44 protein-coding genes (2 of these 44 running past the window's edge) are annotated in these 57,671 nt (G+C 59.6%); 34 read left to right on the forward strand and 10 right to left on the reverse strand.

Annotated features, from left to right (window positions below; all coding sequences use genetic code 11):
- A protein-coding gene (locus tag AC0L2H_RS14860) for a glycosyltransferase family protein (protein ID WP_473590919.1) crosses the window boundary here: on the forward strand, positions 1–215 show its 3' end. It extends 862 nt beyond the left edge of the window; 215 of the gene's 1,077 nt are visible here — the last part of the coding sequence; its start codon lies beyond the left edge, outside the window; it ends in the stop codon at positions 213–215.
- Between the two features lie 71 nt (positions 216–286).
- On the opposite strand, the gene AC0L2H_RS14865 is transcribed toward AC0L2H_RS14860, so the two are convergent.
- A complete protein-coding gene (locus AC0L2H_RS14865) occupies positions 287–1,147 on the reverse strand; it encodes a hypothetical protein (protein ID WP_473590920.1) in 861 nt (286 codons plus the stop codon).
- Between the two features lie 721 nt (positions 1,148–1,868).
- Here AC0L2H_RS14865 and AC0L2H_RS14870 point away from each other — a divergent pair.
- The 17 genes from AC0L2H_RS14870 (at position 1,869) to AC0L2H_RS14950 (ending at position 24,599) form a co-directional block, all read left to right on the forward strand.
- Entirely contained in the window at positions 1,869–4,109 is a 2,241-nt protein-coding gene (locus AC0L2H_RS14870) for a mannose-1-phosphate guanylyltransferase/mannose-6-phosphate isomerase (protein WP_473590921.1), read from the forward strand.
- Positions 4,110–4,182: 73 nt separating this feature from the next.
- Positions 4,183–4,647 (forward strand): hypothetical protein, encoded by a 465-nt coding sequence (locus AC0L2H_RS14875; protein ID WP_473590922.1) that lies wholly within the window; start codon positions 4,183–4,185, stop codon positions 4,645–4,647.
- 458 nt (positions 4,648–5,105) lie between these two features.
- On the forward strand, positions 5,106–5,615 hold the full coding sequence (locus AC0L2H_RS14880; RefSeq protein WP_473590923.1) for a hypothetical protein: 510 nt from the start codon (positions 5,106–5,108) through the stop codon (positions 5,613–5,615).
- Positions 5,616–5,920: 305 nt separating this feature from the next.
- On the forward strand, positions 5,921–6,730 hold the full coding sequence (locus AC0L2H_RS14885; RefSeq protein WP_473590924.1) for a tyrosine-protein phosphatase: 810 nt from the start codon (positions 5,921–5,923) through the stop codon (positions 6,728–6,730).
- Positions 6,730–7,521 (forward strand): polysaccharide biosynthesis/export family protein, encoded by a 792-nt coding sequence (locus tag AC0L2H_RS14890; RefSeq protein WP_473590925.1) that lies wholly within the window; start codon positions 6,730–6,732, stop codon positions 7,519–7,521. The genes AC0L2H_RS14885 and AC0L2H_RS14890 overlap by 1 nt, the downstream gene beginning before the upstream one ends.
- 54 nt (positions 7,522–7,575) lie before the next feature.
- The gene (locus AC0L2H_RS14895; protein ID WP_473590926.1) at positions 7,576–9,948 is read left to right on the forward strand and encodes a GumC family protein; all 2,373 of its coding nucleotides are present in this window, start codon (positions 7,576–7,578) and stop codon (positions 9,946–9,948) included.
- Complete coding sequence (locus tag AC0L2H_RS14900; RefSeq protein ID WP_473590927.1) at positions 9,836–11,095, forward strand: tetratricopeptide repeat protein; 1,260 nt, start codon at positions 9,836–9,838, stop codon at positions 11,093–11,095. The genes AC0L2H_RS14895 and AC0L2H_RS14900 overlap by 113 nt, the downstream gene beginning before the upstream one ends.
- Complete coding sequence (locus AC0L2H_RS14905) at positions 11,092–12,411, forward strand: O-antigen ligase family protein (RefSeq protein WP_473590928.1); 1,320 nt, start codon at positions 11,092–11,094, stop codon at positions 12,409–12,411. The genes AC0L2H_RS14900 and AC0L2H_RS14905 overlap by 4 nt, the downstream gene beginning before the upstream one ends.
- Before the next feature lie 164 nt (positions 12,412–12,575).
- On the forward strand, positions 12,576–13,457 hold the full coding sequence (gene rfbA, locus AC0L2H_RS14910) for a glucose-1-phosphate thymidylyltransferase RfbA (protein ID WP_473590929.1): 882 nt from the start codon (positions 12,576–12,578) through the stop codon (positions 13,455–13,457).
- A complete protein-coding gene (gene rfbC / locus AC0L2H_RS14915; protein ID WP_473590930.1) occupies positions 13,458–14,012 on the forward strand; it encodes a dTDP-4-dehydrorhamnose 3,5-epimerase in 555 nt (184 codons plus the stop codon).
- A 10-nt stretch (positions 14,013–14,022) separates the two neighbouring features.
- Entirely contained in the window at positions 14,023–15,093 is a 1,071-nt protein-coding gene (gene rfbB / locus AC0L2H_RS14920; RefSeq protein WP_473590931.1) for a dTDP-glucose 4,6-dehydratase, read from the forward strand.
- Positions 15,090–15,989, forward strand: a complete 900-nt coding sequence (gene rfbD / locus AC0L2H_RS14925; RefSeq protein WP_473590932.1) for a dTDP-4-dehydrorhamnose reductase — start codon at positions 15,090–15,092, stop codon at positions 15,987–15,989. Before rfbB ends, rfbD begins: the two co-directional genes overlap by 4 nt.
- Positions 15,982–20,640, forward strand: coding sequence for a glycosyltransferase (locus tag AC0L2H_RS14930; RefSeq protein ID WP_473590933.1), 4,659 nt, complete (start codon positions 15,982–15,984; stop codon positions 20,638–20,640). The genes rfbD and AC0L2H_RS14930 overlap by 8 nt, the downstream gene beginning before the upstream one ends.
- Positions 20,641–20,649: 9 nt before the next feature.
- The gene (locus AC0L2H_RS14935) at positions 20,650–21,579 is read left to right on the forward strand and encodes an NAD-dependent epimerase/dehydratase family protein (protein ID WP_473590934.1); all 930 of its coding nucleotides are present in this window, start codon (positions 20,650–20,652) and stop codon (positions 21,577–21,579) included.
- A gap of 135 nt (positions 21,580–21,714) precedes the next feature.
- Positions 21,715–22,317 (forward strand): methyltransferase domain-containing protein, encoded by a 603-nt coding sequence (locus AC0L2H_RS14940; protein ID WP_473590935.1) that lies wholly within the window; start codon positions 21,715–21,717, stop codon positions 22,315–22,317.
- Positions 22,318–22,696: 379 nt separating this feature from the next.
- On the forward strand, positions 22,697–23,605 hold the full coding sequence (locus AC0L2H_RS14945) for a rhamnan synthesis F family protein (RefSeq protein WP_473590936.1): 909 nt from the start codon (positions 22,697–22,699) through the stop codon (positions 23,603–23,605).
- On the forward strand, positions 23,592–24,599 hold the full coding sequence (locus AC0L2H_RS14950; RefSeq protein ID WP_473590937.1) for a class I SAM-dependent methyltransferase: 1,008 nt from the start codon (positions 23,592–23,594) through the stop codon (positions 24,597–24,599). The genes AC0L2H_RS14945 and AC0L2H_RS14950 overlap by 14 nt, the downstream gene beginning before the upstream one ends.
- A 42-nt stretch (positions 24,600–24,641) precedes the next feature.
- Here AC0L2H_RS14950 and AC0L2H_RS14955 read toward each other — a convergent pair whose 3' ends face one another.
- Positions 24,642–25,391 (reverse strand): ABC transporter ATP-binding protein, encoded by a 750-nt coding sequence (locus AC0L2H_RS14955; RefSeq protein WP_473590938.1) that lies wholly within the window; start codon positions 25,389–25,391, stop codon positions 24,642–24,644.
- Positions 25,391–26,125 carry an ABC transporter permease gene (locus AC0L2H_RS14960; protein ID WP_473590939.1) on the reverse strand — a complete coding sequence of 245 codons (735 nt, stop codon included), beginning with the start codon at positions 26,123–26,125 and terminating at the stop codon, positions 25,391–25,393. The genes AC0L2H_RS14955 and AC0L2H_RS14960 overlap by 1 nt, the downstream gene beginning before the upstream one ends.
- Before the next feature lie 280 nt (positions 26,126–26,405).
- Here AC0L2H_RS14960 and AC0L2H_RS14965 point away from each other — a divergent pair, with 280 nt between their 5' ends.
- The 3 genes from AC0L2H_RS14965 (at position 26,406) to AC0L2H_RS14975 (ending at position 30,032) form a co-directional block, all read left to right on the forward strand.
- A complete protein-coding gene (locus AC0L2H_RS14965) occupies positions 26,406–28,409 on the forward strand; it encodes an SDR family NAD(P)-dependent oxidoreductase (protein WP_473591058.1) in 2,004 nt (667 codons plus the stop codon).
- 51 nt (positions 28,410–28,460) lie between these two features.
- Positions 28,461–29,393, forward strand: a complete 933-nt coding sequence (locus tag AC0L2H_RS14970) for a glycosyltransferase family 2 protein (protein ID WP_473590940.1) — start codon at positions 28,461–28,463, stop codon at positions 29,391–29,393.
- A 99-nt stretch (positions 29,394–29,492) separates the two neighbouring features.
- Complete coding sequence (locus AC0L2H_RS14975) at positions 29,493–30,032, forward strand: sugar transferase (protein WP_473590941.1); 540 nt, start codon at positions 29,493–29,495, stop codon at positions 30,030–30,032.
- Positions 30,033–30,116: 84 nt separating this feature from the next.
- Here AC0L2H_RS14975 and AC0L2H_RS14980 read toward each other — a convergent pair whose 3' ends face one another.
- Positions 30,117–31,058 carry an NAD-dependent epimerase/dehydratase family protein gene (locus AC0L2H_RS14980; protein WP_473590942.1) on the reverse strand — a complete coding sequence of 314 codons (942 nt, stop codon included), beginning with the start codon at positions 31,056–31,058 and terminating at the stop codon, positions 30,117–30,119.
- A 19-nt stretch (positions 31,059–31,077) separates the two neighbouring features.
- Positions 31,078–32,262: an O-antigen ligase family protein gene (locus tag AC0L2H_RS14985; protein ID WP_473591059.1), complete on the reverse strand. Its 1,185-nt coding sequence runs from the start codon at positions 32,260–32,262 to the stop codon at positions 31,078–31,080.
- 591 nt (positions 32,263–32,853) lie between these two features.
- On the opposite strand from AC0L2H_RS14985, the gene cysD reads away from it, so the two are divergent.
- From cysD to cysQ, 3 genes are read left to right on the forward strand one after another with little or no spacing between them, the layout of a single operon-like run.
- A complete protein-coding gene (gene cysD / locus AC0L2H_RS14990; protein ID WP_107649960.1) occupies positions 32,854–33,759 on the forward strand; it encodes a sulfate adenylyltransferase subunit CysD in 906 nt (301 codons plus the stop codon).
- A 2-nt stretch (positions 33,760–33,761) separates the two neighbouring features.
- Positions 33,762–35,699, forward strand: coding sequence for a sulfate adenylyltransferase subunit CysN (gene cysN, locus AC0L2H_RS14995; protein ID WP_473590943.1), 1,938 nt, complete (start codon positions 33,762–33,764; stop codon positions 35,697–35,699).
- A 10-nt stretch (positions 35,700–35,709) separates the two neighbouring features.
- Entirely contained in the window at positions 35,710–36,492 is a 783-nt protein-coding gene (cysQ, locus tag AC0L2H_RS15000; RefSeq protein ID WP_473591060.1) for a 3'(2'),5'-bisphosphate nucleotidase CysQ, read from the forward strand.
- A 22-nt stretch (positions 36,493–36,514) separates the two neighbouring features.
- Here the strand turns inward: cysQ and AC0L2H_RS15005 are convergent, their stop codons facing one another.
- From AC0L2H_RS15005 to AC0L2H_RS15020, 4 genes are all read right to left on the reverse strand, one after another.
- Positions 36,515–37,657 carry a DegT/DnrJ/EryC1/StrS family aminotransferase gene (locus tag AC0L2H_RS15005; protein WP_473590944.1) on the reverse strand — a complete coding sequence of 381 codons (1,143 nt, stop codon included), beginning with the start codon at positions 37,655–37,657 and terminating at the stop codon, positions 36,515–36,517.
- 273 nt (positions 37,658–37,930) lie between these two features.
- Positions 37,931–38,854, reverse strand: coding sequence for a carbohydrate kinase family protein (locus AC0L2H_RS15010; RefSeq protein ID WP_473590945.1), 924 nt, complete (start codon positions 38,852–38,854; stop codon positions 37,931–37,933).
- Positions 38,851–39,297 (reverse strand): RbsD/FucU family protein, encoded by a 447-nt coding sequence (locus tag AC0L2H_RS15015; protein WP_473590946.1) that lies wholly within the window; start codon positions 39,295–39,297, stop codon positions 38,851–38,853. Before AC0L2H_RS15015 ends, AC0L2H_RS15010 begins: the two co-directional genes overlap by 4 nt.
- Positions 39,298–40,524 carry an ROK family transcriptional regulator gene (locus AC0L2H_RS15020; protein ID WP_473590947.1) on the reverse strand — a complete coding sequence of 409 codons (1,227 nt, stop codon included), beginning with the start codon at positions 40,522–40,524 and terminating at the stop codon, positions 39,298–39,300. It abuts the gene before it with no gap.
- 271 nt (positions 40,525–40,795) lie between these two features.
- Between AC0L2H_RS15020 and AC0L2H_RS15025 the strand changes: the two genes are divergently transcribed.
- The 10 genes from AC0L2H_RS15025 (at position 40,796) to bglA (ending at position 56,963) form a co-directional block, all read left to right on the forward strand.
- Complete coding sequence (locus tag AC0L2H_RS15025; protein ID WP_473591061.1) at positions 40,796–41,773, forward strand: substrate-binding domain-containing protein; 978 nt, start codon at positions 40,796–40,798, stop codon at positions 41,771–41,773.
- 160 nt (positions 41,774–41,933) lie between these two features.
- Positions 41,934–42,995, forward strand: a complete 1,062-nt coding sequence (locus tag AC0L2H_RS15030) for an ABC transporter permease (protein ID WP_473590948.1) — start codon at positions 41,934–41,936, stop codon at positions 42,993–42,995.
- A 2-nt stretch (positions 42,996–42,997) separates the two neighbouring features.
- Complete coding sequence (locus AC0L2H_RS15035) at positions 42,998–43,780, forward strand: ATP-binding cassette domain-containing protein (protein WP_167434371.1); 783 nt, start codon at positions 42,998–43,000, stop codon at positions 43,778–43,780.
- A gap of 152 nt (positions 43,781–43,932) precedes the next feature.
- The gene (locus AC0L2H_RS15040) at positions 43,933–46,395 is read left to right on the forward strand and encodes a glycogen/starch/alpha-glucan phosphorylase (RefSeq protein WP_473590949.1); all 2,463 of its coding nucleotides are present in this window, start codon (positions 43,933–43,935) and stop codon (positions 46,393–46,395) included.
- 137 nt (positions 46,396–46,532) lie between these two features.
- On the forward strand, positions 46,533–48,746 hold the full coding sequence (gene glgB / locus AC0L2H_RS15045) for a 1,4-alpha-glucan branching protein GlgB (RefSeq protein WP_473590950.1): 2,214 nt from the start codon (positions 46,533–46,535) through the stop codon (positions 48,744–48,746).
- A gap of 35 nt (positions 48,747–48,781) precedes the next feature.
- Positions 48,782–50,047, forward strand: coding sequence for a glucose-1-phosphate adenylyltransferase (gene glgC / locus AC0L2H_RS15050; RefSeq protein WP_473590951.1), 1,266 nt, complete (start codon positions 48,782–48,784; stop codon positions 50,045–50,047).
- A gap of 4 nt (positions 50,048–50,051) precedes the next feature.
- The gene (glgA, locus tag AC0L2H_RS15055; RefSeq protein WP_473590952.1) at positions 50,052–51,497 is read left to right on the forward strand and encodes a glycogen synthase GlgA; all 1,446 of its coding nucleotides are present in this window, start codon (positions 50,052–50,054) and stop codon (positions 51,495–51,497) included.
- A gap of 3 nt (positions 51,498–51,500) precedes the next feature.
- Entirely contained in the window at positions 51,501–53,129 is a 1,629-nt protein-coding gene (locus tag AC0L2H_RS15060) for an alpha-D-glucose phosphate-specific phosphoglucomutase (protein WP_473590953.1), read from the forward strand.
- A 202-nt stretch (positions 53,130–53,331) separates the two neighbouring features.
- Entirely contained in the window at positions 53,332–55,332 is a 2,001-nt protein-coding gene (gene glgX, locus AC0L2H_RS15065) for a glycogen debranching protein GlgX (protein ID WP_473590954.1), read from the forward strand.
- Positions 55,332–56,963, forward strand: a complete 1,632-nt coding sequence (gene bglA, locus AC0L2H_RS15070) for a beta-galactosidase BglA (RefSeq protein WP_473590955.1) — start codon at positions 55,332–55,334, stop codon at positions 56,961–56,963. The genes glgX and bglA overlap by 1 nt, the downstream gene beginning before the upstream one ends.
- Positions 56,964–57,053: 90 nt before the next feature.
- Here the strand turns inward: bglA and AC0L2H_RS15075 are convergent, their stop codons facing one another.
- Positions 57,054–57,671, reverse strand: the 3' portion of a protein-coding gene (locus tag AC0L2H_RS15075; RefSeq protein ID WP_473591062.1) for a pilus assembly protein TadG-related protein. It continues 1,122 nt past the right edge of the window; only the last 618 of its 1,740 coding nucleotides appear in the window; its start codon lies beyond the right edge, outside the window; its stop codon occupies positions 57,054–57,056.

Genomic DNA, 57,671 nt, shown 5'->3' on the forward strand with positions numbered 1-57,671 from the left:
GCGCCTTGCTGGTCTCCGACACAGGGAACTACCCCACGCCGATGCGCGATGGGGAAACCATGGCCCTTTATGACCGGCCGGAGGATGTATCGAAAACAATCGAACGGCGGCTGGACGATGGAAGCTGGGATGGGATCGGTCGGGCCGGGCACCTGGCAATTCGTGAAGAATACAGCAAGAAGCGACAATTCGAGCTGTTTCTCGAATTGTTATAGCGCAGCAGTGCACCCTTCGTAGGAGCCACAGCTCAAGCTCGCTTTTCGGCATAGGTAGCAGCAAATTCAGGCTATCGAATCTTGCCCTGTTCCCGAAGGAATTTCAGCGTAGCCTGCCACCACTCTGCTTTCTCATCCCATCTCGCTGGACGATAGGGCGAATTGCTGCCGATCGTACCCCATATGACGATTCCGTCAGCCATTCTCCTGCAGGTGTCCAGTTGGGCATACCAGAGGTCGCCCGGCAGGAAGGCGAGTGTCTTCTGAAACTGCGGCCACAGGAAGCAGTAGACTGGCTTTCCTTGTGCTATTCTTCGTGCTTCCTGAAGATTGGCTCGCGCATAGTCCACCCAGGCGTCCTTGTCGCCGTAAAACGTATAGAGGGAAGGGTAGAGCGCATCGATGTGAGGAACGAGCGAGGACGCGATGGTTGTGTTTTGCTGCTTCCAGTCGTCCAGTGCAGCGGAGCCTTGATGGCCGATTGCTCTCCAGTAGTCTCGGAGTGGCAGCACGCTGTAGAGTCCAAGCTTGACGCTCGGGTCTGCCTTTCTGAATGCGACGAGTGTCTTCTGATATTTCGCGATAGAGGAGGCCTGATCCTTACCTTCCAGCGCCCAGCTTTCGATATCGATATTGAGATGTTTGTTGCTCCTCGGCAATGACAACGCTTTCCGCACTTGACCAGCGTCGGGAACATCTAGTCCCAGAACATGGGGATCCGCGATCGTCAGGTGCTCGAACCCATATGCGCGCAAATCAGGCCCGCCCTCGAATCGTATAGCCTCGAAAAGCTTGAACTGTGCGCGCGTCTGGGCCGCTGCCGGCCACAAGCCAAGTAGAAGGCATGCTATGCAGAATGCTGCCTTGAAAAAGATGACTCCCGGTATCCGGTGTTGCCGGCCAGTGAATTTTTTCGCGACTGATATTCGCATGATCCTCGTGACCTGAACTTGACGGTTCGGGAAACGGTAGCTTAGCTCGACGCTTCGAACAACTTGCTGACCGAAACGTGATCGAGAAGCGCTGTTTGCTGCTAATCGCGTTTGCGCAGGAAAAATTATCCACCGGAAACGGTGGACGGGGCAGATCATGCGAGTTTATGACCGAGCGTGCTGCGGTGTCGTCAAACCCATCTTGGCGGCTATTTTGGGCAATCTGGCGGGGAGATTGAGATCGTCGTGACCGAGAAGGTCTCACCGTTGTTGGAAATCTGGCACGGGTGATTTGGCGGATGGTCTCTTCCCATGCCTGAAGCGGCCATGACCTGGGAAAACGCTGTCCTGGCTCTTGCGCCTGTACCTTTCGGTGCTGTTGCCAACGGCGCCACATCGTTCAGCTGCAGGCCCGGGTGGTATCATTTCTTTGCCACAAGCACGAAAAGGGCTGATTCTCTTGATGCGACCGGAAGAGGCAAAGCCCGCCGGAGTGGCTGGCGCTGGCGGTTTTATCGGCTCGGCCCCCCGCAACGGAAGGCTGCCATCTCATCGGCTTCGGCCGGAAGGAAGCACCCTGGTTTGCTCGGGCGACAGGCGGCGTGTTCTTACGCTCTGTCCGCGAGAATGTCGCAGTGCTGCAAAGCCGACAACAACTGTGCCGCCTCGACTACGCGGCAGTGCTCCTTGCAATGTTTGAAAATGGCAGAAGTGTTCCCCAATGATCGAGAAAATCGTCAGTTTTGTCATGAGCGGCGGCGTCGGCTCCAGGCTGTGGCCGCTGTCACGCGAGGACAATCCCAAGCAGTTCCATGATTTTTCGGGCGACGGCTCGATGCTGGTCAAGACGCTGCGCCGGCTGACGGCAAGGCCGAAAGGCGAAACGCCGGTTTTTCTGATCGCATCCGAGCGGCACGCTGATCGTGTCCATGCTGACCTGGCCGGCCTCGATCTTTCCGGCGGCGGTCCCTTGTTCGAGCCGACAGGCCGCAACACCGCCGCTGCTGTTGCCCTGGCGACTTTGCGCACTCTGTCCGACCATGGCGACAGCCTGGTGCTGGTGGTTCCGTCCGACCACGAAATCGCCACCGCCCAGCAATTCTGGCAGAGCGTGGAAAACGGCGCTGCGGCGGCGCGCGCCGGCCGGCTGGTGGTGTTCGGCATCAAGCCTGGCCAGCCGGAGACGGGTTACGGCTATATCGAGATTGCCGGCGAGCGGGACGGCGTCTGCGATGTTTCGCGTTTTGTCGAAAAACCGGATCTCGCGACCGCGCAGGGCTATCTCGACGCTGGCAATTTCTACTGGAACACCGGTATCTTCCTGTTTCGCGCCAGCGCCATGCGCGACGCCTTCATGGCTTTCCAACCAGAGATATGGACGGCCACCGAGGCTGCCTACCAGGCGGCGACATCGGATCTCTCCGGCCTTTATATGCCTCTCGAGCTCTACGCCGCCATTCCCTCGACCTCGATCGATTACGCGATCATGGAGAGGGCAAGCGACATCGCCATGGTGCCGGCCGGCTTTCGCTGGAATGATCTCGGTTCCTGGCAATCGCTGCTGGATGTCAGCCCTTCGGACAAGCAAGGCAATGTCATCATCGGCGACGTCGTCGCCATCGATTGCGAAAACTCCTACATCCGTAGCGACGGCCGCCTGCTGTCGGCCATCGGCGTCGAAAATCTCGCCATCGTCTCGACCGCGGACGCCACCTTCGTCGCTCCGGTCAGCCACAGCCAACACGTCAAGAAGATCGTCGAGCAACTCGAAAAGAGCGGCCGGCTGGAAACCAAATTCACGCCCGCGGACGATCGCGTGATCGAAAGCGGCGCCTGGCGGCGCCGGGTCCATCACTGGCTGTTTGAAGAGACGGTTCCACTATGGTCGACAGTCGGTGTCGACGAACGCCATGGCGGCTTCCATGAAGCGTTGGGTTTCGACGCCACGCCGCTGATGAAGCCCAAGCGCATGCGCACGCAGGCCAGGCAAATCTACGCCTTCGCCGTCGCCAAGGCGCGAGGATGGGACGGACCGGCCGACCGCTTGATCAGCCACGGTATCGAATTCATGGCGAGGAACGGCCGTACCGACAATGGCGGCTGGGTGCGGACGCTCAATGTCGATGGGACGGTCGCCGATCCCGTCGAGGATGCCTACGATCATTCCTGCGTGCTGCTGGCGCTCGCGCATGCCCACATGTCAGGCGATCCCGATGCCTTGCGGCTTGGCGAAGAGACGTTTTCTTTTCTCGACGCGCATCTCGAGGACCATCGCATGACCGGTTTTCTCGAAACCTCGGACGGCGTTGGCGAACGCCGGACCAATCCGCATATGCATCTGCTGGAAGCTTTCCTGGCGTGGCATCAGGCGACCGGCGAACGCGCCTATCTTCGCCGCGCCGCGCGTATCGTCGATCTGTTTCGCAGCCATTTCTTCGATCCGGAAAGCTGGACGCTTGGCGAGTATTTCGATCGCGAATGGCAGCCAGTGAAGGGCGAGAAAGGCTTGTGGACGGAACCCGGCCACCATTTCGAATGGGCCTCCTTGCTGGTCGATTTCGCCGGGCGCAGTGGTCAGAGCGAACTGAGCGGCTTTGCCAGGAAGCTCTATGCCTCGGCCATCGCCAATGGCCTCAACCGCGCCACCGGCCTTGCCTACGGCGCGGTTTCGCGGCAAGGCCTGCCGCTCGATCGCGTCTCGCGCAGTTGGCCCCAGGCGGAGGCGATCAAGGCGGCGATCGCACTGGATGGCGCGGGCGGACCCGACCTCAAGCCCGAGATCGAAGCGCGGGTCGGTCGCCTGTTCCGTTGGCACATCAACCCGGCGCCGCTCGGTCTGTGGGTCGACCGGATCGACGAACGCGGCCGTTCGTTGGCCACCGATGTGCCGGCCAGCATCTTCTACCATCTGGTCTGTGCACTGACACAGTATCTGGACAGCACCGCAGCCAATCCTCGGTAGAAGGCCAATCCTCGGTAAAAAGATTGACGGAACAAGAAACGCGACGCGTTTTAGCTGCGGCGGAGGCAAGGTCTTGTCGTTCAAGAAAATAAGTTTGCTTGCTCTTGTCGCCTTGGCGTTCGCGGTTGGCTTCCTGGTCGTTATCACGAAAAAAGGAACAGATGTTCATTCGCGACCTCCAAAGCCGCAAACGGCACTTCAGCCGTTTGACGGCAAGCTCGCGATTCAATCGATCGACGATCTCAGGGTCGGCAGCCGCAAGATTGTGCTGTGTGGCGTAGCATTTACGAAACCCCAGTCCATGCGCGCCCTGGTCACCGAGGCCGCGCGCCGGGACTACCAAGGGCTCGCCTTGACTTGCAAGCCCGTCGGCTCGGGAACGCCTTGCGACGGCAATATCGCGTCAAAGTTCGGTGATGCCACTGTCGTACAGTGCGTTACCTCCGATGGCGCGGATTTGGCGGCGAAGCTTGCCGAAAACGGCATCCTGTGCGGGCAGCCTGCGCAAGCGGGCTCGACCTACAAGTCTTGTCCGTAAGGCTCGCAGCTCAGGGGTTTGCCAACGGCCCTCGTGCCATCATCCTGGGATCGCGTCCGAATCGCGACTGTCATAAAATGAGAAGCAGAATATGCGACAACGCCTGAAGTCAGACCAAGTCGACTGTAACCTTGGCATGAAGGACCGGCGCGACGGCAGCTTCAAAGACCGTGAAATTGAATCTTAACCTCTCTTACCTACCAATCAACCTGTACCGGTGAAGCATCTTGGCGAAAGGGAACCAATTGCGTTCCTGAGTTATAATCCGTTGCAGTCGGCAGCACCAATGGTACATTCAAGTCTCCTAATAAGTGTGTTTTATGAAACACAGCGGAAACCAAAAAACATCTCGCAAATGCGAAATGGGTTGGAATAGAAGACGAAAACTGTTACGCGCATGTTTGGTGCCTTGGTGATCGGGTGGGTCTGAGGAACGTGGTACAAAAGGATCTGAACGAATGAACCTTAATGTGAAAATTGCGTTGGCTGGATTGATCGCGTCGATCGGTTTCGGTCCTGTTTCGTCGTTCGCTCAGGACGCGTCATGCACCTGCGCGACCGCTTATCAAGGAGTGGCGAGTTCAATCGGATCGATTGGGCATGCCAATGGCGACGTGATGGTTTCGCAGACGGCCGGCTACGGTCCTGCCAAAGCTGGGGCTGCCTTGGATTTCGGTAGCCGCGTTGTGGTCGGCGCGAAAGGGTCGGCTTCCGTCAATGTCGGGGGCTGCAATGTGAATGTGCCTGCGAATTCGAGCCTCGACATTTCACGTTTCGAGAACAACATTTGCCTGAAGGTCGTGGGCTCCGAGCAGACGACTGCCGTTGGTGTGAGCTCTGAGCATACGGGTCAGATTGCCTCGGGCGGCACCCCGTCCTGGCTGCCGCTCGGTATTTTTGCGGGCATGGCCGGCACCGCCGGTGTCCTTGCCGCAACGCAAGATGACGACAACGGCGTCAGCCAGTAGGCGGATGCCAGTAGGCAATGGCAGTAGAGGCGTGAGGCGCCTCTACTGTATGTTGCTGTTGGATGCCTCGGTCGGCCTTGCTGGCGCCCAGGTTTGTTTTGCTAAATTTGGTAACCGTGTCGCTCTATTGCTTTGGGCTGGTCTCGACGCGATTCGTCTTGGGCGCACCGTTCTGGTGGTTGGGATCCGACACTCGCCGTCGTGCTTAAGCTTGGCAGACGCGTCATTCGCCACCCTGCGGCTGATGCATTGGCGTGTTGTTGGGGCGCAGTCGCTACGTTGCTTCGGTGCAGGCAGAAACGTCAATGATCGACCTGCATTCCCACATCTTGCCCGGTCTTGACGACGGCTCGCCCAGCCTTGCCGAATCGTTGGAGATGGCACGGTTGGCGGTGGCTGATGGGACGACGCACATGGCGTGTACACCCCATATCATGCCGGGCATGTACGAAAATGGATCGGCAAATATCATCCGGGCCGTTCGAGAGCTGGATCAGGGCTTACGCCGTGCCGCTATACCGCTCGCTCTTTATGTCGGCGCCGATATCCATGTGGCGCCCGACCTTCCGGAGCAACTGGCGCTTGGCAGCGTGCCAACTTTAAACAGATCCCGCTATTTTCTATTTGAGCCGCCGCACCACGTTTTGCCACCAAGGCTGGAAGATCTTGTTCTACGCCTCATAAACGCCGGGTTTATTCCGATTCTTACGCATCCCGAGCGTTTGACCTGGATCAAGGCGAATTACGACGTCGTCGAGCGGCTGAATGCAGCGGGGTGTCTTATCCAGCTTACGGCAGACTCGATTGTTGGTGCTTTTGGGCGCACGGCGCTTTATTATTCGGAAAAGCTGATTGACGAAGGTAGGGTGGATATAATCGCATCGGACACCCATAGCGCCACCCGCCGGCGTCCTGGGCTATCGCAGGCAGTCGCCGCTGCCGCAAAGCGATGTGGAGAGGATGAGGCCCGCAATATGGTGTTGAAACGTCCAGGCCAGATTTTGGCGAACCGGCCTCTCGAGCCGGTCGGAAAGGCACATGCCAAGAAGCCGAGCCCCGGCAATGTCGGCCGCTTTGCCGGACTGGGTCGTTTGTTCAAGGGTGGAACCGCGTGATGGGCGGTTTTCGGTTCGCAGAAAGCTTTGCCGGCACGATATGTGTCTTGTTCGCTTCGCTCGCGATGTCTGCCTGCACGAGCACCTCGTCAACGGCACCATCTTCATCGACTTCGGTCGATGCGCTGCAACTGACATCGTCATCGTCGACGCCGCTTTCGAGCGGTGGCGCTCTGCAGGTCGTAAAAGACCTGCCTGCGCCGCAAAACACCCAGAACGGCAGCGAGCAGCCTTTGTCTCCGAACGATGTGCTTGAGGTGAATGTGTTCCAGGTCGACAATCTGAACAGAACCGTTCAGGTCGATGCGGGCGGGCAGATTTCGCTTCCACTTATCGGAACCATGACCGCGGCTGGAAAGACCGTCCGTCAATTGGAGAAGGAAATCGAAACGGCCTACGGTGCCAAATATCTGCAGTCGCCCGATGTGTCGGTTTTCGTCAAGGAATCGATCGGACAGCGCATCACTGTTGACGGTGAAGTTACCAGGGGCGGCATCTTCCCTGTGTCGAGCAATTCTTCCCTGATCGATGCAATCGCCCTTGCTGGAGGGTTCAACACCGTTGGGGATGCAAAAAAGGTCTTTGTCTATCGCAATATCGGCTCGAATACGCTGGTTGCTAATTACAATGTGGAGGATATTCGTGCCGGCAAGAGCCGCAATCCGCGCATCTATGGCGGCGACAAGGTTGTCGTCTTCGCCTCGAAATCGAAGATTGCGATGAACAATCTCAAGGATGCCCTGGGTGTCGCCTCGAGTGCAGCCCGGATTGCGGTGGTCCCGGGACTTTAAATCGTAGCCGGCAGGAATTCAGAATTAAAGACAAACCTAGGATTACCTCGCACCATGCTCGATCGTAATAGACAGCATCAAATTACAGGCCTGGGGCATGGCCAAGCGTTGTCCCCCGATCTGTATTATGATGGGGCGCAAAACTATAGCCCCTACGGTCGCGATTACGCCGAGCACGAAGAGGGGTTCAACCCACTCAAGCTGCTTTTTTACGTTGTCCAGTATCGGTGGCTGATCGTCATGATGGCGGCGGCTGGGTTGGTGGCGGGTGTCATCGTTACGATGATGCAGACACCGAAATATCAGGCGACATCCCAGTTGGAGGTGCTGGTTCCTTCGGCAAAGGTTTTCCAGGACATTGAAGTGGTCTCTGAAAGCAGCGACATCAGGGCGTTTCAAACCGCACGGGAAAAACTGCAAAGCCGTGCTCTGGCACAGCGCGTGGTGTTCCAGTTGGGTCTCAGCGAAAAGCCCGACTTCCTGTTTCCGACGCCGAGCTTTTCTCTCGGCAACATCTTCTATCGTGCGTTCGGCATCTCCAGTTCGCCTTCCATTGAAGAAAAGACCCCTGAGCAACGTGAAAGAATTGCGATCGGACGCATCCTGAACGACCTGACGGTCAACTTGGTCACCAACACGAGTTTGCTGTCGATTACCTTCGCCGACCAGAACCCGAAATATGCAACTGATGTAGCCAACCAGGTCGCACAGAGCTTTATCGACCAGCGCCTCGATCAGACCAGCGAGACGTCGGACCTGGCGCGGCAATTCATTCAGGAACAGGTTTTGCAGGTAAAGCAGAAGCTTCAGAAATCCGAAGAAGAACTGGTCGCTTATGCAAAGGATGCGGGCATCACGGTAACCGGCGACGACAAATCGCTGATATCGTCGAACATCGAGGCTCTGAACACCGCGCTGGCGACGGCTATCCAGGACCGCCTTGACGCCGGACGAGTCGTGGAACAAATCGACAAAGGACGGGGCTCTAGTCTTGGCCCGGTACTGGAAAGCGAAGGCCTACAGAAGCTCAGCGAGAAACTGGCGGATTTGACCAGCCAGTATCAGCAAAAGCTGGGAATACTGAAGCCTGGTTTCCCGGAAATGCAGCAAATTCAGTCCCAGATCAAGGAACTGCAACGGCTCTATAACAACGGTGTTTTGACGATAACCGACTCTCTGCGGCAGAGATACCAGGAAGCCCAGAACAAGGAAGCTGACCTTAGGGCCAAACTTGCCGAGATGGAGAAACAGCAGGTCGTCTTCAACGACAAAAACATCAAATACACAATCTTGAAGCGAGAAGTCGATTCCAACCGGTCTCAGTACGACAGTCTCATAGCCAAGCTGAATGAAGTAGGCGTTAGTTCGGAATTAAAGACACAGAGTGCTGCAATTGTCGATTTTGCGACGTTGCCCACCACGCCTTATTCTCCACGGCTGAGCATTAATCTTGGGATTGCCTTGTTTTTGTTCATGGGTCTAAGTGCGTCGGTTATTTACGTCATAGAGTTGTTGAACAACACCTTTACCAATCCCGAGCAGATCGAGAAGGAGCTGGGGTTGGCGATGCTCGGCATCTTGCCGCATGTCGATGATCGGGAACTGCTGGCCAGCATCAACGACCAGAAGTCAGGACTGTCTGAAGCCTATCGTTCGCTTCGAACCTCCCTGCAATTTTCTGGTGCCGAAGGTGCCCCAAGATCACTGCTGGTCACCAGTTCGGAACCCTCGGAAGGCAAGTCGACCACCTCCTTCAAGCTCGGGCAGGATTTTGCCGCGCTTGGCGCAAGGGTGCTCATTGTCGATGGCGATCTTCGCAAGCCCAATCTTCACCGGCTGTTTGGGCTCGACAACACGATTGGGCTTAGCAACCTCCTGACAAACACCGTTCGCAAGGAGGATCTTGCGAGCATTTTCCGGGTGACGAAATATCCGAATGTGACCGTTTTGACGTCCGGAACGATCCCGCCAAACCCTGCGGACCTGCTCTCCTCGCCCAAGATGGCGCTGATCATCACCAATCTCGGCAAGCGTTTCGACCTTGTCATCATCGATGCCCCGCCGGTCGTGGGTCTTTCGGATGCGCCTATCCTCAGTCGGCTTGCCGAGGGTACGTTGATGGTCATCTCCACCAATCAGGTCACGCGCAAATCGGCCAAGACAGCATTGAAGCGCCTGCGGGCCGCTGGCGCGAACGTGGTCGGTGCCGCGATGTCGAAATTTGCGGTGAACAAATTCGACTACAACTACGCCTACAAATATATGAACTACCAGTATTACGACTACGGTACCCCGAAACTTGAAGGCAAGGTGGATGACGGAGCAGGCCAGCCCGCTTATGCAAAATCTCCGGCGTTCAAGCGTTTGGTTCGTCGCATCCGTTCTAGTGTTGGCGGCTTCGTCGATCGGTCTAAGTCGATTTCTTGAGACTGAAACGCCGGCCGTTTCGCTCGCGCTGGATCCGTTGAATGTCGACGCGGTGATCGGCGAAATTACCGATGAGCTGAACGACACAAGCAATACCCCTGACCTTGATGCCTTGCTTGCCAAGGCCGAAGGCGCGCTTCGCTTTGATCTGGTGGACGCTCGCCTTTACAGCCTGATCGGTGAGATCAAGTACCGCCAAGGTGAAAAGGGCCAAGCCTACGAGCTTTTCGATCAGGCTCGGAAATTGTCCAAGACCGAAATCCATGCGCTCCAGAGGTCGATTGGCCGTTCGATCGAATCGAGAGATTTGTCAAAGGCTGTCGAAGAGATCGATACGCTGTTGCGGCGATGGCCAGAGCAATTCCCGATGATCGCCGAAGGCCTGCCGACCATCCTTTCCAATCCCGACGGTTACCAGGCTGTGTTGGCTGCCATCAGAGCCGAGGCACCCTGGAGAGCCAGTCTCTTGGCCACACTTTCTAAAACCCCGGCCGGGCTCGATCTTGCAAATCGGCTGCTGCTCGATTTGACCGGGTCGAGCGCACCGCCAAACTCAAGCGAATTGAGCGCTGTGATCTTCGGCTACCTTCGTCAGAACGCATATGAGCCAGCATATCGTTTGTTTCTTTTCAGCCTCTCTGATCGGGAACGGAAGTTGGCCGGCTATATTTTCAACAGCACCTTCGAACCACCGCCAGGTAGAAAGCCTTTCGATTGGCAGGTCGGCGATCAGTCGGGCATGGAAGTTACGTTTGCAACATCCCAGGATGCGGTCGAAGGCGAGGGTGGAGCGACGGTCCGCTTCTTGAACACACCGGTCAAGAGCGCAGCCCTTCAGCAGTTCATAGAGCTACCTCCAGGCTCCTACAGGATTTCCCTGATCGCGTCGGCGAGAAACCTGAAGCTTCCAAAGGAGCTGTTCTGGTCGATCAGGTGCGCCGGCCCGGCTGGTAAAATAGCGCAATTCAACATTCCAGAGGGTACATACAATCGCCAGGCCCTAAGTCAGGATTTTTCGGTTGGGTCGCAGGGATGTCCAATGCAACTGCTAAAGCTGGAAACTGCCGCCATTGCCGAGAGTTGGCGGTTTCGGTATGTCGGCACGTTGGTAATGCACAAACTGAGCATTGAGAGACTTCCATCTTGAGCGACCGGTCAGCGGAATGGGATAAATATCTCCTCGGATCGGTTTTGTTCATATCGCTGCTGATCGGTGGCGGGACTGCAAGCGGTCTCTACACCGACACGCTGATTGAAATCCTGGCGATTATCTCGGCGGCCGCGGTCCTTTCACGGCCATCTGGTCAAAGACCTCACCCTTCTGTTGTATGGCTGCTTGCGCTCGCCGCGGCATTGGTGATCTTGCAAATCGTCCCTCTGCCGGCCTCCATGTTCAACGGGTTGCGACCAGAGCTGTTGCTTGCGGATTCCTCGCTTGTTGGAGAAACCCGCTTTCGTTTCGTCAGCCTCGGCGTGGGACGCACGATCGAATGCCTGTTGTACCTGGTGGCTGTGGCAGCGTTTTTCCTAAGCGTGTTGCGTTTGCGAACCGAGCAGGTCCAGGCGCTTCTTCCATTCTTTTTCATGGGCGTCATCTGCAATGGGCTGGCGGCAGCGATTCAGTATTCGCTCTCCGACGACATCGCCATCAAGGGATTGCTGCCGTTTACGATCAACGCCGGGCTGTTTGCCAACCGCAATCACTTTGCGGCCTTGCTTTTTGTTTCCATTCCCTTCGTCGTCTACCACGGGCTGTTTCGCGGAAATCTCCTGTCCGGACTGCTCGGGCTGGTCACGCTTTTGCTGCTTCTCCTGGCAGCCGGTTCGCGCGCCGGTGTGCTGATTGGGTTGGCGATCACCGTCCTGTCCGTCGTCTTTCTTTCAGCGCGTTCGAGGGCGAGCGGATGGGGCACCCTGCTGATTTTCATAGGGCTTTCGGTCTACACGATAAGCGCATGGACAAAGATCGATGTTGACGCGATTGACCCGGCTTTCGGGCGAGGGGAGTTTGCCCGTACCACTATTGATGGAATCAAGGAGAACTGGGCAACCGGCGTCGGATTTGGTAATTTCCAGAAGGCCTATCAGATATACGAAAAGGAAGGGATGATTTTCAAACAGTTCGTAAATCATGCCCACAATGAGTATCTTGAAATAGCCTTCGAGGGTGGAGTCTTCGCCATTCTCCTGATGGTGTTTTATTTCGTGTTGCTTATTTTTTCATTTGCCAGAATCCGCCGCGATCCGCTTCAGAAAGCAGCGTTTCTCTCGGTTTCCTTCCTTCTTATCCACTCGCTGGTTGATTATCCGCTGCGCACCGCTGCGCTTGCAATGACCTTCGCCTACATGAACGCCATCGTTTTTCACAAGGGGTTTGCAGATCGCTCGCGCCAGAAGAGCGAAATGATCGAGGTCGACCACAATGGTGACAAGTTGCTTGTTCCTATTGGAAATTCGTCGTGATGCAGGCCTGCAGGAGTTGATGTCGCGATATCATTCGACAGGTTGATGTCCCTATCTTTCTCTACCACAGGGTGCAGAAGTGATTGACACGCAGCCGCGCGAAACATAAAGCACCAGCAAATTGCGCCGGTCGGGGGAGCGAAGGCAGTTTCTAGGAGAGCTTGTTGAAAGGCATCATCCTGGCCGGGGGTAGCGGCACCCGGCTCTATCCGCTGACACTGGCGGTTTCCAAGCAAATCCTGCCGATATACGACAAGCCGATGATCTACTATCCGCTGAGCGTGTTGATGCTCGCTTGTATCCGTGAGATTCTCGTCATCTCGACCCCTCGCGACTTGCCGGTTTTTCGGGATCTGCTCGGCGACGGTTCGGAGTTCGGGCTTGAAATGTCTTATGCCGAGCAGCCGCACCCCAACGGCCTGGCGGAAGCCTTCATCATTGGCCGCGACTTCATCGGCCGTGACAGCGTCTCGATGATCCTCGGCGACAACATCTATTTCGGCGAGGGGCTGTCGCAGCTCTGCCGCAAGGCGGCTTCGTGCGAAAGCGGCGCCTCGGTGTTCGCCTACCATGTCGATGATCCGCAGCGCTATGGCGTGGTTTCGTTCGACAAGGTCAGCGGCTCCGCCTTGACGATCGAGGAAAAACCGCAAGCGCCGAAGTCGAATTGGGCTATTACCGGCCTCTATTTCTACGACAATGATGTCGTGAACATAGCCCCGACCATCCGGCCCTCGGCGCGTGGTGAACTCGAGATCACAGCGGTCAACAATGTCTACCTCGAACGCGGGCAGTTGCAGGTCCATCAACTTGGCCGCGGCTACGCCTGGCTCGACACCGGCACCCATGACAGCCTGCATGAAGCCTCCTCCTTCGTGCGCACCATCGAACATCGCCAGGGCATCAAGGTCGCCTGTCCGGAGGAGATTGCTTTCGAACAGGGCTGGCTGACGGCGGACAAGGTGCTGCAGCGCGCCGACCGGCTGGGAAAAAATGAATATGCCGCCTATTTGCGCAGGCGCGTCGTCGAGTTGACGGAGAAATAGATGCTGGAGGTCAGGCCGCTCGGCCTCGATGGCGTGCTGGAGATCGTCCCGAAACGATTTGGCGACGCCCGGGGGTTCTTTGTCGAGACCTATAATGAGGAGCGGTTTTCAGACGCAGGCATCGATCTGCGTTTTGTCCAGGACAATCATTCCTATTCCGCCGCGACGGGTATTTTGCGGGGCCTCCACTATCAACTTCCCCCACGTGCCCAGGACAAGCTGCTGCGCGTTGTGCGAGGCAGGGTTTTTGACGTCGCGGTCGATATACGCCGCGGCTCCGAGACATTCGGAGAATGGGTCGCCCTTGAGGTCTCCGCCGAAAAGGGCAATCAAATTTTGGTGCCGAAAGGCTTCGCGCACGGTTTCGTCACGCTCGTACCGGACACCGAGGTGCTGTATAAGGTCACCGACACCTACTCGCCGCAGCATGACCGATCGATCCGTTTCGACGATCCCGCCATCGGCATCGAATGGCCATCGCTATCTGGCGGGTTCCAGCTTTCGGACAAGGACCTCAAGGCGCCGACGCTCGCTGCCGCCGAGGTATTTGCGTGAGGAGAGCAGCATGAATTTTCTGGTAACTGGAGGTGCCGGCTTCATCGGCTCGGCCGTGTGCCGGCATTTGTGCGCCAATCCAGCTCACCGCGTGACAAATCTCGACAAGCTGACCTATGCCGGGAACCTCGCCTCGCTGCGGTCGATCGAGAACGCGCACAATTACAGGTTCGAACACGCCGACATCTGTGACGACAGGACGATCCTGGAGGTGTTGCATCGCGACGACATCGACATCGTCATGCATCTTGCCGCCGAGAGCCATGTCGACCGTTCAATTGATGGGCCGGGAGCATTTATCGAGACCAATATCGTCGGCACCTACCGAATGCTCAATTCGGCTCTGGACTATTGGCGCAGGCTTCCCGAGGCGAAGAAAGACCAGTTTCGCTTTCATCATGTCTCGACCGACGAGGTGTTCGGCGACCTGCCCTTCGACAGCGGCATCTTCACCGAACAGACGCCGTATGCGCCATCTTCGCCCTATTCGGCCTCGAAGGCCGCGTCCGATCATTTGGTCCGCGCATGGCACGACACCTACGGCCTGCCGGTTGTCCTGTCGAACTGTTCCAACAATTACGGCCCGTTCCATTTCCCTGAAAAGCTGATCCCGCTTGTCATTTTGAACGCGCTCGACGAGAAGCCGTTGCCGGTCTATGGCGCCGGCGCGAATGTACGCGACTGGCTTTTCGTCGAGGATCATGCGCGCGCCCTTGCCCTGGTTGCGACGCGCGGCGCGGTCGGTGAGAGCTACAATGTCGGCGGCGGCTCGGAACGCACCAATCTGGCGGTGGCCGAGGCGATTTGCGACATCCTCGACAACAAGCGCCCGCGCTCCGCCGGCCGGCGCTATCGCGATCTCATCACCTTCGTCACCGACCGCCCGGGCCATGACAGGCGCTACGCGATCGACGCCTCGAAGATCGAACGCGATCTCGGCTGGAAACCGCGCGAGAGCTTCGAAAGCGGCCTCGCCAGGACGGTCGACTGGTATCTTCAGAACGAGTGGTGGTGGGGGCCGATCCGCCGCGAGCGCTACGCCGGCGAACGGCTCGGCGAAGCGCGCAAGGGTGCTGCATGAGGCTTGTCGTCACCGGGTGCGAAGGCCAGGTCGCCAGGAGCCTTGTCGAACGTGCGCATGCGCATCCAAACGTCGAGGTCATCGCGCTCGGCAGGCCTGAACTCGACCTGGCGAAGCCGGAGACGGTCGCATCGGCGCTGGCCATTGCCCGCCCCGACCTCGTCGTGTCCGCCGCCGCCTACACTGCGGTCGATCAGGCCGAGGACGAGCCGCACCTCGCCTTTGCCGTCAACGGCGCCGGCGCCGGTCACGTCGCCGAAGCCGCGGCAGGGCTTGGCGTGCCCGTCATCCATCTGTCGACCGACTATGTCTTCGACGGAAGCGGCGAGGGCGCCTATACAGAAGACGATGAGCCTGCCCCGCGCAGCGTCTACGGCGCCTCGAAGCTGGCTGGCGAGCAAGCGGTCGCCAAAGCAAACCCGCGTCACCTCATCTTGCGCACGGCATGGGTCTACAGCCCTTTCGGCAGGAATTTCGTCAAGACGATGCTGAAGCTGGCGGCGGATCGCGACGAGATAGCGGTGGTGGCCGACCAGTGGGGAAATCCCACGTCGGCTCTCGATATTGCCGACGCGATCCTGCATTTGGCGGCGCCGCTGCACGGCAGCAAGGGCTTTGCCGCCTTCGGCATTTATCATCTGGCAGGAAGCGGCGAGACCAACTGGAGTGGCTTCGCCCGTCATATCCTGGACACAAGCCAGGCGTTTGGTGGCCCCTATGCACGGGTGCGGGATATCGCCACCGTGGACTATCCGACTAAGGCGCGGCGCCCCCGAAATTCGCGGCTTTCGACAGAGAAATTTAGGTCCGTGTTTGGATGGACGGTGCCCGATTGGCCGGGGGCGACGAGCCGAGTTGTCGAACAACTGCTTACAAGGCGCATTTCAAATGGATGATTCATTGACGCCGCGCGACCGCCGGAAGGCAGCCTTGCACGAAACACACCGTGGCCGACTAAGTCCGATTCTGGATGACGGACTTGCTCCTCTTTTTTGGTCGCCTGCCTCGCTTGATCGTACAAGCGCCTGGTTCGGGCACGTCCCCTTCGCGCAGTGGCTGGTCAATGCCACACACCCCAATGTCTTGGTGGAATTGGGTACTCACGCTGGCGTCTCTTATTCGGCGTTCTGTTCGACGGTCGCACGCGGAAATCTGAACACTCGTTGTTTCGCTGTCGATACGTGGAAGGGGGATGATCACGCTGGTCATTACCCAGAACAGATTTACGTGGATTTTTCACGGTTTAATGAGGCGAATTATGGTAGCTTCTCGACCCTGTTACGCAAAACTTTCGATGATGCAGTAGAGCATTTCGCCGACGGGACGATTGATCTTTTGCATATTGATGGTTTCCACACCTATGCGGCAGGTAGCCACGATTTCAATAAATGGAAGCCGAAACTCTCCGACCGTGCCATCGTTTTGTTTCACGACACCAACGAATACAGGGACGGCTTCGGAATCTGGCGGCTTTGGCAAGAATTAAAGCAACAGTTTCCAACCTTCGAGTTTCTCCACAGCCATGGGCTAGGCGTCCTTTGTTTCGGCAATCATGCCCCCCCAGCTGCGATGGAACTCTGCAATCTCGATCACGAAAGTGCCAACAAACTGCGGGAGCGCTTTCAAATCATTGGAGACAGGTGGACCCTAGACGCGCGATTGCAGCGCCAATCAGCCGAGATCGAGGCTCGACTTGGTAAGCAAGCTAAACAGGAAGCTTCTCTTCAAAAGCGGCAGGAAACGACAGCGATAGAGCGCGCCGATTTGCTCCAAGCTAATGAGGCACTCAAGTCTGAACTTGAGTCCCTCGCGCGCCTCAGAGACGAGGAAGCTCGTGGTTCCGCTGCTCGCATTGCGTCCCTGGAAGAGGAAGCAGGCCTCAGAGACGAGGAAGCTCGTGGTTCCGCTGCCCGCATTGCGTCCCTGGAAGAGGCCGCAGGCCGCAGAGACGAAGAAGCCCGCCATTCGGCTGCTCGCATTGCTTCCCTGGAACAAGAAAAGATAGCCCTGCTTTCGTCGACTTCCTGGCGCGTCACAGCTCCGGTCCGTGCCGTGAAGCGGATGGCTGTTAGCAGAGGCTATCTCCGCAGGTTGGCCGTCAATCTCAGTCGAGGTGTTTATGAGCGATTGAAGCTCGGCAGGTTCATTGATCGGCCAATTGCAGGCGCGCCGATCCGTGCTGCCCGGCAGATCGTCATCAAAACCGAACCTCCTGCGGTCTCGCTCACCGTTGGTCCGTCCGCCTTGCCCAATCCGTCCACACTTTTTGCCGCCGCCCAGTCATCTACTTTCACAGCGCAGCCGCGAGCATTGAGCAAGCATCGCTTGGAAATCCGCGCTCTGCTGGAAAAGTCGCTTGATCGCACGATTGGAGACCCTTCGGAAGCGGCAGTCGCTTATGCACAGAACCTCGTAGCCAAGAGCAGTTGGCAGCCGAAAATTAGCGTCGTGATGCCAACGTGGAACCGCGAACTGACCGTTATCAATGCTCTGCGGTCAGCGCTAGAACAGTCGTTGCCGCCGTTCGAAATTATTGTTTCCGATGACGGCAGTACTGACAAAACACTCGAAGCAATCGCTGCCAATTTCCCGCAACAGATGGCGAGCGGTCAGATCAAGATATTGAGTAACAAGCATGGCGGAGTCAGTGCGGCTCGAAATGCCGCGCTAACTGCAACCACGGGTGACTTAATATCCTATCTCGACAGCGACAACGCATGGAGGCCGCATTTTCTTCTGCTGATGGCGACCGCCTTCATCGAGTCGGACGAAATGGAAATAGGCTATGCTGGGCTGCTCCAGGAAAATCTCGGTGACGGGCGCACGCTGATCAGAGGGCGTGACTTCGAGCGCACGCATTTGTTGCAGAGCAATTTCATCGACCTCAACGTGCTGGTACATAAGCGCAAACTGTACCAGCAGTTCGGCGGCTTTCGTCGCGACCTTAAGCGATTGGTAGACTGGGATTTGATCATTCGCTACACGCAGACCTATTGGCCCTTTTATCTTCCGTTTATCGGTGTTGATTACAAGCTCAGTCCCAGTCTCAACAATATCACCAACACCCAGCCACTGCAGGAGAACTACAGCAAAGTTGCCTTGGCCAACCGGCCTGAGCGCATCAGTTTGGGGGTCGAGCCACTAAAACTGGCTTATTTCGTCTATGACTATCCGACCTTGTCACAGACCTTTGTGCTGGCAGAGATTGGCGAGTTGTTGAAGCGTGGTATCGATCTAAAGGTATATTATTCCGTACGACCGGATATCATTGCCGAAGTGGATTTTGAGGTCGAATCCCACCAAGTGGCGAATGCGGACGAATTAGCGCGTCTATTTATCCAGCACGATCGCAACATCTGCCACAGCCACTTTGCTTATCCGGGCGTGACGAATTTTGTCCGACCTGCCTGTCAGGTAACGGGTGTCTACTACACGTTCATGCCGCATGCGGTCGACATTTTCCATGAAAGCAACCGCAAAAGGTCCAAAGTCGGTGAACTCGGCGCTGATCCGCTCTGTCTCAAGGTCATGGTTTACGGCGATCACCACCGAAACTTTTTGGAAAGCCAGGGCGTACCTCGCGAAAAGATCGCCTATACGTTCCAAGCAGTGAACCTCTCCGAGTTCGAGAAAGTCCGCGCCAATCGCCAGAACGCGGTCAAAAACTCCAAATTCAAAATCGTAGCGATCGGCCGGTTTATCGAAAAGAAGGGCTTCGGCGATCTCATCCGCGCTATGGGATTGTTGAATGGGTCCGACATAGAACTGGATCTCTACGGATACGGACCTCTCGAGGACGACCTGCGAAGCCTCGTCATGAAGCTTCAGCTGAACAATGTGAACTTTCGCGGCGTCGTGAAGGGGATCGACGCCCTTGCCGATGCTTATGCGAAGGCAGACATGCTCGCTGTTCCTTGCGTCGAGGCCAAGAACGGGGATATCGACGGTTTCCCAACCGTCATCCTGGAAGCCATGACTGCAGGCGTTCCAGTTTTGACAACGGCAGTTTCTGCAATTCCCGACTACGTCCGAGACGGCGTCGAGGGCATGGTCATACCTCCACACGACCCTCAAGCGATCGCCAGCGCTATAACCGCATTCCGTCAGTCCACGCTTGCACATAAATCAGCAATGCTGAGTCGAGCCATGGCCCTAGTCGAACGAATGGTAGGTGTCGAGAAGACCGTACAACGATTGCTGGATGTCTGGCTTGGCTACAAGGTAGATATCATTCTAGTGACTTTCAACAACAAGAAATACGAGAACAGACGGGAGACGTTGGAGATTCTAAGACGGGTCTTTGCGCATACGACCACGAACTTCCGTCTCACTATCGTTGATAACAACAGCGATGAGGATTTCTGGACTGAGGTCGTTGCACAAGTTAAGGGGAGGCCGAATGTACAACTGATCCGGAAGCGTGAAAATGTATTCTGTGGACCGGCATCTAATATAGCGATCGCCCGCAGCGACGCGGAGTTCATTATCTACCTGTGCAGCAAGGAGGGGTTCATTAAGGAGCACGGCTGGGAGCGAACGCTCATCGATATGATGCGTAGGCAGCCAGACATCGGCCTCGGAGGTCATCTTTCCCACCTGCCAAAACACATTCTTGGTTCTGAATTCGCCAAGCACCCCGCCTTCCACTTCTTTAGGAACACAGAATTTGCCAAAGGCAACCCCTCACGGCGCTTCGGGCATATCCAAGGAGGAGCCAAAATCATTCGTCGGTCGATGTTTGAGACGGTCGGCGGCTATAATGATGCAACGCCACAAGACAATATGGATGTGGAACTCTCCTACTGTTTTGAGAGCCAGGGATTTAAGCTTTCCCATTTGGATGACGTCGCCTCCGTCACCCGCAAGACGCTGCCAGGTTTGGAAGCGATACTCGACGAGAAAACGATTGTGGCGCATCCTCTCGATGTCGAAAACGTCAAAACACGTTTGGACTCGCTCAAGAGTCCGGCGGGACGATTATGTAACATGTGCGGCGGAAGCTTCGCTGAATTCAAGGCATCGCCCGCCTACGGACCGGCAGTGCAATGTCCTGCGTGCGCTTCGTTGCCACTGGAACGTCTCGTTTATAGAGCGCTCGCGAACGCGCACTACATCTACCGGGGAGGAAATCTTGCTATCCTTGCTAAAACCAAGGCTCTGCCCCGAAAGACCTCGGGCCGAATGTTCAAGTCGGTAATCAATTTGGAGAATCAGGCCGACTTCATGCGCTCCATCCAAGCCACGGAGGGACTTTCTTGTGTCGTCGTGGACTCGGACTTTGTTTCTGGAGACGAGAGGGCGTTCTGGACGCTCTTGGCTCGAAAGATCGATGCTAACGGTGAGGTCTTGGTGGTGGAACCGCATGAAGGCAGGTTGATTGCTGGACCCGGTGAACTTGCTCGATTTTCAGAAGTGCTGGCAGAGCGCGCGATGACAAGCGAAGTAGCGTTCTTCGACATGACCAGCCAAAAGTCCGGCTACGATAAGCGGCGTCTGCGGCGCATCACCATTTCTGCTGTAGCAATCGCCCACGCCGCGGCGGTCTAAGAGTTTGGTATGTATGCTCGTCACGTCCTTGTAACTGGCGGTTCCGGCTTTCTTGGATCAAGTATTGTGCGAAGGCTGCTCGCGGCCGATGACAGTGTGTTTGTCACCATTCTCGACCGGAAAATCCCAGCCACCGTGCTGGAAGAGTTTCCAGGGCGCATACGCCACGATGAGCGGTCAATCTCGGAATTTCTTGCCGCGCCAAGGGACTGGCAGTTCGAGACCATCATACATATGGCTTGGGCGTCGCACCCGGCGACGTCGATGAGATTTCCAGTTCAGGATCTGGATGCAAATGTCAGCCTCGGCATCCGGCTCCTCGAATCGTGCGCAGGGCTGGGCGCACGGCGACTGATCTTCTCCTCAAGCGGCGGCACTGTCTATGGCGAGCTTAACTGCGAGCGAGCCAGTGAGAATCACCCAACCAATCCGGTCTCGATTTACGGCGCGGCAAAGCTTGCGTTCGAAAGCTACGGACGGGTGATTGGCCGTCGCGATGGGTTCGATGTTGTAAGCTTGCGCATCACAAATCCCTACGGTCCCTATCAACTACGCGGTGTTCCGGTGGGCAGCATCGCCAACTTCCTGCTCGCGGCGCGAGCGGATCGCCCGATCACATTGTTCGGAGACGGGTCGATTGTCCGAGACTATATCAGTGCTGACGACGTAGCGGAGGCGTTTTGCTTGGCGGCAAGAGTGCCCGATCTGGCGCCGGGTCCTTACAACATCTCGACTGGCATTGGCAGCAGCCTATCTCAGATTATTGAATTGGTCGAACAGGTTTCGGGTAGGGGACTCATGGTTGACCGACAGCCCAATCGAGGCTTCGATGTGCCACGCAATGTGCTTGAATGGAACCTTTTTGGGTCGGCAACCGGATGGCGGCCCACCATATCGCTCGACAAGGGGGTTGCAACTATGTGGGATTTTTTGAAATGACATCCACTGACCACAAGTTAATTGGAACGACAAAAAATGCGATGCAACATTTGCGGTCATCAAGCTTTTGGAGCCCAGGGGACACGCCAAAATGTAAGGTGTCTGAAATGTAGCTCGCTTGAGCGGACGCGTGCATTGAAGCTTCACCTCGACCGCATTGGTCTGCCAGAAAAGGGCGACCGAGTGCTTCACATAGCTCCTGAGCCGGTGATTTCAGAATTGTTGAAAGAAAAAGCCGGTGAAGGTTACAAGCCGGTTGATATTTTTCCAGATCTTTACAAAAATGTTTCGGCCACGAAATTTGATTTATGCGTAGACGCAGAAAACCTTGAGAATGACTCGTACGACTACATAATTCATAGTCACGTTATCGAACACGTCCCATGTAACTGGACAATGGTGTTGTTATTTCTGCATCGAGCCTTAAAATATTCAGGGCATCACGTATTCTGTATACCGATATTACAAGGATGTTATGAAGAATCGCTTTTTCCCCTTTCAGAAGACGAAGCGGTGCGCCGATTCGGTCAGAACGACCATGTGCGCCGCATAGGGGTTTCTGATCTAAATAAGACGCTAGGCATGATATTTAAAGGAGATTTAAACAGGCATATTATTGGCTCCTGCTTTAGTGAGAACATACTGGACGAAGTAAACGTTCCTAGAAACCAACGGTGGACGTTAAACAGCTCAACGATTTTCGTCTTCGGCAAAGATGATGCTAGAGTCCGTGTATAGGGATCGAGACAAATCGTCCTCTCGACATTTATAGATTGGATTTTGGAGGTCCTTCGTCGCCAACTAGCTTCCGCGGCCTGGTTTGTGCGGCGAACGTGGTTCAGCCGAGCCAACGGCGGGTTACGGCGTTAAGTTTGCGTGAGAACGCGAGCAAACGAGCAAAACCTGTTCCGCCACGGCGCGGCGTGGTCCATAGTGGTTTTACCGTCGGGCGTGCAAATCAAGGGGCTAGTCAGAGGACCGTGCAGTGGTTGCGGTCGGTGTAGAAATGATCTGGTCGTATCCATGGCGTTTTAATCGACTGGCGAGAGAGTGGCGGGAGCTCGCCAGGCCCGTCCCGTCAACGGGTCGGCTCCATTCTTTGCCGCAAAACGCCTCGATGGCCGTGCCTTTCAGATATCATCCGGTTTCGCCGGCCAACAGAAAGATCGCCGTCTACATCCATGCTTTCTGGGTCCCAGAAATGCTCGACGACATCGAGCGCGCACTTGGAAATATCCCATTCCCATTCGATCTGTATTTCACCACTGATACCCTTTCGAAGCTAGATCATATCAGCGCGAGGTTTGGCGGTGCGATGGCGATCATTACCAAGAACATCGGCCGCGACATCTACCCGAAGCTCTATGCTATGGGGCATCTGCATGATGGCTATGATTATGTTCTCCACATCCACACCAAGAAGTCGCAGCACAGGGATCAGCTGAAGGATTGGCGGCAGTTCCTTTGGGATCATCTTCTCGGTTCGCCCGAGATTGTCTGCAGCATTATCGATATTTTCGAGCAGTGTCCTGACGTTGGCATGGTGGCCCCCCAACACCTGCGGTTCATCCGCGCATTTGTCAGGGGGGACGAGGAGTTCAAGGAAATTGCGGCACCGCTGGCCAGGAAGTTTGGCGTCGACGTTGGGAAACTGACAGAAATCGACTTCCCTTCCGGCTCGATGTTCTGGGCTCGGCCGAAGGCGCTGGAGCCCTTGTTGAGGCTTCATCTTAACCCTTCCGACTTTCCCGAAGAGAAAGGGCAGATTGCAGGCACAATTGCTCATGCAATAGAGCGGCTGTTTTTCGTCTCTTGTGAAGCAGCCGGTTTCAAATGGGTGAAGATAGCGGTTCCGAAGTGGCACTCCGTCAAGGTGCAGATACAGTCCGTATCTGACCCTGCCATCGTAAAAAGCTTCGTGTCGAGAAGGAACGTCTCGCTCTTGACCCGCGATTGCCTGCTCCCCAAGGCCCAGGCCAGAAGCCAGACTGCCAACCATCTTGACGCGCTTTATGATGATTCCTAAGCCAACTCCACCTTCCTTCAAACGGCTACGCCAGCTGCTCAAGAGCGTGTGGTCGAGAGGGTCGTCCGGGGCGGTAGGTGCGCCACTTTCGAAGAGTGTTGCAGTTGAACAAGCGGCCGCCTATTGGAACAACGTTGGCACCGTTCCTCGCAAGCCTCGAACGCGCTGGTGGGAATCTAAGACGATTATTCGGCACATTAATGACAAGGTCTGCGGAGAGCCGGTTGACGGGCTTCATGCCGGTTTTCACAGGCTCTTGGCCAAAGAAATTGGATCAAAACCGGCCGCCAAAGCGGTGTCTGTAGGGGCCGGTACCGGGTTTAAGGAACGCGCGCTTCTAGTGAGTGGGGTGGTGCAAGAATTTCACCTATACGAGATCAGCTCCGAGCGCATCCGGACTGGAATTGAGCAGGCGCAAAAGGCGAACATTGCTGATCGAATGCACTTCTACCAGGCGGACGCCTTCGAAGCCTGCGCAGAGACAAATTTCGATCTCGTCTACTGGAACAATGCCCTCCATCACATGATGGACACAAGCCTTGCCGTTCGGTGGTCGAGAGACCGCTTGAAGGACGACGGCATTTTCGCGATGGACGACTTCATCGGGCCTTCGCGTTTTCAATGGACTGACACCGCTTTGGGATTCGCTCGCCAATATCGAGCATCATTACCGACTTCCCTGCTTTCCGATCCTCGTGATCCATCGAAGCCAGCCAAGCCAATCGAGCGCCCTACGGTGGAGTACATGCTCCGAATGGATCCATCAGAGGCCGCAGACAGCTCTTCGATCCTTCCTGCCCTTCACCGTACATTCTCGGCGCCGACGGTCGTTATGACCGGGGGCGCGATCTACCACGCCGCGCTAAATGATATTCTCGTCAATTTTGATGACGACGGAACAGAGTTGAAAGCCGCGCTTGCGCTTGATCATGCCCTATCGATGATGGGCGAAAACCACTACGCGGTGGCTATCGCACGCAAAACCAATCCTTAGTCTGGACAGAAAATCAAATGAACTTCGCGGCAATGGCCGCTTTCATTGCACGGCGGCAGCCGCGGGGCTGACCTTGCCGAACCATTCTTCAGTCCCACAAAAGACTTTCAGGCGGGCCTGTTGCAACTCCAAGATCTTGTTACAGGTCTTCTCCAACAGCGCATGGTTGTGGCTCGCAAGTACCATAATCCCTGCCTTCTCGGTCATCTCGTTCATGCGCCGGCGCGCTTTTTCCTGAAAACTCGGATCGCCGGCGCCGATCCATTCATCCATCAGCAGGATCTCGGGTTCGAAACTCGTGGCGATGGAGAAGGCCAGCCGCGCCGCCATGCCCTGGCTGTAGGATTTGAAGGGTAGGTCGATGAAATCTCCAAGCTCGCTGAATTCGATGATGTTGTCCATGCGTGCCCTGATTTCATCGGGATGCCAGCCGTTGATGAGGCCGCGCAATTCAATATTGCGCCGTCCGGTGGCCTCGGGGCGGAAGCCCAAGTTAATATTGAACAGAGCGTCGACCCGCCCGTCAATCGCGACCGTGCCGTTTGTCGGTTCGTAAATACCGTACAGCACCTTGAGGAGAGTGGTCTTGCCGGAGCCATTGGCGCCAACAAGACCGAGCCGATCACCAGCATCAAGTGAAAAGCTCACGCCATCGAGCGCCGTCACATGACGCGAACGGCCGTGTCCCTCGATGCGCCCGCCAGCTGGCAGCCGCCTGTCGCGTGCGGCCAGCGTCAGCTTCTGTCGCACCCTGTAGGCGAGGCTAAGGTTTTCAACGCGAATCGAAACCATCAGAGCGCGAACACGATCTTCTTGCGATAGCCGCCCAAAAGCAGCGCGGCCAAGACCCACAGCAAGAGGATAATTGTGGCGCAAATGCCGAAGGCGGCGATCGGGACTTCGGCGTTGATCACCGGCAGGCGCACGATCTCCAGGAAGTAGGTGAAGGGATTCCAGCGGTAGAACTCGCCACGAATGCCGTGGCCCGGGCCCGTCCAGAACACTGGCGTTAGAAACATGCCGATACGCATGAGGTTCTGCACGATGAAGCCCAAATCGGGGAAGAAGGCACCGGCTACCGCAAGCACCAGAATTGCCGCCGGCGTCGCCACAACAATCAAGCAGAGCGCCAGCCCCGACCAAATCCAGTCAACGGTGACCGACGTGCCGACGAGCAGCAGGATGGCGAGGCAGCCAACCAGCGCATAGCCCGCCCGGATGACCGATTGCATGGTCATTCGCATGACATAGACTGTGAGCGGCAGGGTGGTACCCTTGATGAAGCTCTCCTCGCGGGTAAAGAGCGTGACGCTCTGGGTGAGCACTTCCATGAGATAGAGCCAGACGAACAGCCCTGTCGCCACATAGGCCGCAAAATGCGGCACCGAGCGATTGTCACCAAAGACTACGACAAATGTACCGGCATAAGCGAGATAGTTGATCAACAACCAGACAGGACCAAGCGTGGTGCGCTTGTGTTGGTCGCCGATGTCCTCACGGGCGAGAGCCATCCACACATTGCGCATTCTGAGGCCGCGGCCGATATCGTCAAGCGCGCTTCGTACCACCTTCAGCATCGTCGTCCCTGTAAAAGCTTGGCGCTGGTATCACAGTCCCTCCACGATGCAAAGCGGTTGGTCGTACACTCATGGGCCTCAAAAATATCTGGCGATCACCCCAAATCCACGATATGCGATACAAGGTGGTGGGCTTGGGGGTGGCACTAGAAACGGGTGGCCGTGACGCATGTATCTCGCGCCGCTTTAGTGTCCATATCCTTGCGTGCCGGGAGTTCAGTACTTTTCCATGACAAAAGATGTAGAAGCCGTATTCGGACTTCGGCCGGACGTGCGGCGTGTTTTTATCATGATCCAGGACGCGGTCATGGTTCTGGTCGCGCTCGCACTCAGTCTGGTTTTGTCGCGGTCCAACCTCTCGTTCCCGGCTTTCTCTTATGAAGGCTTGACCACTTGGGCGTGCATCGTCGTTCTCAGCCATTTGCTGTTCACATATTGCGGCCTCTACAACACGGTCTGGCGCTTCGCCTCGACTCCAGATTTTTTCAATATTCTGAAGAGCTGCGCCATTTTGACGATTGTTCTTTATATCGCGTCGCTGGCCTTCCGCTTCTTTAAGCCGGTGACGGGTCTAAACGAACGCCAGTTCATCGTCTTCTTCCTCGTGTCCTTCACAATCATATCGGCGCCTCGGCTCTTCTATCGCTTTCTTCGCGATGGAGCGGGTTGGGGCATCATGAAGAGAGCCGCCGACAAGGGGTTGACCAGACAAGCCCTGTTCGTTGGCAGCCTCGGCGAGGCCGATTTGATCATCCGCTTTACACGCACCGCGGAGCCGAGGGATTATTCCATCGCGGGCATCATGGCGATCGAAAACGACGCTCCACTGCGCACCCGCATTCAAGGGGTTCCGGTGGTGGCTATCCGGCCCCGTTTGACGGAATTTCTGCAGGACTACGCCGGGGGCACAAAAAGCCTCGACATGCTGATCTTCGGCAATGGAGCCTCGCGCGAGATCGAGGAATATTCGGAACTGGTTCGCGTCGCCCGGCACAATGGCATAGCCGTCCTTCAGTTTTCCGGTTTCTCCGAACTGGGGCAGGGGGGAAAGCTGGTACTTGACGCCGTCGAGATGGAAACCATCCTGCGGCGTCCAGCGGTGCCTTCCGACATCGAACGCATTGGCACTTTTGTGCATGGCAAGCGTGTCCTGGTGACCGGTGGGGCCGGCTCCATCGGCCGGACCCTGGTCAAACGGTCGCTGGAACTGGGCGCCGAGGCGGTTCTGGTTGCCGATCTCTCAGAGTTTGGAATTTTCCAGTTGAGCCAGTATATCGACGAGAAGGATCATCATCGTCTCAAGGCCCGCATCATCGACGTGGCGGACCGGCGGCAGATGACGCGCGTCGTCAGCGAATTCAAACCCGACATCATCTTTCATGCCGCCGCGCTCAAGCATGTCCCCCTTGTCGAAGAAAACTGGGACTCGGCGATCCAGACGAATGTTTTCGGAACCCTCGTCTGTGCGGAGGTTGCAGCCAAGTGCGGAGTTCCGCAATTTGTGCTTGTCTCGAGCGACAAGGCGGTGGATCCGACGTCGGTGCTTGGCATGACAAAACGAGCCGCCGAGCAGATCGTCAGCGCCTTGCATGAAATGCACGCGACCCCGCCAACCGGACCTCGCGCCGGTGGGCTTCACTCCGGCACCAAGTTCATTGCTGTGCGGTTTGGCAACGTCTTTGGCAGCAACGGATCGGTGGCGACCATATTCCAGGCACAGATCGAGGCAGGAGGCCCCGTCACTGTTACGGATCAGCGGATGACGCGCTATTTCATGACAGTGGCTGAGGCCGTCGACCTCGTCATCATGTCGGCAGCCGATGCGGCGCTGCGGCAGGGCAGGGACGACTATGCCGTCTATATGCTTGATATGGGCAAGCCGGTGCCAATCGTTGAAGTTGCCGAGACGATGATCCGCATGGCTGGAAAGAGCCCCTATACTGATATTCCCATCCGGTTCACCGGGATCAGGCCGGGTGAGAAACTTCATGAGACGCTTCACGGCGACAATGAGGAGGTCGTCGAACTCAGCACCTCGAAGATTTTTGGCCTGAGGACCGATGTCATCGAATGGCCGCGGGTCAAGGCCGCTCTCACGGCGCTGGAGACGGCGGTGAAGAACCAGGACAAGGCCTCGGCCCTTGCTGTGCTGGCCGGCTTTCATGAGGCGGAAAAATCACCAGGCGACGCCTATCGGCAAACAAGTCCGAAACCAATTGGACAGGCTGGATGAAGCGAACAATCCCATGATCGTTCCCAGGCGTTTGCAGACGATATCAAGCCCGTGAGCACAGACGGTCAGCGTGTAGCCATATTGATGGGCACGAAGGACGGCGCGGCTTTCATTGAAGAACAGCTGAGCTCTCTGCTTGCGCAGTCGCATTCCGCCATCGACCTGTGGGTCTCCGACGATGGGTCGATCGACGGCACGACCACCATCGTCGACGCATGGAAAACCCGCTGGGACAAGGGCAGCTTGACGCTGGTGGACGGGCCTCGCCAGGGCTTCGCCGCCAATTTTCGCTCGATGATTGTGGATGCTCGGATCGAGGCGGACTGCTACGCTTTTTGCGACCAGGACGACATCTGGGAGCCTGACAGGCTGGAGAGCGCGCTGCGTTGGATGCAGACGCTGGATGCAACGGTTCCGCTCATGTTTTGCTCCAGGACCGCGACCATGTCCGAAACCGGAGCCATGATCGGTTGCTCGCCCCTGTTCCAGCGGCCGCCCTCCTTCCGCAACGCCCTCGTGCAAAGCATTGCCGGCGGCAACACGATTCTGCTCAACCGGGCGGCGCGCGACCTGCTGGCCAAGGCCTCGTCAAGGACACATTTCGTCAGTCACGATTGGTGGGCCTATCTCATCGTGACAGGCGCCGGCGGCGTTGTTCGTTATGAGCCGCGGCCTCTGGTGCGCTATCGCCAGCATGGGGCGAATCTGGTCGGAGCCAATGTTTCATGGCGGGCGCGATTTTCCCGGCTCGAGCATCTGCTGAATGGCGGGTTTGCCCGTTGGACGGATGAGAATCTCAATGGTTTGGCCGTCAATCGCGACCTTCTCACCACGGATGCCGCCGCTTGCCTCAGCCTGTTCACACAGTCACGAAAAGGCAATGTTTTCAGCCGCCTGAGCCTGTTACGCAGGAGTGGCGTCTATCGGCAGACACCTTTTGGAACATTCGGACTTTATCTGTCGGTCGTCGCGGGCCGGGTTTGATATGTTTGCCCGAGAGCCCTCCCCTGGTTTGCCCCCCGGGAGCCGAAACGTGTCGGCAAAGATGCATTTGTTGTTGAACAGGGAGCATTGTCGGCATCCATGAAGCCGGGGAGGCGGATCTTCGACCTCGTAGTGGCGGCGCTGTTGTTGCTGGTCACCTCGCCGGTCTTGTTGCTGGCCGGTCTGGCAATTCGGTTGTCGTCGCCCGGGCCGGCGCTCTTTTCTCAAACGCGGGTCGGTCGCGATGGCAGGCTTTTTCGCTGTCATAAGCTCAGAACGATGTTTCTGGGCACGCCTTCGTTGCCGACACATGAGGCGCCGGCAAAATCAGTCACGACGGTCGGCAGGATCCTGCGGCGGTTCAAGCTTGATGAGTTGCCGCAACTCTGGAATGTCCTGAAGGGCGAGATGAGCCTGGTCGGCCCGCGTCCATGCCTGCCCACGCAAACGGAGCTCATCGAACGTCGCAAGGAATTGGGCGTCTCGTCGCTGCTTCCGGGCATAACCGGCCTGGCCCAGATCCGGTCCATCGACATGTCCGATCCGGCACTCTGCGCCGAAACCGACGCCGCCTATCTCAAGGCATCGTCGTTCGGTCTTGATCTCCGGATCTTGCTGGGAACGATCTATCGAGGTTGAGCAGGTCGAAGTTGATGCATGTAAGCAGCGGTTTTGCGATCACGACGTGCATGAAGGAATCCAAAGCGCGTCGCCTGTACCCGTTCAAACGCGCCGCGCTTGGGAGCGCCGTGCTACTTCGCTCAGCCGTTGGAAGGTGTCGGTTTCAGGCGACCAGCCCTCCGAGACGAGCAACGACGGATCGCATATCTGCGTCGCGCTCAAACTGTCCCAGAATGTGCGTTTGCCCAGCAGCGACGCGACTGGTCGCATCAGGCCGGCAGGCAAGGCAATCAGGCGCCTCGGACGTCCTAAGCCTTGCCGAAAGGCTTCGATGATGGCCGCGATGGAAATTGGCGACAGATCGCTTGCGACATGGACCGGGCGAAGCGGGCCTGAACGAGTCAGCAGGTGCAGGACCGCCCGCGCCGCTGCCTCGGACGACATCAGCGAACGGACGCCCCTCAGCGTGGCTGCGGGCAGCGGCAAGGCGGTATCGGCCAGGCGCATCAGCGTCGCCAGCGCTCCTCCCATGCCAGATCCGTAGACCTGCGGCAGGCGCAGCGCGGTGGCATCGCGACGGCCGGCCGATGCATAGGCATCCAGCATCCTGACCTCGCCTTCACGTTTCGAACGCCCATAGGCGCATTGCGGGGCAGGGGCCATGTCTTCGTCGATCGTTCCGCTGAAGTTGGCGCCGACCGCAGCCCGGATCGACGAGAGGTAAACCAGGCGTCCGCTGGTCCGTGCCGCTGCCGCACGTGCGAGCTGGCCGGTCAATTCGGCATTGGCATTCAGGTAATCCGCCTCGGTCGCGTCGCCCGCATCGTTGTTCAGCCCGGCGCAGTGAACGACATGCGTGACGTCCTTCGCGATCGCCAGGAAGGCTTGCGCGGGCGCGTCGAAAGCCGGCAGCGGCACGACGTCGTATGCCGCGCCAGGCTGTGGGCGACGGGAGGCAATCCGGACCTCGACCTGGGCCTCGCAAAGCTGTCGCACGACAAGGCTCCCGATGAATCCCGTGGCGCCCGTCACCAACACCTTCATTGCTGTTGCCGAATCCCTATCAGGCCGCGGGCGTCACCGGCAGCGTTTGTTCTTCCGTTATCGGAAGGGTGCGTCCTGATGCAAGATAGGTGCCGGACACCAGAAAGACCATCAGCACCGAATCCAGAATATCATGCCCGACCAGAATGCCGACCATTCCGCCTGTAAGGTAGGTAATCACGACGATGACGATCATGGTGGCGCCGAACCGCTCGATTGGATCGGCACTGATGCGCAGCACTTTGGCGGCATTTCTGACGGCAACGACAAAGATCGCCGCCAGCGCGGCAGCTCCCAGGATTCCCGCCTCCACCAACGCGGTCAGAAAGCCGTTATGGAAGTGGCTGAAGCCTTTGTCCATGCCGAATTGGTCGTGGAAGCCTTGCTTTATCAGGCGCGGCGTCGCTCCCACCCCATGTCCAAAAAACGGCATTTCGCGAAATGCGTCGACGCCGATTTGCCACATGGCAACGCGATATCCCAAGGCGGTGTTGTGCTCGCCATGCGCCATGAGCGCATTCCAGTCCGAGCGGAGGAACTCGGCTCGATCCAATATGACCGGGAATCCAAGAGCAGCGATCGCGAGGCCGATCGCGCCCAATACCAGCAACAGGCGACGAGCGCTCCTGCTCCTGAGATTCTGCCGGTGGATCAGCAATACGGCGATGCCTGCGATCAGCATCGCCAGCCACATGATCCGCGAACCGGTATAGAGGATGGCGATTGTCCCGGCCAGCGCAGCGCAGACGAGAAGGCTGCGGTTCCTTTCGATGCCCGACAAGGCGCCGGCCATGCACACCATGACGCTCAGGCAGGTGACCGTCGCGAATACGATCGGATTTCCAGCCGCGCCTTCGACCCTTAACATGCCGAGCCAATAATACTGGATGCCCGTCAGCAGCAATGCGCCGAAGCAGGCGGCCATGCTGCTGAGTATGATGATGCGCGCAAGGGTGGTTTTCCGCGAAATGCTCCAGACCGAGTAGGAGAACGGGAAAAACAGGAAGGTGATCAGCGGCACAAGATGGGCCGCATCCCTCGCGATCGAGTTGTTGACGATCGAAGCAAGAATAATTGCCCCGCAATAGGCATAGATCGCGACGGTGAGGGCGACCATGGGCCGATCGACATTGAAGCGCCGTCTCTTCAGGGCAACCAGCAAGGTCGACCATAGACCGCCGCCATTGAACACGAAGCTGACCACCGATCCCAAAACCGGAGGAGAAAAGAAGCAAAGAATGGAAAAGTAGATATTGACCCGCGATGGTGTGAATTGCTGTTTTGTCGATGAAAGCCAGTTCAAGGTGTTAAGTCGCATTCTGCAGGGTCTTTGGGAATCTGGTTTGGCCGTGGCTGGTGCGATGATCTTCAGCACGTCGCGCACGTGATGCCACGCGCAGTGGCTGAATTCCGTGGACCGGTATAACGGCTAAGGCTGATTTTCGATAGTCCGGCAGGGCGGACTGCCGTCAAAAATCGACAGTGTCGTTCATGCGTCAGTGCAGGCCCGGGACCGATCGATGCTCCTTCCGCCGATTCAGACAATATTTTTCTCGGCCTGCCAAGCTCGTCAACTCGGCGAGTAGGAATTTCCGAGTTCCGGGACTTGAGTAGAAGATTCGTTCCCGAACCACTTTTTGGCAGGCCTGTCTTGCATTGTTATAAACAATGGCGATCTGCTAGAACGCCTGCACGAAACAAGATTGTCCAGAAGTGAAGCCGGACCGGGTGGCCGCGAACTGCGCCCGATGCATCGGTGCAAGCTCTGGATGATATGAAAGAACGCTCACGGTCCATGAATATCGCGCTTACGCATCTGCAGCGGCTTGAAGCCGAATCCATCCATATTTTTCGCGAAGTTGCGGCGGCCTTCGCCAAGCCGGTCATGCTCTACTCCGTCGGCAAGGATTCGTCGGTGCTGATGCATCTGGCGATGAAGGCCTTTTACCCCGCCAAGCCGCCCTTTCCCTTTCTCCATGTCGACACGACCTGGAAGTTCCGTGAGATGATCGCCTTTCGCGATCAGATGGCGCAAAAGCTCGGCTTCGACCTTCTGGTCCATGTCAACGAAGATGGTGTGCGCGACAACATCAATCCGTTCGACCATGGCTCGAACACCCACACCCATGTGATGAAGACCGTGGCGTTGCGGCAGGCGCTCGACAAATACGGCTTCGATGCAGCCTTTGGCGGCGCCCGCCGCGACGAAGAGAAGTCGCGCGCCAAGGAGCGGATATTCTCCTTCCGCAACGCCCAGCATGTCTGGGATCCGAAGAACCAGCGGCCGGAGATGTGGAAGATATTCAACACCCGCATCGCCTCTGGCGAATCGATCCGGGTCTTTCCACTGTCCAACTGGACCGAGCTCGATATCTGGCAATACATCCTGCAGGAAGACATCCCGATCGTGCCGCTCTATTTCGCCAAGGAACGCCCAGTCGTCGAGCGGGATGGCATGCTCATCCTCAAGGACGACGAGCGCATGCAATTGCGGCCCGGTGAGACAGTCGAGAACCGCCTGGTGCGTTTTCGCACTCTTGGCTGCTATCCGCTGACCGGTGCGATTGAATCGGATGCCGACACGCTGGAGGCCATCGTCGGCGAGATGCTCACGGCGCGCACCTCCGAGCGCCAGGGGCGCCTCATCGATCGCGATGAAGCCGGTTCGATGGAAAAAAAGAAGCGCGAGGGGTATTTCTGAGCATGCGCCACATCCTGGCCAAGAGCCTCGCCCCGACCGATGGTATCCGCGACTACATGACTGCGCAGGAAAAGAAGTCGCTGCTGCGCTTCCTGACCTGCGGCTCGGTCGACGATGGCAAGTCGACGCTGATTGGCCGCCTTTTGTCCGATACCAAGCAGATTTTCGAGGACCAGCTCGCCGCGCTCGAGCGCGACTCGCGCAAGCACGGCACGACCGGCGACGACATCGATTTCGCGCTGCTGGTCGACGGCCTCGAGGCCGAGCGCGAGCAAGGCATCACCATCGACGTCGCCTATCGCTTCTTCGCCACGCCGAAACGCAAGTTCATCGTTGCCGACACGCCCGGCCACGAACAGTATACGCGCAACATGGCCACCGGCGCCTCGACCGCGGATCTCGCCATCGTGCTGATCGACGCGCGCCAGGGCGTGCTACGCCAGACAAGGCGCCATTCGATCATCGCCTCGCTGCTCGGCATCCGGCACGTCGTTCTGGCCGTCAACAAGATCGATCTTGTCGGCTTCGACAAGGCCGTCTTCGAACGCATAATCGAGGACTACCGGCAGTTCTCGCACAAGCTCGGCTTCGAGACGATCGTGCCCATTCCGATGTCCGCCCGTTATGGCGACAACGTCACCAGCCGCTCCGACAAGACGGATTGGTACTCCGGGCCGACGCTGATCGAGCACCTGGAGACCGTTTCGGTGGACGAAGCCGCGGTCGAACTGCCGTTCCGTTTTCCGGTGCAGTATGTGAACCGTCCGAATCTGGACTTTCGCGGTTTTGCCGGCACGATCGCGTCCGGCTCGGTATCGCAAGGTGACGAGGTCGTCGTCGCCAAATCCGGTAAGTCGTCGCGCGTCAAGCGCATCGTCGCGCATGGCGGCGATCTGAACCAGGCGGTGGCCGGCCAGGCCATTACCCTTGTTCTCGACGACGAAGTCGAGGTCTCGCGCGGCAACATGCTGGTGTCGCCGGCTGCGCGGCCGCAGGTTGCAGACCAGTTCGCCGCCAACATCGTCTGGTTCGACGAGCACGCGCTGTTGCCGGGCCGCTCCTACATCCTGCGCACGGAGACCGACCAGACCAGCGCCACCGTCACCGACCTGAAATATCGCGTCAATGTCAACGACTTCGCCCATGAGGCTGCCAAGTCGCTCGAAATGAACGAAGTCGGCATCTGCAACCTCTCGACGCGGGCGCCGATCGCTTTCGATACGTTCGCCGAGAACCGCACCACCGGCGCCTTCATCCTGATCGACCGCATCACCAACGCCACGGTCGGCGCCGGGATGATCCTGCACTCGCTGCGCCGCGCCGAAAACATCCACTGGCAGTCCCTCGATGTCGGCAAGCGCGGCCGCGCCGACATGAAGAACCAGCGGCCCGCCGTGTTCTGGTTCACCGGGCTCTCGGGATCCGGCAAGTCGACCATCGCCAACCTCTTCGAGAAGAAGCTGTTCGCCACCGGGCGCCACACCTACATCCTGGACGGCGACAACGTCCGCCACGGGCTCAATCGCGACCTCGGCTTCACCGACGCCGATCGGGTCGAAAACATTCGCCGTGTTGCGGAAGTGGCGCGCCTGATGGCCGATGCCGGGTTGATCGTCATCGTCTCCTTCATTTCGCCGTTCAGCGCCGAGCGGCGCATGGCGCGCGAATTGATGGCCGACGGCGAATTCGTCGAAGTGTTTGTCGACACGCCCTTCGAGGAATGCGCCAGGCGCGATCCGAAGGGGCTCTATGCGCGGGCGCTGAATGGCGAGATCAAGAATTTCACCGGCGTCGATTCTCCATACGAGGCTCCGGAAAATCCCGAAATCCACCTCAAGACGCTCGGCAAGTCGGCCGAGGACATGGTGGAGGCCCTGGAACTCTGGCTGAACGAGCGTGACATTGCAGAAGACCAATACGACGCCGGCGGCGGCATCTGACGACAGGCAGATGCTCGCCGTGTTCGAGCGCCTGGCGCTGGCGGCAGGACGCGAGGTGATGCGCGTTTTCAATGCCGGCTGCGCGGTCGACCGGAAATCCGATTCCTCGCCGGTGACCGAGGCCGATCGCGAGAGCGAGAAGATCATTCTGGCCGGGCTGCGTGCCGCATTCCCTGGCATCCCTTGCGTGGCCGAGGAAGAGGCGTCGGCCGGCATCATGCCGCCGGATCTCGGCGACGCCTTCTTCCTGGTGGATCCGCTCGACGGCACCAAGGAGTTTGTCAACCGCCGGACCGACTTCACCGTCAACATCGCGCTGGTTCGCAATGGCGTGCCGGAAATCGGCGTCGTCTTCGCGCCCTGCACCGGGCGTTTCTTTTCCGGCCGGCCGGGCAGGGCGGAAACAATCGAAGTCGATGACGACTACCAGATCACGGGTCGCCACCCGATTTCGGTGCGTGCAAGCGCCACGCCGCTCGCCGTCGTCGCCAGCCGCTCGCACAACACGCCTGAGACCGAAGCCTTCATCCGTGATCTCGGTGCCGCCGAGATCGTCTCGGTCGGCTCGTCGCTGAAATTCTGTCTCGTCGCTGGTGCCGAGGCCGACCTCTATCCGCGCTTTGGCCGCACCATGGAATGGGATACGGCGGCCGGCGATGCGGTGTTGCGCGCCGCCGGCGGCATGACGCGCACCCTGGACGGCCAGCCGCTCACCTACGGCAAGCGCAATCAGGCCGACGACGAGGATTTCGCCAACCCGCATTTCGTCGCGAGTGGAAAGAGCGCGGTTTAAGCCTGCCGGCAGCGGGGCATCTCTACGCCGCCGCGACGTGCGCCGAATTCGAGCCGATATAGTTGCGGATCGTCTCGATGATCCGGTCCTGGTCGGCCTCACTCAGATAGGGATGCATGGGCAGGCACAGGATGCGCTTCGGCAGATCCTCCGAAACGGCAAGGCCTGTCGGAGTGCGTGGATAGTCGCGATAGGCGACCTGGGCATGCAGCGGCTTCACGTAGTAGATGACCGAGGGAATGCCTTTTTCGCCGAGATGCGCCTTCAGACCGTCGCGCTTTGGTGTCTCGATCGCATATTGCGCCCAGGCCGAGCGGCTGCCATCAAGGTTGCGCGCCGCCTTGACGATGTCGCCGAGACCCTCGGCGTAGCGCTTGGCAACCGCTTGCCGGGCAACCATCTCGTCTTCGAGAATGGCCAGCTTCTCAATCAGGATCGCCGCCTGTAGCGTGTCGAGCCGCGAATTGATGCCGACGCGGACATTGTCATATTGCGTTTCGCCCTTGCCGTGGAAGGCGAAAGAGCGGAGTTTTTCGGCGAGCGCATCGTCATTGGTAAACATCGCGCCGCCGTCGCCATAGCAGCCGAGCGGCTTGGCCGGGTAGAAGCTGGTCGAGCCGACATGGCCGAACGCACCGCACATCGTGCCGTCGAGCGAGCCACCCATCGACTGGGCGGCGTCCTCGATCACCATCAGCCCTTCGCCGTTGGCGATCGCCATGATCGCCTCATAGTCGGCGGCAAGCCCGAACAGGTCGACCGGAATGACCGCTTTCGGCCTCAGCCGGCCTTCCTTCTTGACCATCGCGACCGCCGCCTCGAGGCTGGCTATATCGATATTGTAGGTCTCAGGGTCGACATCGACGAAAACCGGCTCGGCCTTGGCCAGCGCCACCACTTCCGCCGTGGCCGCAAAAGTGAAGCTCGGCACGAACACCGCGTCACCCGGGCCAATACCGGCCGCAAAAAGCGGCAAGAGCAGCGCGTCGGTGCCGTTGGCGCAGGCCACGACATGCTTGGTGCCGACATAGGCGGCCAGCTTGTTCTCGAATTCGGTGACCTCTGGTCCGAGGATATAGCGGCCGTCGTCGACGACGCGGTCGATCGCGGCTTTCAGCCGGTCGCGGATGCGTTCGCGTTGCGCGCCAAGATCGATGAACTGCATGTCGGCCTCGTTCTAGCCAGATGATCACCGGGTTAGCCGGATAATTGGCCGCTGATACCAGACCTGGGCCGGCCGAGAAAGCCGGACCGGCCAAACCGCGAATTGCCTAGGTGTCGCAGCCTGTTACCTCTGTTTTCGAGCCTGCCTTGGCAAGATGGCGGAAATCCGGCGTTCGCAAGCCGTCGCCAATGCCTTTCGATTCGCATCCTTCCGGCCCAGCGAAACATAAAGTGATCGCGGAACCAGTGCTGATTCAAAGAGTTTTCCGCCTGCTCAGGCGATTTCGTGCCGCCAGGGCGGATTGGCGCCGGCTCGCGATACGGTCACCGCCGCCGCCTTGGCGCCGAGCGTCAGAGCCTCGTGGATGATACCTTCTGAAAGTGTGGCAATAGCGGTCTTCGACAGCATGCCTTGCTCATGCAGCGAGGCGAGAATGCCGGCGTTGAACGTGTCGCCTGCGCCGACCGTGTCGACCACCGTGACCTTGTCCGGCACGATCGTGACCTTGTGCTCCCTGGTATAGCCGACGGCGCCTTCCGCGCCATGGGTGACGACGATCAGCTTCGGGCCGCGATCCAGCCAATTGCGGACAACGTCCTCATGCGAGCCGGCTTCATCGAACCAGTTCAGATCCTCGTCCGACAGCTTGACGATATCGGCCATCGCCATCATGGAGCGGATGCGCCTGAGATGCCTGGCCTTGTCGGGGATGAAATTCGGCCGGATGTTGGGATCGAGCATCATCAAGCGGCGCTCCTGCTCGCGCCGCATGAATTCCTCATAGGCTGATCCGGCCGGCTCCGAGATCAGGCTGATGGCGCCGAACAGCATGGCTTCGATCTCGCTGCCGAGCTCCGGCAGGTCGTCGATGGTCAGCATGCGACCGGCCGTGTTCTCGTCGTAGAAAGTGTAGGTCGCCTGGCCGTTGGTGAGCCGCACGAAGGCGAGCGTCGTCGGTCGCGGCGACGTATGTGCATAGGTGGAGCTGACCTTGCTTGCTCCCAGCGCGTCCCTGAACTGGCCGCCGAACAGATCCGACGACAGGCCGGAAAAGAAGCCGGCGGGCGCGCCGAGCCGGCCAAGCGCGATGGCCGAGTTGAACACCGCGCCACCGACATAGGGGGCAAAGGCCGGCTCTCCTTCGGTGGTGGTGCGAGGCAGCATGTCGATGAGGGCTTCGCCGCAGCAAAGGATCATGATTTCGTGTTCTCCGGCGGATAGATGACGCCCTTGCGAATGATGATGTTGGCGTAGAGCCTGGGCTCGCTTGTCGCGATGATCGCGTGCGCGGACTTGACCCGTGCATAGAAGTCGGCGCCAGCCAACGCAACCACATTGCGGCCCGGTGCGCGTTTGGCGCAGATCGCCTCCATTTCGCGATGAACGGGATCGGCAAGCGAGGGATCGCCTTTGACCGAGGCGCGAAACAGTGCCTCCGGCACGGCATCATCCACCGGCAACACGCTCAATACGGCATCGAGCATCGGAACCAGATGATGACCATCGGCGCGGATGAGCCGGTGTGCCTGCTCTTGCGCCGGGTAGTTGCCGTCGACAAGCGCGATCTCGTCGCCATGGCCCATGGCACGCAGCGTTGCCAGGAGTTCCGGGCCAAGCAGCGCCGGGATGCCGATCAGCATTCAAATGCTCCTGGAAATCGTCGTCGATCCGATCAGGAAGCGTTCGGAAAGCGGCAGGCTGGCGCCGCCCAGCGCGCGTGCATGAATGCCGACCGTACCCTCGCGCACCGCCGGAAGCTTCAGGCCCTCGCAGTCGATCTTGCCGACCGCCACCACGACGGCATCGACGAGGCGCCGTCGCACCGTCAGCGGCATCCATCCGTCGATCACCGCTGCCTCGAAATCGATGACCGAGGCCGCCGCGACAATCGCATAGGCGAGCGCCTCGGAGGCGCCGGCGATCCAGTCGTCGAGTTCGACGCCGATCTCGCCCCAGTCCTGCGGCGATGTCCACAGATGCGAGGCCTCGACGCCACGCGCGTTAAGCGCCTTTTCCAGCATGGCGATCGATGCCACGTCGATCAGCTGGGTCGGCTTTCCGTCCGGTCCGGGCACCGGCATCGAGCCGAGCGCGCCGGCATTGCCGGTCGGCCCGCCGAAGAGACGGCCGTTGAGCACGATGCCGCCGCCGGCGAAGGCGCCGATGTAGAAATAGACGAAGTCGCGCGCGGCACCCGCCTGGCCGAACACCAACTCGGCGCCGCAAGCCGATGTGGCGTCGTTCTGCAGGTAGACGGGAAATTCGCATTGCGCCTGAATGTCGGCGCGAATGTCGCGGTGGCGCCACTCGTCCATGATGTCGCGTGGCGCACCGGCGGTGTCGGCCCAGTTCCACAGCTCGAACGGCATGGCGATGCCAAGTCCGGCAATGCGCTTGTCCTGCGCCGGGGTCAGCTCCCCGCGCATCTTCTTCATGCCGGAGGTGACGAACTCCACCGTCTCGCGCGGTGCCGGATAGCGGTAGGAGTGCTGCAGCATCGAGCGTACATTGCCGAGGAAGTCGATCAGTACGAGTTCGGCGCTGCGCCGGCCGATCTTGAGGCCGATGAAAAACGCGCCTTCGGGATTGAGCGCCATCGGGATGGAGGGCTGGCCGATCTTGCCGCGCAGCGGCGCCTGGCGCACCAGCAGGCTATCCTGCTCGAGTTCGCGCATGATGACCGACACTGTCTGCGCCGAGAGCCCGGTCATGCGGGCGATGTCGGATTTGGCCAGGCTGCCGTGCTGACGCACCAGCGACAGCACCAGCCGCTCATTATGGTCCCGCATGCCGCTCTGGTTGGTGCCGCGGTGAATTTGGCTTTCGGCTGCCTCGGGCGAACCGTGCCTCGCAATGCCGGTCTCCACCCTGTTCCTCCCGTCGTTTCCCCTCAATGCTTTTGGTCCAGAATGAGTGAACGATGCAAGGCTGTCAATAATAAATAAGAGTGATTTAATTATTGACAGGGCGTCCGGGCTAGTGTCTGTTGGAGACGGCGCCCGCGCTGGGAGAATTTCGTCAAGGCGCCTGTGCGGAGACCGGTTGGCCGGTGTCCGAAATGGTTCCACTGGGAGGAAAATCGTGACCAAGAATAATCTATTGAAGTCCACCGTTTTTGCGGCGGCCGGGCTGGGCCTGATGGCGTTTGCCTCGACCGCGTCGGCGGCCGGCGTTGGCGCCTGCCTGATCACCAAGACCGACACCAACCCCTTCTTCGTCAAGATGAAGGAGGGCGCTACCGCCAAGGCCAAGGAGCTCGGCGTCGACCTCAAATCCTATGCCGGCAAGATCGACGGCGACAGCGAGAGCCAGGTTGCGGCGATCGAGAGCTGCATCGCTGACGGCGCCAAGGGTATCCTGATCACAGCGTCCGACACCAAGGGCATCGTGCCGACGGTGAAGAAGGCGCGTGACGCCGGCCTGCTGGTGATCGCGCTCGATACCCCGCTCGATCCGATCGACGCCGCGGACGCGACCTTCGCGACCGACAATCTCGAAGCCGGCAAGCTGATCGGCGCGTGGGCCGCCGCCACGCTCGGCGACAAGGCCAAGGACGCCAAGATCGGCTTCCTCGACCTGACGCCCTCGCAGCCGACGGTGGACGTGCTGCGCGACCAGGGCTTCATGATGGGCTACGGCATCGACGTGAAGGACCCCAACAAGATCGGCGACGAGGACGATCCGCGCATCGTCGGCCACGACGTCACCAACGGCAACGAGGAAGGCGGCCGCAAGGCGATGGAAAACCTTCTCCAGAAGGACAATACCATCAACGTCATCCACACCATCAACGAGCCCGCCGCTGTCGGCGCCTACCAAGCGCTCAAGGCTGTCGGCCTCGAAAGCCAGGTGCTGATCGTCTCGGTCGATGGCGGCTGCCCCGGCGTCAAGTCGGTGGCGGAAGGCGTGATCGGTGCGACCTCGCAGCAATATCCGCTGCAGATGGCGGCACTCGGCATCGACGCGATCGCTGCTTTCGCCAAGGACGGGACCAAGCCCAAGCCGACCGAAGGCAAGGATTTCTTCGACACCGGCGTCAACCTGGTGACCGACAAGCCGGCGAACGGCGTGAAGTCCATCGACACCAAGGAAGGCCTCGCCAAGTGCTGGGGCTGATGCTGGTCTGACCGGCAATAGCCCGATCGGCCGGGGGACTTGATCCCCGGCCGCTTCGGGTGGACGATGGACCACAATAAACGCGAAACAATCCCGGCGGCAGACCGGAAAGGCGTGGACGGGCGTCAGCGGGTGGCTGAGGCCCAGACGGGGAGGAAGCATGGCTCAGGCTCAAGAATTCGAGAAGGTTCTCTCGAGCAGCGACACAAGCGTTGCGGCTTTCGACGAGCATAAATCGGCCGTCAAGCGCATCCAGCATTTCCTGCACTCAACGCCGGCCGCGGTGCCGCTGATCGTGCTGGTTCTGGCGATCATCATCTTCGGCATCACGATCGGCGGGCGGTTCTTTTCGTCTTACACGCTGACACTGATCCTGCAGCAGATCGCCATCGTCGGCATTCTGGGAGCCGCGCAGACGCTGGTCATCCTTACCGCCGGCATCGACCTGTCGATCGGCGTGATCATGGTGATCTCGGCTGTGATCATGGGAAATTGCGCCGTCACCTACGGGCTGCCGGCAATTCTGGCGGTACCGATCGGGCTGGCCGCCGGGGCGGCCTGCGGGCTGCTCAACGGGGTTCTGGTGGCCTATATGAAGCTGCCGCCCTTCATCGTGACGCTGGGCACCTGGAACATCGTCATGGCCACGAATTTCATCTATTCGGCCAATGAGACGATCCGCGACACCGACGTCGACACCCAGGCGCCGCTGCTGCATCTGTTTGCGCTGAGCTTCAAGGTCGGCACGGCGGTGCTGACGCTCGGCGTCATTGCCACGGTCGTGCTCGTTCTGATCCTGTGGTACGTGCTCAACCACACGGCTTGGGGCCGCCATGTCTACGCCGTTGGCGATGATCAGGAGGCGGCGAAGCTGTCGGGCATTCAGACCAAAAAGGTCCTGATGACCGTCTACACCCTTGCCGGGTTGATCGCTGCCTTTGCCGCCTGGGTCTCCATCGGCCGCAACGGCTCGATCTCGCCGTCCGCCGCTGTCACCGATTACAATCTGCAGGCGATCACCGCGACGGTGATCGGCGGCATCTCCCTCTTTGGTGGGCGCGGTTCGATCCTGGGCACGCTGTTCGGCGCGATGATCGTCGGCGTCGTCTCGATGGGTCTCAACATGCTGGGCGCCGATCCGCAATGGAAAGTGCTGCTTACCGGCGTGCTGATCATCGGCGCCGTGGCGATCGACCAATGGATCAGAAAGGTTTCAGCATAGCCATGACCCAGGAACCCATCCTCACCGCGCGCGGGCTGGTCAAGCGCTATGGCCGTGTCACCGCCCTCGACAATGCCGACTTCGACCTTTATCCGGGCGAAATTCTCGCCGTCATCGGCGACAATGGCGCCGGCAAGTCGTCGCTGATCAAGGCGATTTCCGGCGCGGCCGTGCCCGACGAGGGCGAGATCCGGCTTGAAGGCCAACCCGTCGCCTTCAAATCGCCGATGGAGGCCCGCGAAGCCGGCATCGAAACCGTCTACCAGAACCTGGCGCTGTCGCCGGCGCTGTCGATCGCCGACAACATGTTCCTCGGCCGCGAGATCCGCAAGCCGGGCTTTCTGGGCGAATGGCTGCGCATGCTCGACCGGCCGGCGATGGAAAAGCGCGCCCGCGACAAGCTCACCGAACTTGGCCTGATGACCATCCAGAACATCAGCCAGGCCGTCGAGACGCTTTCGGGCGGCCAGCGCCAGGGCGTGGCGGTGGCGCGCGCCGCTGCCTTCGGCTCCAAGATGGTGATCATGGACGAGCCGACGGCAGCCCTTGGCGTCAAGGAATCTCGCCGCGTGCTCGAGCTGATCCTCGACGTCAAGAAGCGCGGCCTGCCGATCGTGCTCATCTCGCACAACATGCCCCATGTCTTCGAAGTGGCGGACCGCGTTCACATCCATCGCCTGGGCCGTCGCCTCTGCGTCATCGATCCCAAGCAATATACGATGTCAGACGCTGTCGCCTTCATGACCGGAGCCAAGCTGCCACCCGAAGCAGCGCTCGCTGCCTGAGGCGCTTGCGGGTGGCCTGAATTGCCAAATTGCCGCAGGGCCGCCTTGCCCTGTGGCTGCCTAATCGATTGAACATATGGTCATATGCGCTAGCATGGGCTGGGAGGAATGGTGAAAGCCGGTATGATCATGGCAACCGCACGAGAGGCGACATGACACGCGCGATGACTTCCGAAGCCCCCATACTCGAAAATCCAGACCCCAAAACGCTCGCGGACGAAGTCCTGAAGGCCCTCAAATACAGGGTCGGCAAGGACACCACCGTCGCCACGCAGTACGATTGGCTCACCGCTTCGATCAAGGTGGTGCGCGACCGCATCGTCGATCACTGGATGCAGGCGACGAAAGAGGCCTACGACCAGCAGGAAAAGCGCGTCTACTATTTGTCGCTCGAATTCCTCATCGGCCGCCTGATGCGCGATGCCTTCTCCAATCTCGGCCTGATGGACAATATGCGCGAGGCCCTGTCGTCGCTTGGCGTCGATCTTGACCTCATGGCGGCGCTCGAACCGGATGCGGCGCTTGGCAATGGCGGTCTCGGCCGGCTCGCCGCCTGCTTCATGGAAAGCATGGCCACCGTCGACATTCCCGCGCATGGCTACGGCATCCGCTACGCCAACGGCATGTTCCGCCAGGAAATCCATGGCGGCTGGCAGGTGGAACTGCCCGAAACCTGGCTCGATCATGGCAATCCCTGGGAGTTCGAGAGGCGTGAACGCTCCTTCGAGGTCGGCTTCGGTGGTTCGGTGGAATCGATCACCTCGAAGGACGGCCGGCTTGAGCGCCATGTCTGGAAGCCGACCGAACATGTGCTCGCCGTCGCCTATGATACGCCGGTGGCCGGCTGGCGGGCCAAGCGCGTCAACACGCTGCGTCTCTGGTCCGGCATGCCGATCGACCCGATCCTGCTCGACAAGTTCAATGCCGGCGATCACATCGGCGCGCTGGCCGAAAGCAACAAGGCCGACGCCTTGTCTCGCGTCCTTTACCCTGCTGATTCCCACATGGCCGGGCAGGAGCTGCGGCTGCGGCAGGAATATTTCTTCTCCACCGCCTCGCTGCAGGACATCGTCCAGCGTCATCTCAGCCAGTATGGCGAATTGCAGTCGCTGCCCGACAAGGCGGCGATCCATCTGAACGACACCCATCCGGCCATTGCCGTGGCCGAGCTGATGCGCCTGTTGATGGATGTCCATGGCATGGATTTCGATCTCTCCTGGAGCATCACCAAGCGCACCTTCGGTTACACCAACCATACGCTGCTGCCCGAAGCGCTTGAAAGCTGGCCGGTGCCGCTGTTCGAGCGGTTGCTGCCGCGCCATATGCAGATCGTCTACGCCATCAATGCGGAGGTCTTGTTGGAGGCTCGCGCGACCAACCAGTTCTCCGACGAGCAGATCAGCCGCATCTCGCTGATCCAGGAGAATGGCGACCGCCGGGTGCGCATGGGCAATCTCGCCTTTGCCGGCTCGCACTCGATCAACGGCGTCTCTGCGCTGCACACCGAATTGATGAAGCAGACGGTGTTTGCCGACCTGCACAAGCTCTACCCCGGCCGCATCAACAACAAGACCAACGGCATCACGCCGCGGCGCTGGCTGATCCAGTGCAACCCCGGCCTGACGGCATTGACCCGCGAGGCGATCGGCGATCGCTTCATGGACGACATCGACGCCATTAGGGATCTCGACCCCTTTGCCGGCGACGCCGCTTTCCGCGACAAGTTCGCCGCCGTCAAACGGGCGAACAAGGTGAGGCTCGCCAATCTCGTTGCCGACCGCCTCGGCATCAAGGTCGACCCCTCGGCGCTGTTTGACATCCAGGTCAAGCGTATCCACGAATACAAGCGCCAGCTCCTGAACATCCTCGAAGCGGTCGCGCTTTACGACCAGATCCGCTCCCATCCGGAGCGTGACTGGATGCCGCGCGTAAAATTCTTCGGCGGCAAGGCAGCGCCGAGTTACCACAACGCCAAGCTGATCATCAAACTGGCCAATGACGTCGCCAAGGTCATCAACCGCGACCCGGCCGTCCGCGGCCTGCTGAAAGTTGTGTTCGTGCCGAACTACAATGTCAGCCTGGCCGAGATCATGATGCCGGCGGCCGACCTTTCCGAGCAGATCTCGACGGCCGGCATGGAGGCCTCCGGGACCGGCAACATGAAATTTGCGCTGAACGGGGCGCTCACCATCGGCACGCTCGACGGCGCCAATGTCGAGATCAAGGAGTGCGTTGGCGACGACAACATCTTCATCTTCGGCTTGACGACGGAGCAGGTCGCCGAGCGGCGCAACAATGGCTACAATCCTCGCGCGGTGATCGAGGCATCGCCGGAACTGTCGCAGGCCATCGCCGCCGTTTCATCGGGTGTTTTCTCCCCTGACGATCCTGAGCGCTACCGCGACCTGATCAACGGTCTCTATGAGAGCGACTGGTTCATGGTGGCGGCCGATTTCGATGCCTATGCCGACGCCCAGCGCGCCGTCGACGCGGTTTGGCGCAACAGCCCGGACTGGTACGCCAAGGCGATCCGCAATGTCGCCCGCGTCGGCTGGTTCTCTTCCGATCGCACGATCCGTCAATATGCGAAAGAAATCTGGAACGTGCCTGTTTGATATGATTGCATGAGGCCACGAACAACGTGGTTTGGTGGATTGAAGTTGACATTCGCAACGCGCCGGTCGGCATTGCCAATATCGAATTAAAAATCCGCTGAAACAAATACTTGGTGCCCGGGGAGGGCGACTGCCTGATGAGGAAGCCGCGCGTGACCGCTGCGACAAGCGGGCCGGACGGACAGGCGCCAGCCGGCGATGTCGCGGCGATTGTCGCCGGCACGCATGGCGACCCGTTTGCTGTCCTCGGTGTGCAGGAGGCAGGCAAGGGCTTTGTCGCCCGCTGCTTCGTTCCGCATGCGGAGTTCGTTACCGCCTATACGCTGACCGGCAAGAAGGTGGGCGAACTGTCGCGGCGCGACAACGACGGTTTCTTCGAGGGCAGGCTGTCGCTCAGGAAACGCCAGCCGCTACGCTATCACGCCAGCAACGCCGGCGGCGACTGGTGGCTGACCGACCCTTATTCCTTCGGTCCGGTGCTTGGGCCGCTGGATGATTACTATATCGCTGAAGGATCGCATCTCAGGCTGTTCGACAAGCTTGGCGCGCATCTCATCGATCACGAGGGTGCATCGGGCGTGCACTTCGCGGTGTGGGCGCCCAATGCCAAGCGCGTCTCCGTGGTCGGCGACTTCAACGAATGGGATGGCCGCAGGCACCCGATGCGCGACCGGCGCGACACCGGCATCTGGGAATTGTTCATTCCCGATATCGGTGCCGGCCGGCCCTACAAATACGAGATCATCGGCCCCGACGGCGTGCGGCTGCCGCTCAAGGCCGACCCGTTTGCCTTCAGGTCCGAACTGCGCCCGGCCACCGCTTCGGTGGTAGCGCTTCCGCCGGCGCATGAATGGGGCGACGAGGCGCACCGCAATTTCTGGCGCAACGCCGACCACAGGCGGGAGGCGGTGTCGATCTACGAGGTTCACGCCGGCTCCTGGCAGCTCAACGACGATGGCAGCTTCCTGTCGTGGGATGAGCTCGCCACGAGACTGATCCCCTATGTCGTCGAGACGGGTTTCACCCATATCGAATTCATGCCGATCTCCGAACATCCCTACGATCCGTCCTGGGGCTACCAGACGACCGGTCTCTACGCACCGTCGGCTCGCTTCGGCGATCCGGACGGGTTCGCCCGTTTCGTCGACGGCGCCCACCGCGCCGGCATCGGCGTCATCCTCGACTGGGTGCCGGCGCATTTCCCGGTGGACGAGCATGGTCTGGCAAAGTTCGACGGCACCGCGCTCTATGAGCATGCCGACCCGCGCAAGGGCTTCCATCCCGACTGGAATACCGCGATCTACAATTTCGGCCGGCGCGAGGTCGTCTCCTTCCTCGTCAACAATGCGCTGTTCTGGGCCGAGAAATACCATGTCGACGGCTTGCGGGTCGATGCGGTCGCCTCGATGCTCTACCTCGATTATTCGCGCAAGGCCGGCGAATGGATTCCCAACGACAAGGGCGGGCGGGAGAACCTCGAAGCGGTCAGCTTCCTGCAACGGATGAACAAGGAGGTCTATGGCCACCATCCTGGCGTGATGACGATTGCCGAGGAATCGACCTCCTGGCCGAAGGTCTCGCAGCCGGTGCATGAAGGCGGGCTGGGCTTCGGCTTCAAGTGGAACATGGGCTTCATGCACGACACGCTGGAGTATTTCTCCAAGGAGCCGATCTTCCGCAAGCATCACCACAACGACATCACCTTCGGCCTGGTCTACGCCTTCTCCGAGAATTTCGTGCTGCCGCTCTCCCATGACGAAGTCGTGCATGGCAAGGGTACGCTGCTTGGCAAGATGGCCGGCGACGACTGGCAGAAATTCGCGACGTTGCGTGCCTACTACGCCTTCATGTGGGGCTATCCCGGCAAGAAGCTGTTGTTCATGGGACAGGAGTTCGCCCAGCGCCGCGAGTGGAGCGAGGCGCGCGCGCTGGACTGGAACCTGCTCGATTTCCGGCTGCATCGCGGCGTCTGGCAGACGGTGCGCGATCTCAACTATCTCTACCGCTCGCGCCCGGCCCTGCATGCGCGCGACTGCGAGCCGGAGGGCTTTTCCTGGCTGATCGTCGACGACAGCGCGAACTCGGTGTTTGCCTGGCTGCGCAGCGCGCCGGGCGACAATCCGATTGCCGTCATCTCCAACTTCACGCCGGTGCCGCGCGACAATTATCGCGTGCCGCTGCCGCAGGCCGGCAAATGGCGCGAGATCATCAACACCGACGCTGCCGATTATGGCGGTTCCGGCAAGGGCAATGGCGGCCTCGTCGAGGCGCGGGCGGGGGGAGGAAGCATATCGGCAACGATGCTTTTGCCTCCGCTGTCGACGATCATGCTCGAATTTGCTCCGGACTGAGTTATTTCCGGACTGGGTAAATTGGGAGGGTAAAAATGGCAGAGATAAAACGGACCCAGCCGCTGGCACGCGATGCCATGGCCTATGTGCTGGCCGGCGGACGCGGCAGCCGCCTCAAGGAGCTGACTGACCGGCGCGCCAAGCCGGCGGTCTATTTCGGCGGCAAGACGCGCATCATCGATTTCGCTCTCTCCAATGCGCTCAACTCAGGCATCCGTCGCCTCGGCGTCGCCACCCAGTACAAGGCGCATTCGCTGATCCGTCACTTGCAGCGCGGCTGGAACTTCCTGCGCCCCGAGCGCAACGAGAGCTTCGACATCCTGCCAGCGAGCCAGCGCGTATCGGAAACGCAATGGTATGAAGGCACCGCGGATGCCGTCTACCAGAACATCGACATCATCGAGGCCTACGGCCCCGAATACATGGTCATCCTTGCCGGCGACCACATCTACAAGATGGACTACGAGCTGATGCTTCGCCAGCATGTCGACGCCGGCGCCGACGTCACCGTCGGCTGCCTGGAAGTGCCGCGCATGGAGGCCACCGGCTTCGGCGTCATGCATGTCGATGCCAAGGACAACATCATTGCCTTCGTCGAAAAGCCTGCCGACCCGCCCGGCATTCCCGACAAACCGGAGTTTGCGCTGGCCTCGATGGGCATCTATGTCTTCAAGACAAAGTTCCTGATGGACCAGTTGCGCCGCGATGCGGCAGAACCCGGCTCAAGCCGCGACTTCGGCAAGGACATCATCCCCTACATCGTCGAGCACGGAAAAGCGATTGCCCATCGCTTCGCCAAATCCTGCGTGCGCTCGACCGCCGAGAACGAGGCTTATTGGCGCGACGTCGGAACCGTCGACGCCTATTGGGAGGCCAATATCGACCTTACCGACATCACGCCGGAACTCGACCTCTACGACCGCGACTGGCCGATCTGGACCTATGCCGAGCTGAAGCCGCCGGCAAAGTTCGTGCATGACGAGGATGGCCGCCGCGGCTCCGCGGTGTCCTCGCTGGTCTCGGGCGACTGCATCGTCTCCGGAGCTTCGCTGAAAAGAAGCCTGATCTTCACCGGCGCGCGGATCAATTCCTATTCGACGCTGGAAGAAGTCGTCATGCTGCCCGACTGTCATGTCGGCCGGAACGCAAAGTTGAAGCGCGTGGTCATCGACCATGGCGTAAGGATACCGGAGGGCCTCGTCGTCGGCGAGGATCCGGTTCTCGACGCCAAGCGTTTCCGTGTTTCCGAAAAGGGCATCTGCCTCGTCACGCAGGATATGGTCGACAGGCTGGGGTTGTAGTCGCATGCAGGTTCTGTCGGTCACGCCCGAAATATTCCCCCTGATCAAGACAGGCGGGCTTGCCGACGTGACCGGCGCCTTGCCGGTCGCGCTTGCCGGCAAGGGCGTGACCATGCGCACGCTTATCCCCGGCTATCCCCAGGTGATGGATGCCTTCAAGAAAAAGAAGGCCGTTCACCAATATCCGCTGCTGCAGGGTGGCAAGGCTTCGGTGCATGCCGTCGAAATCGCCGGGCTCAACCTTTTCGTGCTCGACGCGCCGCATCTGTTCGATCGCCCCGGCGGCCCCTACGGCAACGCGACCGGCGCCGACTGGCTGGACAATTGGCGGCGCTTCGCGGCGCTGAGCCAGGTCGGCGGCGACATCGCCGGCGGCGCTATCTCAGGCTACCGGCCCGACATCGTCCATGCCCATGACTGGCAGTCGGCAATGACGCTGGCCTATATGCGCTACGGCAAGGCGGTCGGCACGCCGTCGATGATCACTGTCCATAACCTTGCCTTCCAGGGCCAGTTCGGCGCCGGCATCTTTGGCGAGCTTGGCCTGCCGGCGGTGGCCATGGCGCTCGACGGCGTCGAGTATTATGGCGGTGTCGGCTTCCTCAAGGCCGGCCTGCAGGCTGCCTGGGCGATCACCACGGTCAGCCCGACCTATGCGCAGGAGATCCGCTTGCCGGAGTTCGGCATGGGCCTCGACGGCCTGATTAATATGCGCTCCACCGATCTCTACGGCATCGTCAACGGTATCGACACCGACATCTGGAACCCGGAAACCGACAAGCATCTGGTTTCCACCTACACAGCCAGGACATTGAAGGCGCGAACGCCCAACAGGGCCGCTGTCGAGGACCGTTTCAGCCTTGACCGCGACGACAGCCCGATCGTTTGCGTCATCAGCCGGCTGACCTGGCAGAAGGGCATGGACATATTGGCGGCCGTCGTCGACGGCATTGTCGCGGCGGGGGCGCGCCTTGCCATCCTCGGATCCGGCGATGCCGGCCTCGAGGGCGCGCTGCTGGCCGCGGCAGCTCGTCATCGCGGTCGTGTCGGCGTCGTTGTCGGCTGGGACGAAGGGCTGTCCCACACCATGCAGGGCGGCTGCGACGCCATTGTCATCCCGTCGCGCTTCGAACCATGCGGGCTGACGCAGCTCTACGGCCTGCGCTACGGCTGCGTGCCGATCGTCGCCCGTACCGGCGGCCTGGCGGATACCGTCATCGACGCCAACGAGGCCGCCGTCTCGGCTGGCGTTGCGACCGGATTCCAGTTCGCACCCAACAATGGCGGTGCACTGCTGCACGCCATGCACCGCCTCGTTGAGGCGCGTGCCAACCCGACCGTCTGGACCTCGATGCAACAACAAGGCATGAAGGCCGATGTGTCGTGGGACAAGAGCGCCGAAAAATACGTTGAACTCTACCGCTTGCTGCTTTCGAAAAGGGCTGCCTGACGCATGATACGAACCGTAGCCACCAAACCCTATCCCGACCAGAAGCCCGGCACGTCCGGGCTGCGCAAGAAGGTGCCGGTGTTCCAGCAGGAGCACTATGCCGAGAACTTCATCCAGTCGATCTTCGACGCTCTCGACGGTTTCAAGGGCAAGACCCTGGTGATCGGCGGCGACGGCCGCTTCTACAACCGCGAGGTCATTCAGAAGGCCATCGCCATGGCGGCGGCCAACGGGTTCGGCAAGGTGATGGTTGGGCAGGGCGGGATATTGTCCACCCCGGCGGCTTCGCACGTCATCCGCAAATACAAGACCTTCGGCGGCATCATCCTGTCGGCCAGCCACAATCCAGGCGGCCCGCATGAGGATTTCGGCATCAAGTACAATGCCGGCAATGGCGGCCCGGCGCCGGAAAAGCTGACCGACGCGATCTTCGAAAAGACCAAGGCGATCGCGAGCTTCAAGATCGCCGATATCGAACCGATCGACATCGACAAAATCGGCACCGTCGAAGCAGGCGGCATGACGGTCGAGATCATCGATCCGGTCACCGACTATGCCGAGCTGATGGAAAGCCTGTTCGATTTCGACGCCATTCGCGCCAATTTCAAATATGGCTTCCGCATGCGCTTCGACGCCATGCATGCGGTCACCGGACCCTATGCCAAGGAGATCCTCGAGCGGCGGCTTGGCGCGCCCAACGGCACCTGCCGCAACTTCAAGCCGCTGCCGGATTTCGGCGGCCATCACCCCGATCCCAATCTGGTCCATGCCAAGCATCTCTATGACGAGATGATGGGACCGGACGCGCCGGACTTCGGCGCCGCTTCCGATGGCGACGGCGACCGAAATCTGATTATCGGCAAGGGCATCTTCGTCACCCCGTCGGATTCGGTGGCGATGCTTGCCGCCAACGCTCATCTGGCGCCCGGCTACAAGGATGGCCTCAAAGGCATAGCCCGCTCGATGCCGACCAGCGGTGCTGCCGACCGCGTCGCCGAAAAGCTCGGCATCGGCATCTACGAGACGCCGACCGGCTGGAAATTCTTTGGCAATCTGCTCGATGCCGACATGGCGACGATCTGCGGCGAGGAAAGTGCCGGCACCGGCTCCAACCATGTCCGCGAAAAGGACGGCCTGTGGGCCGTGTTGTTGTGGCTCAACATCCTGGCGGTGCGCGGCGAAAGCGCCAGAGAGATCGTCACCGAGCACTGGGCGACCTACGGCCGCAACTACTATTCGCGCCACGACTATGAAGAGGTCGAGATCGAGCGTGCCAACGCTCTGGTGGACGAACTGCGCGCCAAGCTTGGCTCGCTGCCGGGCACCAGCGTGCGCGGCATGACAATCGCCAGCGCAGACGACTTCGCCTACCATGACCCGGTCGATGGTTCGGTAAGCAAGAACCAGGGCATCAGGGTGCTCTTCGAAGGCGGATCGCGCGTCGTCTTCCGTCTTTCCGGCACCGGCACCTCAGGCGCGACGCTCCGCGTCTATATCGAGCGCTACGAGCCGGACAAGTCGAGGCACGATCTCGACACGCAAGTCGCACTCGCCGATCTGATTGCGGCAGCCGACGATATTGCCGGCATCAAGAGCCACACCGGCCGCAACAAGCCGAGCGTCATTACTTGAGGCTGGCGCGGCGCGCCTTTCCTTCTCGCCTTGTGGGAGAAGGTGGTTCGGCGCGCAGCGCCGAGACGGATGAGGGGTGTTGGACGGAGTGCTGTGGGTGCCAAGCTGGAGCCCCCCTCATCCGTCGCCTTCGGCGACACCTTCTCCCACAAGGGGAGAAGGGGAAGCCAACCTGCCAACGCCTATGCAGCTGTGAGTGCGCATGAGCCAGCTCGGCGCAACCATCACCAAAGACGGCATTCGCTTTGCCGTATGGTCGTCGTCGGCTCGGCGCATCTGGGTCTCGATCTTCGACGATCAAGGAAGCCGCGAACTCGACCGGCTGGAACTCCGGCCGGAAGGCGACGGCGTTCATGCGCTTTTTGTCGCCGGCCTTGCCGCCGGCACGCGATATGGCTTGCGCGCCGATGGCGACTACGCGCCCGAGCGCGGCTTCTGGTTCGACCCCGACAAGCTGCTCGTCGATCCCTACGCCCTGGAGATCGACAGGCCTTATGCCTATGACGGCAGGCTCGCCGCGCGTCGGGGCGAGGGCGCCGACACCGCCTCGCTGATGCCGAAGGCGATTGCCGGCGCTTCAGCGAAACCGCTGCCTGCTCCGCCGCCGCTCTTCCAGCCCGGCGGCCTGATCTATGAAGTGCCGGTGCGCGCCTTCACCATGCTGCATCCGGACGTCCCCGAGAAACAGCGCGGCACGATTGCAGCGCTCGCCCATCCGGTGATTGTCGAGCACCTGAAAAGGCTTGGCGTCTCCGCCGTCGAACTCATGCCGGTGACGGCCTCGATCGACGAGCGGCATTTGCCGCCGCTCGGGCTGCGCAACGCCTGGGGCTACAATCCCGTCACCTTCATGGCGCTCGACCCGCGTCTTGCGCCGGACGGTCTGGCGGAGTTGCGGCAGACGGTCGCCACGCTGCGCGACGCCGGCATCGGCACCATTCTCGACCTCGTCTTCAATCATACCGGCGAAAGCGACAGGCTGGGGCCGACGCTGTCGCTGCGCGGGCTCGACAATCAAGCCTATTACCGGCATGCACCGGACGGCAGGCTGGCCAACGATACCGGTACCGGCAACACGGTTGCTTGCGACCATCCGGTTGTCCAGGCAATGATCCTCGACACGCTTCGCCATTTTGTCAGCCATGCCGGCGTCGACGGCTTCCGTTTCGATCTGGCGCCCATTCTGGGCCGTGTCGAAGGGATTTTCGATGCCGATGCACCGTTGCTTAGGGCTATCCGGGACGATCCGGCTCTTGGCGACCGGGTGCTGATCGCCGAGCCCTGGGATATCGGGTCGGACGGCTACCAACTCGGCAATTTCCCGCCGCCCTTCCTCGAATGGAACGACAAATATCGCGACGATGTCAGACGTTTCTGGCGCAGCGATGCAGGTATGGTCGGCGGTCTGGCGACAAGGCTGGCCGGCTCGTCGGACGTATTCGGCAGGGTAGGGCAGCGCACCAGCCGCTCCGTCAATTTCATCGCCGCGCATGACGGCATGACGCTGGCCGACATCGTCGCCTTCGAGCACAAGCACAATGAGGCCAATGGCGAAGACAATCGCGACGGCCACAGCGAGAACCTGTCCTGGAACAATGGTGTCGAAGGAGACACTGGCGACGAGGCTGTCGCCAAGGCGCGCTTCGACGATCAATGCGCATTGCTGGCAACGCTCTTTGCCTCGCGCGGCACCATCATGCTGACGGCGGGCGACGAATTCGACCGCACGCAGAAGGGCAACAACAATGCCTATGCGCAGGACAACGCGATCACCTGGCTCGACTGGGCGGGACGCGACCGGGTGCTGGAAGGATACGCGGTGCTGCTCGCCGCGCTGCGCCGCGCCGTGCCGACGCTCTCGGACACACATTTTCTGACCGGCAAGGCGGCAGAGGCGGCGGACATTCCCGACGTTGCCTGGCTGACCGAGACCGGAGCGCCGCTTGGCGAAGCGGACTGGAACGATCCGTCGCGACATCGGCTGGTCATGCTGCTCGGCGATGACGGCGGCGGTCGCCTTGCGGTCATGGTCAACGGCGACCGCCGCCAATGTGTCTTCACCTTGCCCGCGCGGGAAGGTTTTCAGTGGCGCCCGGCGATTGAGGCGACGGCGGTCGACCTTGCGCGGCCGCTGCTCGGCCGCAGTGTGAATTTCATGATTGAGCGCAGGGTCGCCGCGGCCCGGGCGGGGAAGGGTGCGTGATGACCGATGGGAAGACCGAGTGGTGGCGCGGCAGCGTCATCTACCAGATCTATCCGCGCTCCTTCCAGGACACGACTGGTGACGGCGGCGGCGATCTCAAGGGCATCACGTCGAGGCTTGCTCACGTCGCTTCGCTTGGCGTCGACGCCGTCTGGCTGTCGCCTTTCTTCAAGTCGCCAATGGCCGACATGGGCTACGACGTGTCGGATTACTGCGCGGTCGATCCGATGTTCGGCGGCATCGAGGATTTCGATGCGCTGGTTGCCGAAGCCCACCGGCTCGGCCTGAAGATCATCATCGACCAGGTGCTGTCGCATTCCTCCGACAAGCACGATTGGTTCGTCGAAAGCCGCGCCAGCCGCGACAATCCCAAGGCCGACTGGTATGTCTGGGCCGACACGAAGCCCGACGGCAACGCGCCCAACAACTGGCTGTCGGTGTTCGGCGGTCCGGCCTGGGAGTGGGACTCGATCCGCCGGCAATACTACATGCACAATTTCCTGGCCTCGCAGCCGGACCTGAATTTCCACAATTCCGAGGTCCAGGATGCACTTCTGGACACGGTGCGGTTCTGGCTGGAACGAGGCGTCGACGGCTTCCGGCTGGATACGGTCAACTACTATGTCCATGACCGCTGGCTGCGCAGCAATCCGCCCTTGGCGTCAAGTGTCGCCGGCACCAACGCTGAAACCAACACCTATCTCTATCAGGAGCATCTGTTCGACAAGACGCAGCCGGAAAACCTGGCTTTCCTCAGGCGCTTCCGCGCGTTGCTCGACGAGTATGGAGACCGCGCCGCCGTCGGCGAGGTCGGTGACGAAACCCGCTCGCTGCAAACGCTCGCCGCCTATACCTCCGGCGGCGACAAGCTCAACATGTGCTACACTTTCGACCTGCTCGGGCCACAATTCTCGGCCGCGCATGTGCGCGGCTGCGTCGAGGCGTTCGAGGCCGCCGTCGCTGACGGCTGGGTCTGCTGGGCGTTTTCCAACCACGATGTCGTGCGCCATGTCAGCCGCTGGACAAGGCCCGGGGGCGATGCCGACAGCGTAGCGAAATTCTCGATCGCGCTGCTGTCCTGCCTGCGCGGATCGATCTGTCTCTACCAGGGTGAGGAACTCGGACTGGAAGAGGCTGAACTGGCCTTCGAGGATTTGCGCGATCCGGTCGGCATCCGCTTCTGGCCGGGGGTCAAGGGCAGGGATGGCTGCCGCACGCCGATGGTCTGGGAGGCGGAGGCCGAGAATGCCGGCTTCTCGACGGCCAGGCCCTGGCTGCCGGTGCCGCAGGTGCATCGCGCTCGCGCGGTCGATGCGCAGAACGGTAGGGATCACTCGGTGCTGTCGGCCTACCGCGCGATACTTGCCTTGCGCAAGCGCCATCCGGCCCTGATCAGCGGTTCGATCCGCTTTCTCGATGCCGCAGGCGACGTACTCGCCTTTATTCGCGAGCGTGATGGCGAGAGGCTGATCTGTGTCTTCAATTTCGCCGACGAGCCGGTGGATTGGGAACTGCCGTCCGACCTTGGGGGTGTCGAGATAGTCGCTCTTGACACTGACGCCGCCGGCGTTTTCGAAGACACCACACTGGCGCTACCGCCTTTGGGCCGCTTCATCGGGCGGATCGACTAAAGGCCGGATCAGAGCATTTTGCAGCCAGGTGGAATCACCTAGCGTAGCACAAATGCGGCTAAACAAACAGAACCTGGTTCGCATCCCGCTCTATTGGACGAGCACGGAACGCCCGCAAGTCGCGCCGACGACCCGGACATCAGCCTCACCGACATGCACGCCGACTGCCGCAAGCACATTGTAGACCAGTTCGTCGACTGGTGCCGTCACGCCTTTCAACAACGTCACCACCGCCGGTTTCACCGTTCCGAGCAGCGCCGTCACGTCGAGCCCGAGACCCAGCGCGCTGATCGAGAGCGACAGATTGTTGACGAGCGACGTCGTGAGAGATTGCGTCAGGTTCTTCGTGGAGACGGTCTTGATCGTCTTGTTGGCGATTTCGGTGCTGTTGAAGGTCAATGTCGTTGGATCGTTGTTGGTGATCTCGAGCGCCGAGGAACCGTTCACACCGAGCAGATCGAGCGTAATCAGCAGAAGCTTGATGCTTATCTTTGCAATCTGGGCATCGGAGAACGACTGTGGGTTGCCGAAATCGGCGAAGGCAGTTGGGCTGTTGTCGGCGTCGCTGGTGGCGAGATGCAGCGAGGCGACGCCCGGTTTTGCGGCAATGGAAACCATCAGGCTGTCGGGACGCCCGGTCGGACAACTGATGTCGGTCAGTTTGGCCTCGGCATAGGCGACTTCCACATGCAGGGGCAGATTGACCGA

The organism is Mesorhizobium sp. WSM4871 (genome assembly GCF_055811295.1).

Excerpts from the sequence above, each read along its gene's own strand:
- AC0L2H_RS14865 (WP_473590920.1), bottom strand. The coding sequence starts at position 1,147 with ATGCGAATATCAGTCGCGAAAAAATTCACTGGCCGGCAACACCGGATA.
- AC0L2H_RS14870 (WP_473590921.1), top strand. The coding sequence starts at position 1,869 with ATGATCGAGAAAATCGTCAGTTTTGTCATGAGCGGCGGCGTCGGCTCC.
- AC0L2H_RS14880 (WP_473590923.1), top strand. The coding sequence starts at position 5,106 with ATGAACCTTAATGTGAAAATTGCGTTGGCTGGATTGATCGCGTCGATC.
- AC0L2H_RS14885 (WP_473590924.1), top strand. The coding sequence starts at position 5,921 with ATGATCGACCTGCATTCCCACATCTTGCCCGGTCTTGACGACGGCTCG.
- AC0L2H_RS14890 (WP_473590925.1), top strand. The coding sequence starts at position 6,730 with ATGGGCGGTTTTCGGTTCGCAGAAAGCTTTGCCGGCACGATATGTGTC.
- AC0L2H_RS14895 (WP_473590926.1), top strand. The coding sequence starts at position 7,576 with ATGCTCGATCGTAATAGACAGCATCAAATTACAGGCCTGGGGCATGGC.
- AC0L2H_RS14900 (WP_473590927.1), top strand. The coding sequence starts at position 9,836 with ATGACGGAGCAGGCCAGCCCGCTTATGCAAAATCTCCGGCGTTCAAGC.
- rfbC (WP_473590930.1), top strand. The coding sequence starts at position 13,458 with ATGCTGGAGGTCAGGCCGCTCGGCCTCGATGGCGTGCTGGAGATCGTC.
- rfbB (WP_473590931.1), top strand. The coding sequence starts at position 14,023 with ATGAATTTTCTGGTAACTGGAGGTGCCGGCTTCATCGGCTCGGCCGTG.
- rfbD (WP_473590932.1), top strand. The coding sequence starts at position 15,090 with ATGAGGCTTGTCGTCACCGGGTGCGAAGGCCAGGTCGCCAGGAGCCTT.
- AC0L2H_RS14930 (WP_473590933.1), top strand. The coding sequence starts at position 15,982 with ATGGATGATTCATTGACGCCGCGCGACCGCCGGAAGGCAGCCTTGCAC.
- AC0L2H_RS14935 (WP_473590934.1), top strand. The coding sequence starts at position 20,650 with ATGTATGCTCGTCACGTCCTTGTAACTGGCGGTTCCGGCTTTCTTGGA.
- AC0L2H_RS14945 (WP_473590936.1), top strand. The coding sequence starts at position 22,697 with ATGGCCGTGCCTTTCAGATATCATCCGGTTTCGCCGGCCAACAGAAAG.
- AC0L2H_RS14950 (WP_473590937.1), top strand. The coding sequence starts at position 23,592 with ATGATGATTCCTAAGCCAACTCCACCTTCCTTCAAACGGCTACGCCAG.
- AC0L2H_RS14955 (WP_473590938.1), bottom strand. The coding sequence starts at position 25,391 with ATGGTTTCGATTCGCGTTGAAAACCTTAGCCTCGCCTACAGGGTGCGA.
- AC0L2H_RS14960 (WP_473590939.1), bottom strand. The coding sequence starts at position 26,125 with ATGCGCAATGTGTGGATGGCTCTCGCCCGTGAGGACATCGGCGACCAA.
- AC0L2H_RS14965 (WP_473591058.1), top strand. The coding sequence starts at position 26,406 with ATGACAAAAGATGTAGAAGCCGTATTCGGACTTCGGCCGGACGTGCGG.
- AC0L2H_RS14975 (WP_473590941.1), top strand. The coding sequence starts at position 29,493 with ATGAAGCCGGGGAGGCGGATCTTCGACCTCGTAGTGGCGGCGCTGTTG.
- AC0L2H_RS14980 (WP_473590942.1), bottom strand. The coding sequence starts at position 31,058 with ATGAAGGTGTTGGTGACGGGCGCCACGGGATTCATCGGGAGCCTTGTC.
- cysD (WP_107649960.1), top strand. The coding sequence starts at position 32,854 with ATGAATATCGCGCTTACGCATCTGCAGCGGCTTGAAGCCGAATCCATC.
- cysN (WP_473590943.1), top strand. The coding sequence starts at position 33,762 with ATGCGCCACATCCTGGCCAAGAGCCTCGCCCCGACCGATGGTATCCGC.
- cysQ (WP_473591060.1), top strand. The coding sequence starts at position 35,710 with ATGCTCGCCGTGTTCGAGCGCCTGGCGCTGGCGGCAGGACGCGAGGTG.
- AC0L2H_RS15005 (WP_473590944.1), bottom strand. The coding sequence starts at position 37,657 with ATGCAGTTCATCGATCTTGGCGCGCAACGCGAACGCATCCGCGACCGG.
- AC0L2H_RS15010 (WP_473590945.1), bottom strand. The coding sequence starts at position 38,854 with ATGATCCTTTGCTGCGGCGAAGCCCTCATCGACATGCTGCCTCGCACC.
- AC0L2H_RS15015 (WP_473590946.1), bottom strand. The coding sequence starts at position 39,297 with ATGCTGATCGGCATCCCGGCGCTGCTTGGCCCGGAACTCCTGGCAACG.
- AC0L2H_RS15025 (WP_473591061.1), top strand. The coding sequence starts at position 40,796 with ATGGCGTTTGCCTCGACCGCGTCGGCGGCCGGCGTTGGCGCCTGCCTG.
- AC0L2H_RS15030 (WP_473590948.1), top strand. The coding sequence starts at position 41,934 with ATGGCTCAGGCTCAAGAATTCGAGAAGGTTCTCTCGAGCAGCGACACA.
- AC0L2H_RS15035 (WP_167434371.1), top strand. The coding sequence starts at position 42,998 with ATGACCCAGGAACCCATCCTCACCGCGCGCGGGCTGGTCAAGCGCTAT.
- AC0L2H_RS15040 (WP_473590949.1), top strand. The coding sequence starts at position 43,933 with ATGACACGCGCGATGACTTCCGAAGCCCCCATACTCGAAAATCCAGAC.
- glgB (WP_473590950.1), top strand. The coding sequence starts at position 46,533 with ATGAGGAAGCCGCGCGTGACCGCTGCGACAAGCGGGCCGGACGGACAG.
- glgC (WP_473590951.1), top strand. The coding sequence starts at position 48,782 with ATGGCAGAGATAAAACGGACCCAGCCGCTGGCACGCGATGCCATGGCC.
- glgA (WP_473590952.1), top strand. The coding sequence starts at position 50,052 with ATGCAGGTTCTGTCGGTCACGCCCGAAATATTCCCCCTGATCAAGACA.
- AC0L2H_RS15060 (WP_473590953.1), top strand. The coding sequence starts at position 51,501 with ATGATACGAACCGTAGCCACCAAACCCTATCCCGACCAGAAGCCCGGC.
- glgX (WP_473590954.1), top strand. The coding sequence starts at position 53,332 with ATGAGCCAGCTCGGCGCAACCATCACCAAAGACGGCATTCGCTTTGCC.
- bglA (WP_473590955.1), top strand. The coding sequence starts at position 55,332 with ATGACCGATGGGAAGACCGAGTGGTGGCGCGGCAGCGTCATCTACCAG.